Source organism: [Borrelia] finlandensis, assembly GCF_030438365.2.
GTDB lineage: Bacteria > Spirochaetota > Spirochaetia > Borreliales > Borreliaceae > Borreliella > Borreliella finlandensis.
On sequence record NZ_CP124070.1, the window covers coordinates 1 to 57671 of the forward strand.

Sequence of the window (57671 nt, forward strand, 5' to 3'; positions counted from 1 at the left end):
AAAGAAGATATAATAAAAAAAATTTTAAAAATAGGTATAATTTATCATAATTACATAAATCCTATCTTCTACAATGAAAATTATAAATACATTGCCTTTATCGGAATATTGACATCTTACAATGAATGGATTGAAATACAATTTGGCCCCATAAATTTTTTTACCATCCCAATAAATAAAGATTTTATTTCAAATACTTATTTCAATTTAGCTTTAACTATTTACATTGCCAAATATTCAATTTTAACCGATACACTTGCTATAAAATTCTTTATTGGAACCCAAATCGATTTAACTCTAAGAACTACTATATTTATAGGAAAAACAACTAATGCATTTCTCTATCCAATTTTTCCTATAATCGCCTTCAAATTTGAAATTGATTTCATACCTAATAACTATAGTATTTACTATAAATTATCGACTTCTTTTAAAGAATTTATTCTTTTAGACCTAGGAATTTCCATATTTATACCATAAAAAATTTTAAACACCTTTATTCTTTTTTTTAAAAGTTTTAATAAAAAAGATTATATAAATTATTTAACAAATTGTAAAAGACTAAAACCAAATCTTTAAAACAATTTCACTAAGGAATGAGTACTATATTGACACCCGAACTCAAAGATTTTTTAATAGCATTTTCAATATTAGAAAAACTTCTTGTAATTGCTCCCATATCATAAGAATCTGTCATCATAATACTAGTAATATTTAAATTTTCCCTTATAATATTAACAATACTTTTAGACATGCTAGTTATATCTTTAGAAATTTTAGGAACATTTACATGACCAATCATAATAAATTTAGCAGCTCTACCAAAAACAAATGGAACAAAATTATTTAACATTAAAAAACTTTTACTATAAGGCAAAAATGCTAAATATTTATGTGTATCTGTAGTTGTTCCCCCTAATCCAGGAAAATGTTTGATTGCCGAAAATACTCCATGGCTCTGCATGCCATCAATAAAAGCTTCTACCATAAGTCCAATATTATAAGCAGAATATCCTCCAAATGTCCTATTTAATAAAGGGGTATGTGGTGCAAATTTTATATCGGCAACTGGAGCCATATTTAAATTAATATCCAATCTACGCAATTGTTTAGCAATAACTTCGCCAATTTTATAAATAAGATGCAAATCTTTAACACCCCCCACATGCTCCATGGCTGGGAAATTATAAACCCCCATTTTTTTATTTTCACTAGCTCTACTAACTATTCCCCCCTCTTCATCAATAGCAATAAAAATATCATGTCCAATATGACTCTTTATTGCATTAATCAATCCCTTTGTCTGCTCCGCATCTTTTAAATTTTCTCTAAATAAAATTATACCAATTGGATTAATCTTTTTTATTCTATTAATATCATCGATATTAAGCTCTTGAACATTCTTAAAATTTGTTAAATTTCTAATCCCAATAAATAAATTTCTATCTTTTAAAATAGTTTGAAAATCTAATTCACCTAAAAATTTTATCAAATCTACAAGATCTGATTTATCCTTGTTGAAATATTCATAATCTATTTCTGGTAAAGATTCTATCGCAAATAAATTTAAGCAAAAAAAGCTAAAAAACAAAAAAGAGAAAGTCTTCAAAAAGTCCATTTATATAGCCCACAAATCAAACCATAATCTTTTGATAACAAATCAGAAAGAGCGCTAAAATTCTTAGCAGAATTATCGATCCCCTTTTTACAATAATATCCACATATATCTTCAAGATTACTATTAAGCAACATGTCAATAAATAACTTTGCAGGAAGGAATCTTCTATTTCTATCAACCGTTAAAATTAATGGATTTTCCATTAATTTTAACACTTCCCACGTTATTTGCTCAACAGAAATATATTTACCAATTTCTTTATCTTGCTCTATAATTCTAATGGGCATTTTTTCTATTATTTCATCAATATTTTTTATCAAATACTCTAAATTAAAAAGTCCAGTTGCACAATTAAATAGTAATCTATTACCCCTATTTTCAAACTCTTGCACAATCTCTGAAGAAATCCCCCCGCCAATATCAACACAAGTTAAACGATTTTCACCATTTACTGCCAATATCCCTCCCTTAAAATCCGCCTTGCTTTTAAAACTAAATTCAAACCCAGAAGAACAATTAGTCAAAGCCATTAAAGCAAGTGCTTTAAAATTAATTGTAAAGCCCATATTATCAACATTACCAATGTATATAAATCTTTTACCAGATTCATAAAGCTTTAAATAAATATCTTTTAAAATTTTAAAATTTTGACCATGACCAGCAGGCAAAGCCAAAACAAAATTAGTATTTTTATTATCTTTGAGAGTAAAATATTGATAATTGGAGCTATTCAATTTTTCATAACAATAAACTAAAGGTTGAACAGCTGTGAACACATCTTCTTTTTTGAGATTACACAAATTTACACTTTTAATCAAGTCATCTGCAAATAAATCATCCAAAGATTTTGAAATAAATTCATCCGTCTTGCAACTAGTCATTTGAAATATTGAGGGCTTGATCATTTTGCCACAAAAAGATTCATATCTTTTAGCAACCATTAAAAGATGCCTAATTTTCAAAGCCAAAAATGAAAATCCAAAACTACCATCTTTGTTAATATAAGCTGGTGTTATCCCCTTTGGAAATTCTCCAAATTTTTCTTTAAATTCAAGTATTTTAGATTCATATAACATATATAAATCTTCATTTAACGCCCTATTTTTAGCTAAATCAAAATAACTTGTTGCAGAACCACCATTTAAGATTCCAAAAGAAAGATAAGGGAAAAGCATTAGACCCAAATTTTCAAGATCACAAGAAGAAAAAATATAATAATCACCTTCTTCTGATTGCAAAAATTTAGAAAAATCATGAAAATATTTTTTTAAATTATCTTCAAGCAAGCCTTTGTCAAACTTAAACCTCAAAACTTTATCCGAAATATTAAAAATATTTTCATGGCTATCGCAAGGAAAATATTTAATGGATTCAAAAGTATTAGGACAAATCTCGCCAGAATTAAGTTTTGCAAGTATCATTTCAGAAAAAATTTTATCAACTTTAACATTCATAAGTTAAAACCAAAACCCTTAAAGAAAAGCTTATTAATGTAAGTAAAAAAACAAATTTTTAAGTATAATAATATAAGTGACTATACTATTGATTATTAATTATAGCAATAATATGACTAGAATATCAATGAGAAGAAATTTACATGCTTAAACAATATTCACTTAACATGAAAAATTTTAAAAAAGCTTTTGATGAGATGATATTTTCTCCTTCAGGATTTAGAAAAATTTTTGCAAAATCAAAAAATGAAGATTCAACAGAAAATGAAATAAACAATGAAGATAAAACACTAATAGCACTAATAATCTTCACAATATCAAATTATTTTAAAAATGAATCTAAACCCTATATTGGATTGGGATTAGATTCAAGACCAACTGGCAACATTATTGCAGAAATAACAATAAAAATATTAATAACAAACAAAGAAAAGATTAGATTTATTGGAACACTTCCAATAACTGAAATTTTAGCTTATACAAAAAACAGCAAAGATTCAAAGGGCTTTATTTACATTTCCGCAAGCCATAATCCAATAGGATACAATGGGATAAAAATAGGGTTAAACGATGGTGGCGTACTAAATTCCGCAAAAGCTAATGAAATAATACAACAAATTAAAAACAATAGCCAAAATGAAAAGCTAATAAACCATTTAATTAACACTCTAAACAAATTTGATGAAGATAAATCCAATTTAGAACATTATAATAAAATAATAAAATTAGAAAGAAAAAATAAAAACCAATCTTATGAAGCATATAAATCATTAATACATGAAATAGCATATGAAAACGATATTAACAATAAAAATATCGAAATTTTAAAGAAAAGAATACTAAAAAATCCAATTGGAATAATAGCAGAAATGAACGGAAGCTCCCGAATCAATTCGATAGATAAAGAATTGATAGAATCTTTGGGATTAAAAGTAGAATTATATAATGACGAAATAGGTATTTTTAAGCACAATATTATTCCTGAAGGGAAATCCTTAAATGAATGCAAAAAGCTACTACAAAATAAATATATACAAGACAATTCTTTTGAGCTAGGATACGTACCAGATTGTGATGGAGATAGGGGCAATCTAGTGTTTATAGATAAGGCCACAAACACTGCAAATATCATCGAAGCACAAAAAATATTTACACTTGTAGTAATTTCAGAGCTTAGCTATCTTTATTATACAGGAATAAAAAATAACATAGCAATAGTAACCAATGATGCAACATCTCTAAATATTGAAAAAATTGCAAATTTTTTCAACGCTAAAGTCTATAGAGTAGAAGTTGGAGAAGCTAATTTAACAGAAATGGCAGATGATTTAAGAACCCAAGGATTGATTGTAAAAATCTCAGGAGAGGGATCAAATGGGGGATGCATAATTCATCCTTCAAGGGTAAGAGACCCAATTACTACTTTACTTAGTATCGTAAAATTATTAAAAATGAAAGAACTTTACCAAATATGGTGTAAATTGTCTAAAAACCACTATAAAGAAAAGTACGACTTAAAAGATATTTTAAATACAACAAATTTTTATAGTAATGTAATAGTATCATCCAAGAAAGCCAATTTAACAAATCTAAAAATAGAAAATCAAGAAATTTTAAAAAGAAATTATGAAAATCTATTGATTAAAGAGATAAAAAGCAATAAGTTATTTCAAGAATTATCAATAGTTGATTATGAAATCATTAACTATGAAGGCAAAAGACAGTCTAAGATTAGAACAGGAGATTCTTCGGGAGGATTAAAGGTATTGTTAAAAACTAATAAAGAAATTGTTGCAACCTTATGGATGAGAATCTCAAAGACAGAACCAGTAACAAGAGTGCTCAGCGAAGTTATTTACACAAAAAGAAACATTTTGTTCAAGCTACTAGAATTTAACAAAAGATTAATAAAAAAGGCAAATCTACCTAATACTTAATATTGTTTGATTTAAATAATAAGTTAGTTACTAATGTAAGTCTAGCATAAAATCAATAATTTTCATTCTTCATTTTTCAATTTTTTCTCAACACTATATTTTATTCCATTCCAAGTTTTTGAAAGCCCTATTAAATCCTTAACATCTTTTACCACTTTATTTGCAATAAACCTCGCCTTGCTTGTACCATCAAAAATAATTTCATCAATGTAATCTTTTTTTTTGGCTTCATAAAAACTTCTTTTATCTCTTATTGGTTTTAAAAAGCTATTCAAAGCTAAAAACAATTTTTTCTTAACCTCAACATCACCTACTTTACCCTTCTTATACCTACTTTTAAGATCTTCAACTTCTTCATGATTACTATTAAAAAAACTGTGATAAATAAAAACGGGATTACCTTCAACATTACCAGGAATATCTGCCCTTATCCTATTTGGATCTGTATACATAGACATAATTTTTTTTTCTAATAAATTTTCATCGTCGTTTAAAAAAATTGCATTATTAAGGCTCTTGCTCATTTTATTTTTGCCGTAAATACCCACCAAAGGACGAGAATCTGTGAAAACAGATTCGGGTATTGGGAAAAAATTATTTTTGTACAAATGGTTAAACCTTCTTGCAAGCTCTCTTGCAAATTCAATATGAGATTCATTATCACGCCCAACGGGAACTAAATTTGCTTTTGTCATTAAAATATCTGCACTCATAAGAACAGGATACCCCAAAAGGCCATAAGGAATCTCTCTAAGTCCAGCTGCAATGCTCATGTCTTTTATACTTGGAATCCTTTGCAAGCGAGCAACAGTAACAATCATTGAAAATATTAAATGAAGCTCAAAAAGCTCAGGTATGGCTGATTGCAGATATATACTAACCTTATCAGGATTAATTCCACAAGCAAGATAATCTAAAACCATTTCTCTAACATTAGAAGGTATTGTACTGATGCTCTTCAAGTCAGGCTTTGTAGTTAAAGTATGTAAATCGGCTATAATAAAATATGTTTCATACTCTTCTTGAAATTTTAACCGATTTACTACAGACCCCACATAGTGTCCCAAATGAAGAGCGCCAGTAGGCCTATCTCCCGTAAGCATAACCTTTCTTTTCAAAATCAAATCTCCTTACCTTTACTTGAAATATGGCTAATATTACTTAAAATCTCAGAACCACCCAAAAATACAGAAAAAGACTTAAGCCAACTCACATTATCAACTATTACCTTTACAATCACAGTAAAAGGATAAGATATTAAAAGACCCACGATACCCCAAAGCCATCCCCAAAAAAACAAAAAACATAAGAGCAAAAATGGTGAAATATCAAGTCTTTTCCCCTGCATTTTTGGTTCAAGAATATTTCCAATCAACATTTGAATAGAAGTATTATATATAAAAACATAAAGCACTATGTTTAAATTTGGATAAAATTGAATTAAAGATGTTATTACAATAAAAAACACAGCCAATATGGACCCAATGCTGGGAATAAAATTGAAAACAAAGGAAAGAACTGCCCAAACAAGAGGAAAATCTTGCCCAAACAAAGTTAATCCAATAAACACCAAAATGCCTGTTAAGCAACTAACAAGAATTTTTATTCCCAAATATTTGCCAATTTGATTATTAATGGTATCTAAAGCCCCAATAAATCTACTAGATATCGGCTTTTTAAAAGCTTTATCAAGCTTCATTTCAAAAACATGTATTTCTGAAAGCAAAAAATACAACAGCAAAAAAACTACTACCAAACTGCTTGTAAATCCGATAATTTCATTATAAGCTCTTGTTAGAAAAGGATAAATGTAACCAGAAAAATTTACATCATTGATAACAGAACTATCAACTTTATATCGACTAAGCACATCTTTCATGATAAATGCTAATTGGTTTTGATAGTATGGCAATTGCTTCATTAAAACAGTAACGCTGTAATAAACAAAAATAAAAATCAAATAAGAAAAAGAAAATAATAAAAAAAATATAATAAAAACTATTAAAAATTTTGGAACTTTGAATCTTGCTAAAAAAGTATAAACAGGATAAACTAAAAATCCCAACACTATGGAAATAGCCAAGGGTTTAAATACGGCTTCTGCTATCTTAAAGGCCCCAATAAATATTAAAACTATAACAATACAATAAAAAACAGATTCCACTCTCCAAGGCTTTAACCCTTGATTTGTATTTAAATCTTTAAGCATATTCCCCTCTTTTCGTTTTTTTACTGCTTTTATCAACTAAACAAAAGTAAGTTATTACATGAATCATACGCTCAAGCAAATTTTCTCCATTATCCAATTATACAATTTAGTACCCTTAGTATAATTGGCCTCAGCAAAATCTCCAACTCTATTCTCATAAAACAATTTTTTTGCATTCTTATCATTTCCATGATACACTGTCAAAGTATTTCTACAATGTTTCAAAATATTATTCAAGATTTCAAATGCCGGAACATCGCTAAATCCATCTGCAATGTAAAATATATTTTTAAAAGGAATTTGTCTTTTGCTCTTTGGCACTCTCTCATTAATCTTCTCATAAGACCCTTTATTGATTTCAAAAATAACTCTGGTTTTTATTGTATGATCTACAAAGTAGCAAACACTGCTTAAAATCTTATTTTTAGAAAATTTATCATCTCTGAGTTCGTAAAAAGGCATTAAATAAGAATCTATAAACTCACATGCCCACACTTTACTCACATAAGGTGCAATTTTACTTCCCAAAATCATTTGTCTAAACCCACTTGAAACAATGTAAATTTTAACCTGCGAATTACTATTTTCCAGCTTCTTATTTATTTCAGATATCTCATCAAATAAGCCAATAACCCCTTCAAAAAATCTTAACTTAGCACCCAAATTAAATAATGCTCTATTATCCAGACTTTCAAAAAACCCTTCCCTTACGTAGGTTAAAAAATGGGATAAATATATCATTTCATTAGAAATTATATTATAACCGTTTTGCTTATAAACATACTCTAAACCTTCAACTTCTCTCCAAAAAGAACAAGAGTCAACACAATACTCATCAAACAGTACTTGCTGCATATTGCCATAAATAAGAGTATTGTCAAAATCAAATATTAAAGCTATAATATTTTCTCTTTCATTCATAAATTCAAAAACAATTTAATTTAATAATTACAAACTGTGCTTATTTATATATTTTATATTATACTAATATAGGTTAATAAGTACAGTGTTTTCACATTGAGTAGAAAATTTATGATAGACATAAATGATTTAAATCAAATAAAAGATACTTTTTCAAGAATCTTAGATCTAAGCTTAATTAGCATCCTAGTATACTACATATATAAAAACGTAATCAATTCTTATTCTACAAATCTATTAAAAGGAATGTTGATCATCATCTCTGTAGGAATTATCTCATATTATTTAAATCTCTATACTATTAGTTGGCTGTTAAATTATATAGCTAACATATTACCAATAGCAATAGTCATACTTTTTAATCAAGAAATAAAAAAAATAATAATGCAAATTGGAAATTTCAATTTAGCCTTTAAGCTTTCAAATAAAAAAGAAGAAACTTTAAAAGTTATTTCTGAAATCCTAAAAGCAGTCAAACACCTATCTGAAAACAAATCTGGCAGCTTGATATGCATTGAAAAAAAAATACAGTTGGAGCAAATAATAAACAAAGGAACTAAAATTGATGCACTAATATCTAGTGAACTACTAATATCGCTATTTGAGCGCGAAACTCCTCTTCACGACGGAGCTGTAATAATTAGCAAGAATAAATTAAAATACGCAGGCTCATTTTTACCATTATCTAATGTTGATTCTATTAGCAAAGCATTTGGAACAAGACATAGAGCAGGACTTGGGATTTCTGAAAATTCTGATGCAATAACAATAATAACCTCCGAAGAGACTGGATCTATTTCTATTACAATCAATGCAAAATTGGAATACAATTTAAGCTTAAGTGAAATTAGAAATAAGTTAAATCTCGAGCTAATAGAGTAAAATAATGAAAATAGGCAAAAAAATAATAAATATAATAAAGTTGCTATTTGATGATTGGCAAAACAAAGCTATTTCCATTTTAATAGCTATTTTAATGTTTGTAGCATTTAATTTTAATAAAATAGAATCAATAACAACTGAAAAAGAATTCAAAATTATCTTGAATGATCAAATAGCTCTTGGGAAAATACCAGACTTTAGCAAAATCAAGATTACAATAAAAGTCAACAAAGATGACTTAAAATACCTTGATCTTAATAAAATAATATTATTTATTGAAGCATCAAACATAAAGATTCCTGGAAGCTATAAGCTACCAATAAAAATAAAAAATCTTAACTCAATACACATTGCAGAATATAAGCTTTCAAAAACAAGTGTGTTGCTAAATCTTGATAACAAAGTCTCTAAATTAGTTAAAATAGAGCCCAAGTTTAAACTTATAGAAAAAGATGGCAAAGGAGAATATTTTATTGCAAAATACAATATATTACCTGAGAATTTATTAGTATATGGACCTGAGCAAGAGCTCAAAAAAATAAACACCATTCAAACCAACGTAAAAGAGTTTGACACAAGAACTCTATTTGTATCAGATTATCTTGAAGTAGTTCCACCAAATCCTCTAGTTATGTTTGAAAAAAGTCATGTGGTAGTCAATATTTATTTAAACAAAAAATATTCAAATACAACAATAAAATCTCCTAATCTTATTTTTAATAATCTTAAAAATGGCCTTGAAATTAAAGATAAAGAAAAAATAATAAACCCAGAAAATAAAATGTTCGTAAAAATAAAAACAAGACTTTCTGAAAAACAAATTAAAGCTCATATAAACAATCAAAATATAAGCCTTGCTTTTGATTTAGCAGATATAAAAACTCCCGGAATTTATAACATTACTGCAAATATAATTCTTAAAGAGAATATCAATGAAACAGAAATATATGATTATGAACCCAAAAAAATAAAACTAGAAATAATTGAAAGCTCAGAGATCAAACCATGAAGTCAATAGGATGTGATATAATAAAAGTAGAAAGATTTAAAAATTTTTTAGAAAATAAGAAAAAAATGGAGAGGTTCTTTACACATAAAGAAATTGAAAATTTTAAATTAAAAGGGGGCAGCATTATAGAAAGTTTAGCTGGAAAATTTGCAGCTAAAGAATCTTTAATTAAAGCATTAAGTCCACTGTTGAAATATAAAATAAATTATACCCTTAAAGATATTGAGGTAATAAAATCTTTAAAAGGAAATGCAGAGTTTTGTTTGCATAATGAAGTTGAAAAACTTGCAATAAAAATGAATTTAAAGCTATACCTAACAATATCCCATGAAAAGGAGTACGCTATTGCATTTGTAATAGTAGAAAATTAATTCATGAAAAAAATATCATATTTTACAAAAGAAAAAATTGAGTGTCCTGTATGCTCTTTTAAATTTCAAAAAGAAGAATTTTTGACCGGAAGCAGTAGATTAATAGCCGGGGAGTTAAAAATTGATCTAAAAAGAGAATATATAAAAAACGACAAATATGGCAACATTTATCCTAGAATATATTCTATAACAGTATGCCCAAAATGCTACTTTGCAGCATTCCCAAGCGAATTTAATTCAATCCCTAAAAATAAGAAAGAAATTTTGCAAAATAAAAAATACGAAAGAAAAAAAATAAATACAATTTTTGACAACATGATCAACTTCAGCAAACCTAGGACATTAAAAGAAGGAGCTGCAAGCTATATTCTTGCCATGCTGTGTTATGAGCATCTAGAAAAGAATTATAACCCCACATTAAATCAGGCAAAATCAGCAATAAGAGCCGCTTGGACATTTGAAGACCTTGAAAAAGAAGAACCAAACAAAAACTATAATTATCTTCAAAAAATATTTTACCACAAAGCTGCATACCTTTATAAACTAGTTATTGAAAAAGATAAAGACAATTCAGAACCTGTTAGCGCATCAACCATGTTTGGCCCAGATACAGATAAAAATTATGGCTATGATAGTGTACTATACTTATCAGGCCTTCTAGAATACTTTTATGGAAATAAAGACAATAAAGAATACAGATATAAACAATTAAACGACATAAAAACCACTCTTTCTAAAATAGCAGGCATGGGTAAATTTTCAAAAGAAAAGCCTTCAATACTTTTAGATAAAATCAAAGAAGTTTACTTTAAAATATCAAAGGAAATGAAAAATCTTAAATAAATGAAAAAAATATTAGCTGAAATCGCTTATGACGGATCTATATACCATGGATTTCAAATACAGCCAACAAAGCCTACAGTTCAAGGAGAAATTGAAAAAGCTCTAATGAAAATCAACAAAAAAAAAATAAAAATTCATTCATCCGGAAGAACAGATAAAGGCGTTCATGCAAAAAGGCAAATAATAACTTTTGATATAAAAATCAATATTCGGCTAAACAATCTAAAAAAAGCTTTAAATGCAATATTATTAAAAAACAGCATAAAAATACTAAAGCTCAAGTATGTGAAAAATTCATTTCATCCACGTTTTAGCGCTCAAAAAAGAAAATATAGCTATTTTATATTAAACAGCGACAACTACTATCCCTGGGAAAGTTATCAAGCTCACTATGTAAATAAAAAACTAAACATAAGCAATTTAAACCAAATGGCCAAAACATTGATTGGAAAACATGATTTTACCACATTTTCATGCATAAAAGATAAAAGCAAATCTAAATTTAGGCATATACATTTTGCCAAATTTAAAAAAAGAGGAAAATATATTATTTTTGAAATAATAGGATCTTCTTTTTTGTGGAAAATGGTAAGATCAATAATAGGCACAATGCTGGACATTGAAATAAAAAACGAATCAATTTCTACTTTTGAAAAAATACTAAAATCAAAAAATAGAAACCTTACAAGAACAACTGCGCCTGCAAATGCTTTATTTTTAGAAAGGGTTTACTATGAATAATAGTGTTTTAACTAAAAAACTTTTTTTACTTAAAATATTGACAAATAATATCGAAGGCAAAATTACAGAAAATTTTGAAGAAATAGACAATGAAATTAAACAAAAAATAGAAAAAGCTAAAAACACTAAAATTTATCAAAAAAACGAAAATAGCAAAGAACCTGCAAAATTACCTTTGGAAAACCAAAATTCAAAAAACATATTATTAAATAATAGCTTACAAGAAAAAGGTATCAACGATCACATCATAATATATGTAAGCAAAAACTATCTCAACGAACCTTCAAGGGATATTATAACAAAATGGTGCAAAAGCATAAACATATACAATTATAAAATAATAGATACTATTGAATCACTTAACTTAGAAATCAGCAACAAAAATCCTAAAGCAATTTTATCTTGCGAAGAAATAGATTTTTTCTTAAATCAACCGCTAAGAATTCACATTGTAAGAGGAATAGAGCTAAGATTTAAAGGCATTCCATTAGTTTTTACATATCTTCCTACAAATCAAATAAAAAATCCAGAATTAAAAAAAGAAATATGGCAAGATTTAAAAATAATAAAAGGCATAATAAAATATGGTTGAGCATTATCATTCAACTTATTACTATGAAATAGCAATAAATATTCCTTTAAATAAACTTTTTTTTTACAAATTTAACTTAAATCTAGAAATTGGAATAAGAGTAATGGTTAATTTTAATGGCTCCAATAAAATTGGAATAATTATTAAAAAATATTTTGAAAACGAATTTAAAGAAAAATTTGAATTTAAAATAAAAGAAATTATTAAAATAATAGATACAACTAAAATAATAACAGAACATAACATTGATTTAGCACATTGGATTAGTAAAAAAACATTTTCGGGATTTGGAGAAACTTTATTCTTTGGGTTGCCCCAAAATTCAAAAGCTAAAAAAAATCAAACATTATCTTCAATAAATGAGCATCCAGATCATAAAAAATGCCTTGAGCTAAACAACGAACAACAAAATATTTACAAAGAAATTATCGGGTCAGAAAAAACTAATGTTTTTTACCTTTTTGGAATACCTGGATCTGGAAAAACTGAAATATTTATCAAATTGTGTGAATACTATTTAGCACTAGAACAACAAGTGCTTTTTTTGATTCCTGAAATATCATTAGGATATCAAATAATAAAAAGAATAAAATATGCATTAAATATGCACCATAAAATTTATGAATATAACTCCAAAGTTCCAAATTCTAATAAAAATTTAATATGGAATAAAGTTCAAAATGGAGAAAGCCTGGTTGTCATTGGTATCAAAAGTGCTTTAATACTACCCTTCACCAAATTGAAATTAATAATTATGGACGAAGAACACGAAACTACATACAAATCTGAAAACATTCCAAGATTTCACTCAAGACACATATCATTTTTTTTACAAAAAAAATTTAATGCTAAATTTGTAATGGGAAGCGCAACACCTTCTCTTGAAGCATACCATGCAATGAAAAATAACCAAATAAAAAAAATAATAATGCAAAACAAATTCTCTCAAAGCAAAATAGAAGATATAAAAATAATAAATATGAAAAAAGAACCTAGCACAATTTCATCAGAACTATTATACAGTATACAAAAAAGTTTAAATGAAAAAAGACAATCTTTGATTTTCATTAATAAAAGAGGATATCTAAAAAATCTCGAATGCAACGAATGTGGGCATATAATTTGTTGTCCAAATTGCTCATTTGGTTTGATTTATCATAAAAAAGAAAACAAACTTTTATGCCACTATTGTAGTTATAAAACAAAAACAGCAAGCCATTGTCCTCAATGCGAATCAAAAGACATTAAATACAAAACTTATGGAATTCAGCTTGTTGAAAAAGAATTGAAAAAATTTCTACCAAATGCAAAAATTGCAAGAATAGATTCTGATATTACAAAAATAGAAAATATAGATTCAATAAATAAGTTCGAAAATAAAGAAATAGACATACTTATCGGGACACAAATCATTGCAAAAGGATTTAATTTTGAAAATATAAAAACGCTAGGTATAATCAACGCTGACATTGGAATGGGACTGCCTGATTTTAGAAGTGGTGAAAGAATTTTTACAACACTCTCACAAATTATGGGAAGAGCCGCACGATTCAAGGATGACAACATAATTATTATACAAACAAAAAATCCCAATTATTATGCCATAAAATATGCTTATAAGAACCAATATGAACAATTTTACGAAGAAGAACTAGATATACGAAAAAAATTGAACTATCCGCCGTTTAACAAAATTATTAGAATAATATTTAGAAGCAAAAATGAAGAATCTGCTAAACAAAAATGTTGGGAATTTTTTGAAAAATCTAAAGAATTTTTGCAAGAAGAAATTGAACACTTAGGCCCATCAGAAGCTATTATGAAGAAAATATCTAAAAATTACAGATACAATATAATATACTTGTCAAAATCCTACAGCCTGCTTGAAAAACTAGTTAACAAGACAAAAGAAAAGGTAAAAATGACAAGCACTGTTTATATTGAGATAGATTATTACCCAATATCATTAATTTAGGTAAAATCTAACCCTTCCTTACTTAAAGACTTAAGAAACGTTGAAAGCACATAGAGCGCTTTATCATTGTGACCTCCCTCAGGAATAATAAGATCAGCATATTCTTTGGTAGGCTCAATAAATCTATAATAACCCCATCTAGTGGTATCTAAATACTGATCAATCACCGATTCCACAGTACGTCCTCTTTTGGAAATATCTCTTCTTAAACGCCTAATAAATCTAATATCATTGGGGGTGTCAATATATATTTTAAGATCTATTAAATTTCTTACTCTCTCTTCAACAAAAATCATAATACCCTCAACGATAACAACAGGAGTTGGAACAACCAAAACCGTTTTAAGTTGTCTTTTATGATTAATAAAATCGTAAAGAGGCATATCTATTGGACTATTTTTTTTTAATTTTTTTAAATGTTCATAAAACAAATTATTATCAAAAGCATCCGGATGATCAAAATTTACCTTAGAAAATTCATGCTCATAATCGCCTACACTCTTATAGTAATTATCTTGAGAAATAAGGACAAATTCTGGAATAAACTCACTAATCTTGCTTACAACTGTAGTTTTTCCGCTTCCAGAACCACCAGATATCCCAATAATCTTAGCCATCAAACAACTTCTTTTTTCGCTTGTGGCATGTCTTTCAAGGTACCAGCAACAAATACATTCTTAAATCCCATGCTTTTTAAAACTTTTTTAGCCTCGTAAGACTTATTAAAACTTTTACCATAAACAATTATTGGGGACTCAAAATCACCTAATTTATCCTTTTTAGCAAATAAATTATTAAAAGGAATGTTAATTGACTTCAAATAATGAGACTTACTATATTCTTTGGGAGACCGAATATCCAAAATTTTTGCTCCATTTTGGATTTTTTCTAACAAAAACAGATTAGTTCTTTTCATCCTAAGGATAATAAAAAACCAAATATAAAAAAAAAGCAGAACTATTAATACTGCAAATCTTGCATAATTCATCGCCATAGTTTCATGAACATGATATCAAAAAAAATAAAAAAAGTGAATAAAATTGTTTTTTTTGCAAAATTAATATAGAATTCAAGTAAATTACTAGCTTGTAGCTTAAAAGTGGCTCTAACATTAAGATGAAAAAGAAAAAAAAGATACGTTGTCGTAGAATTAAAAAAAAACTCAAACTATTATTTCTAATACTAATAAAAAAATTAAAGACTATAACTAAAAATCCTAAATTAATATTTGATAGCACAATACAAATAACTTTAGGATCTGCGCTAATGGCAATTTCCACCAATGTTTTGTATATTCCTCATGGACTTCTTAGTGGTGGAATTGGGGGAATTTCATTAATGCTGCATTACCTGTTAAGCTTCAATTTGGGATGGACAATATTTGCATTAAACATACCATTATTTCTTATTGGAATAAAATTTTTAAACCTAACATTTATAATTCAAAGTTGGATTTCAATGGGATTATATTCTATTATCATAAACCACTCCCAGTTTTTACAAAATAAAATACATCTTAATGATATGATGCTTGTATCAATACTAGCTGGACTTATTTCTGGACTTGGGCTTGGGCTAATATTTAAGGGCAAAGGATCTTCAGGGGGATCAGATATAATTGCTATGATCATTAAAGAAAAATATTCAATTAGTATTGGAACAACAAACTTCGTGGTTAATCTTGCGGTATTAATACTTGCAACCTTTTTCTTTAATATTGAAATCGCCCTTTATACACTAATAGCATCATTTGTAACATCTATCATGACAGATAAAACAAGTACTGGATTTGGCAATCAAAAAGCAATATTAATCATTTCGGATAAAGGAAAAGAAATTGCTTATCTTCTTACAAACAAGTTAAAATTAGCCGCTACATTAATAGACGGAAAAGGTGCCTGGGCAGGAACAGAAAAAACTATAGTATTTATAGTAGTCCCAATAATGCGTTTATCAAGAATTAAATATATATCACAAAAAGTTGATCCAAATTGTTTCATTACCGTTATTAACACTAATGAAATCACTGGGGGTAAAATAATAACTGCCCCAATCTCATTAAAACAAGAAATTTAAAATTAAAAATCTCTTAAAAAAAGAACCAAATTGTCAATAATCAAATTTAATTCATCACTCTTGTAAAAATTCGACAAAAAAATAACAAATCTTTTGGGAAATTCAGAAATAAATTTCTTAAAAGAATTTTTTCCAACATCAATTTCAAGCTTATAAGAATGAAGCATCAGCGTTATTTTTTTCAAACTGCCATCTACTCTGCCATAAACCTCATCTCCCAATATTGGAAAATTAAGATATTTCATATGAACTCTCAATTGATGAGTACGGCCGGTTTTAGGCTTTAAAGCTAAAAGAGAATATTCCCCAAAATTGAGCAGTAATCTATATTCTGTTAATGCCTTTTTTCCTCTATCCTTAGAAACACTAAATTTTTTCCTGTTGTGTTTATCTCTATCTATAAAAGATTCAATGCTTCCAAAAAAACTATTAAAATTACCCTTAACAATTGCAATGTAAACTTTATTTGTTCTTTTATCTTTAAACTGCTGAGCTAAAAATCTTAAGGTACTAATGTTTTTTGCACAAATTAGAACTCCAGAGGTATCTTTATCTAATCTATGAACAATTCCGGGTCTAATTTTTTCTTCATTAAAATTAATTTTCAAGCTTTTTATATGATATAAAAGAAAATTTACAACAGTATCATCCCAATGTGATATTCCAGGATGACTCAAAATTCCTTGTGGTTTATTCAAAACAATAACATTGGAATCTTCATAAATTATAGCAATAGGGATATTACTCGGCTTAAGGCAATCAACTTGACTACTCTCCTCGTCAAATTCAATTAGTATTTCATCGTCTTTAAAAACAGGCTTGGATAATTTTATCTTTAAAAATTTTCCATTACTCTTTTTAAACGCTTCTACATTTCTTCTTTTGATCTGACTTCTGGTAAAAACTTCAAAATTGACTGATAGGTAAAGATCCAATCTTAAAGCATTTTCTTTAACGGTAAATTCTCTCTTAAGTCTTATCATATCATTAAAGAAAATAATCAAGCAAAGCAATGGTTAATGCAATTATTGCTCCAATAGAAGCTGAAACAATAAATTTTTTATAAATCTCATCTTTTGAAAAACTAGGACCATTTGAAAAAGGATATGGAACGTAATTTGCATTCATTCCGCTATAAAAATAGTAGCCCACATCAAAAAAAAATAAGCTCAAAAATAAAACTATTGGAAAAGATCCAATACTAATAGCTGAAAACCTAAAAAAATCTTTTGCTGATTTTGACTCAAGATCATTCTCAAGATTTAAAGCTTTATTCTCTTGAATATTTTTATAAAGAAAAGAATCGTCATTATCAGCAACAGACATATTATTATTTTTTTTATGAGAAACAAAATTGCCACTGGAAGTCGATTTGTCTTGCAATGGCAAACTTTTAGCATCACTTAACTTTAAATAATTAAAATTGAACTTGAAATAATCAAGTGAATTTGAATAAACATTTAAAACACTAAAAAGCAACAACAGGCTTCCAATAAACATAAATTTACTACTTCAATAATTCTAATTTTAAAGTCTCAGTTATCTCATCAACAATCTCAGAAGAGCCAAAATACTGTACAGGCCCGGGATATAAATACAAATTATTTAAAGCCCACTTATCACGATTTTTAACAAACTCTTTAAATGGTCTTCCCTCTAAATCAACAAGAGCTTTTTTTATAACAGGTTTTTTCTCTCCATACCTTTCTTCCATATTCATCAACATTGTTAGAGGCACTCCCCCTGCAATCCAATCTGTTGGTTTTAAATTTAGATTTTTTATACAAGACATATAGCCTGTTAGACCATTTAAAATAAGAACAACAGCATTATAACCTAAGCTATAACAATAATCACTATCAAAATTAGAGGGAAAAGCGCTTCTGCCTTCATAGCCAAAAAAATGATCAACCGGAGTAAAACTTCCCTTATATTCTCCCCTTTTCTTCAAGTCATTTAATCTTGATTGAATCATTTCAATAAACAATTTTTCAGTAGGAACTCTTGAAACATTAAAATTCCCATGAGGATCTCTTTCTAAAATTGATTTTATAAGTTCAAATTGAATAAACAAAGGCAAAGATAGATAAACTCCCTTCATATAATCACTAAGCTTGGCAACAAAAATTTCTTTCATTTTTTCAATATTAAGCCCCTTAAACTCACCTTCATTTTTATCAAAAATATCACATAATTCAAGCATTAAGGACTTAACTTCTGGAATAAACTCAATTGAACCTTCAGGAACTATAACTACTCCAAAATTATCTCCATTTAAAGATCTCTTTAAAATAACAGACACCATTTCATCGATAATTTCAGACAAAGTCTTCTTTTTAGCTAAAACCTCTTCAGATACAATACAAATGTTTGGATGAGTTTTTAAAGCACATTCCAAAGCAACATGAGATGCGCTCCTGCCCATAAGTTTGACAAAATGCCAATATTTTTTAGTAGACATAGCATCTCTGCACAAATTACCTATCAACTCAGAATAAATTTTTGTAGCAGAATCAAAACCAAATGAAATTTCAATATGATCATTTCTTAGATCAGCATCAATTGTCTTTGGAACTCCAATAACTTGAATATTTTCCCCATTCTTTTTAAAATACTCTGCAAGAATAGCAGCATTGGTATTTGAATCATCACCACCAATAATAATAATTGCATCAAGATTGTTTTCTTTAGCAACAAATAAAGCTTTGTTATAATGTTCTTCAGTTTCTATTTTTGTTCTCCCAGAAGATACAATATCAAAACCCCCAGTATTTCTGTAAGAATTTATTAAACTCTCAGTAAGTTCAATTTTGTCATTCTCCAAAAGGCCTAAAGGGCCTCCCTTGAATCCAAAAAGCTTTGAATTTGGATTAAATTTTTTTATTGCATCAAAAACACCAGATATAACATTATGTCCCCCAGGAGCAGGTCCTCCAGAAAGAATAATTCCAATATTTAAAGCTTTTGAAAAAAATAAACTTGACTCACCTTCGGTAAAACTTATAATTGGCAATCCATAAGTATTCTTAAAAAATTCTTTTAAAGCCTGCCTATCTTGAATTGCTTCAGTATTTTCTCCATAAACTAAACTAATATTATTAAAATCTTTTTTTAAAATATTTGGTAATTTGGGAATATACTTTTGCCTTTCCTGCTTAAAAAGAGAAGTATTCATACATTTTCCTCCTAATTAATTAATTAAGCCTTTATCATAAATTAAATATTAAAATAATTTACAACTAATATCTATATATGATTTAGAATTAACATAGCATCACCATAAGAAAAAAATTTATAACCTTTATTTATAGCTTCTTCATAAGAACTAAACACAAAATCTTTGCCTGCAAATGAAGAAACCAACATCAAAAGAGTAGATTGAGGTGTGTGAAAATTTGTAAAAAGCATGTCAACAAACTTAAAACAATAGTTCTTGCCAGGATAAATAAAAAGATTTGTACTTTGCTGACCCGTTTTAAATTTCTTAAGGTTATTATCATAAGATGACCCCAAAGCCCTAAGCGCTGTGGTAACAACTGACAAAATTCTTTTACCAAGAAGTTTTGCATTCTGCAATCTCTCAGCCACAAAATCTTTTATTAAAAAAGTTTTAAAATACATATTATGTTCTTCTTATGTTCTTCAACTTTTTTAGATCTTATAGGAAGAAAAGTCCCAAGCCCCCCACATGAAGAGTGATAAAATCATATTCAATATTGTTATTTTCAAAAGCAGAAAACAAATCTCTGCTAAAATGTAACCCTGCAGTTGCAGAAGCTGCAGATCCAACATATTTAGAATAAATAGTTTGATATCGATTTTCATCTATCTTATCATAATCTCTTTTAATGTAAGGAGGCAAAGGAACAAAACCATGTTTTTCAAAATAATCTTCACCAACATCATTATTAAATTTTAAAACAACCTCACTACTACTTTTTGACAAAATTTCACCCATTAACCCTTCGGGGAATTTGTAAAAATTGCCAATAATTTGCTTTTTTGACTTAGAAACTAACGTAGTGAATAAATTAGTGCCAATTCTATTTAAAATTAAAAATTCAACATTACTGCTCATCTCTGATTCTGCATATATTCTTGATTTTCTAACTTTTGAGTTATTAAAAATATTACTATTTCTATATTTTAAAATATTGTTTATAGAATTTTCATGGTAAATTTTTTGCAATTGAGGCTCTAGCACCACTAACCTTGAAGATCCTCTTTTTTTCACTTGGATATTGCGCTATTAAAGAATGGGATAAATTAAAATGAAACTCTTTGGTTTTCATTAAGACCATCCTCTTTCATCTCTAAGTTTAAGTGAAGGTATGCAAACTCAGTAGCTTTACGACCTCTGTGAGTTCTACTGATAAATCCTTTCATAATTAAATAAGGCTCATAAAAGTCTTCAAGAGAATCTGCTGTTTCTCCTACAGAAATAGCTAAAGTATCAACACCTACAGGTCCTCCATTAAATTTCAATATCAAACTTCTTAAAATATTTCTATCTTGCTCATCAAGGCCTTCCCCATCAATTCTAAGCATTTCAAGCCCAATTGAAACAATATCACTTGTAATAACCAAACTTCCAGTTACCTGAGCAATATCTCTTATTCGTCTTAAAAGTCTATTTGCTATACGAGGAGTCCCTCTTGAGCTTCTTGCAAGAAGAAAAGCAGCATCCTCTTCTATTTCAATATTTAAAATAAGAGAATTTCTCTTTATTATCTCAACAAGCTCTATTTCGCTGTAAAGTTCAAATCTTGCAGTAATTCCAAATCTCGCATAAAGTGGAGATGTTACTTTTCCTGGCTTAGTAGTAGCTCCAATCAATGTGAATTTTGGAAGTGGCATTCGAACAGTTCTTGCATTGGCTCCTTGCCCTATTACCCAATCCAGCTCATAATCTTCCATGGCAATACAAAGCATTTCTTCTATTATTGGTCTGAGCCTATGTATTTCATCAATAAATAAAACACTCTTCTCATCAAGACCTGTTAAAATTCCAATAATATCTTTTGGTTTGTCAAAAGCCGGAGCTGAAGTAATCTTAATAGAAGCATTCATCTCAAAGGCAATAATACTTGCAAGAGTAGTTTTTCCAAGACCCGGTGGGCCGCTTAAAAACACATGATCTAGGGCCTCATCTCTCTCTTTAGAAGCTCTTATGAAAATACTAAGGGTTTCTTTAACATTAACCTGACCTTTAAAATCTTCAAAAACTTTAGGCCTAAGCTCATTTTCACTCTTATCATATAAATAATTTTCATTAGAGCTTAAAAAGCTTATACTATTTTCGTCTTTCATAAACATTCCTTAAAAACTATTTTATAACTATAAAAAACTAACAATTAATTCGATATTCTTTTTAAAACCTCCTTAAATAAAAACTGCTCCTTTTCAGAATCTTTTAAATTTGCAAATTCAGCTAAATTGAAAGCCTCTCTAATCTTGCTATTAACAATTTTTCTATCAAATCCCATACTAACAATTGATTCTTCTAATTCTTTAAATCTAAAAAGACCAGTGGATTCAAGCTCACTATTAATCAAAAGCTTACCTTGAAGATGTAAAAACATTTTACCAGCCATTTTTTTACCAATGCCTTTGATTTTAGAAACAAGTTCAATATCCTCTCTATCAATAGCCTCCTTAAACTCATTATACCTTATATTGGATAACACTCTTAAAGCAGCCCTTGGGCCTACTCCGCTTACTCCAATAAGCTCCTTAAAGATCTCTCTTTCATCTGAATTTAAAAATCCAAAAAGTTTTAATTCATTTTCTCTCGTATAAAGATAAGTAAACAACTCAACTTTGTCTGACAAATTAAAATTAGCAAGGCAAAATGCACTAACTAAAAGCTCAAAGTCAAAAACAGTAGTCATTAAAACTAAACTAGATTCTTTTTTTTCTATAACTTTACCATGAATCTTATTTATCATATAATTAAATTATAAATTATATTACACAGAAACATTCAACACTTTAAAGCAAAAGCCTTAAGTAAAAAAGGACACTAAATGAAAAATCAATTTTTAAATAGCTATTTTCAATTAATTACAACTATTTTCTTAATCTCATCTGTAACTATAGCAGCAGAAGAAAGAATAAGCACACTAAAAGTTCCTAATGGATTTAAAGTCGAAATTTTTTTAAACAATACAATTGAAAAACCTAGAGGAATCACAAGCGATCAAGATGGAAATATATTCATAGGATCTGGAAGCACTTTTGCATACCTTGTAACAAAAAACAAAAAAATTTACACCATAGCAAAAACCTTGCAAAAACCTATTGGTATTGCTTATTGGGATAATAAGCTCTACATATCTTCTGTCGATAAAATATATGTAGTTGAAAATGTAAAAGAAGAAATTAATAAAAGCATAAGATCAAATAAAGACTATACATGGAAAATGCAAATTTTTGCACTTTTGCCAAAAAATAATTCTCAAATGCATGCAGGACGTTACATTAAGGTAGATCCTAAAAATAACAAATTAATAGTAAATATAGGATCCCAGCACAATGTTAAAATTCCCCCAAAAAAAGAAGCAGTAATCCTTAGTATTGATTTAAAAACAAAAAAAGAAGAAATAGTAGCTTTTGGGGTGAGAAACTCAGTTGGATTTGATTTTCATCCAATTAGCAATGAAATATATTTTAGCGACAATGGCCAAGACAGATTAGGAGACGACATTCCCCCAGATGAAATAAACGTAATAACCGAATATAAAGAACATTTTGGATTTCCCTATGTGTTTGGGAAAAATCAAAAAAATTACGGTTTTTATAACAAAGCACCCAAAAACACTAAGTTTAGTCCATCTATTTACGAACTTCCCGCACATGTAGCTCCACTTGGAATACACTTTTATCGGGGAAATAACTTCCCAAAAGAATACATAAATAAATTATTCATAGCAGAACACGGCTCGTGGAACAGATCTTCTCCTGTTGGCTACAAAATAACAACACTAGACATTGATTCTAAAAGCAGAACAGCAAAAAATTACAAAACTTTTTTATATGGGTTTTTAAAACACGACAACTCTAAATTTGGACGCCCTGTTGATATAATCACATATTATGACGGTTCAATTCTTTTTACAGATGACTTTGGAAATAAAATATACAGAGTTTACTACGAAAAGATTTAAATAAAACTAACTTAATTCTTCTGGGATCTCCAAATTATGAATTACTTCCTGAACATCATCAAAATCTTCAAGCTTTTCAACAAGAAGAATTATTTTTTCTGCTTGCTCTTTGTTTAAAGAAATTTTATTTTCAGGAATTAAAGCTATCTCTGCCACCTCTTCTTTAAATTTGGTTTTTAAAAAAGATAAAACTTTGTCAAAATCATCAGGACTTGTTATAACTTCTGCCTCATTGTTTGAAACTAAAATATCTTCAGCACCAACTTCTAATGCAAATTCCATTATTTCATCTTCAAGATATTTTTCTAAATTGTAAACAATAAGCCCCTTTCTGTAAAACATATATGAGACTGAACCTGGGGTACCAAGAGATCCTCCACCTTTTGCAAGAACACTTTTCACATCGCTAGAGGTTCTGTTTTTATTGTCCGTTAGACATTTAATCATTAGAGCCACTCCATAAGGAGCATAAGCCTCATAAGTTATTTCAAAATATTCAACCCCTTCATTACCGCCAATACCCTTTTTTATTGCCTTCTCAATATTATCTTTTGGCATATTGGCAACCTTAGCCTTATTAACAGCTACCCTTAGTCTCGGATTAGATTCAATATCCCCACCCCCTATTTTAGCTGCAATAGTTATTTCTCTTATTAGCTTTGTAAAAATTTTATTACGCTTTGCATCAAGAGCACCTTTTTTTCTCTTTATTGTTGACCATTTACTGTGACCAGACATTTACACCTCCAACAATTTTTCCAACCGATCTAAGACGTCAAACATCCTATTATTAATCAAATGAGCTTTAATTGTATTAAACATTAACATAAGAACCGTAACAGGACCTATTCCCCCCTTAACAGGAGTAATAAATTTAACGCACTCTTTAATATTGTCAAAATCTGTATCGCCTAAGAGAATTTTTCCGTTATCAGTCTCAATTTCAGAAATGCCAATATCAATCACATAAGGCTTTCCACACAACATGCTTTTATCTATTAACCTAGGCTTACCAACAGCAGAAATAACAATATCTGCCTGCCTTAAATAAACATCTAAATAAATGCTCTTGCTGTGACAAGCAATAACAGTTGCATCATAAGGTTTTGATGAGAGCAATATTGAAATAGGCCTTCCTACAAGAGGACTTCTACCAACCACAACAACCGTTTTTCCCGATGTTTTTATCCCTTCATCTCGCAAAATCTTTAATACAGCAAGAGCTGTACAAGGAATAAATCCTTTTTTATCGCCCAAAATCATTTTTCCTAAATTAACAAAAGATAAGCCATCAACATCTTTTGAATAAACTATGCTATTTAAAATAGAATTTAAATCCATGCCTTTCAAAAGGGGTAATTGCACAATAATTCCACCTGTACTTAAATTTTTATTTTCTCTATCAATTACTTCTAAAATATCGCTTTGAACAGAGTTTGCAGAAAATTTAATTACTTCAACATTCAAGCCAATCTCTTTTGCAACTCGACTCTTAATTGAAACATAAAGCTTGCTTGCAGGCTCATCATTTGCTAAAATAACTTTTAATGCAATTTTATCTCTCAAGTCATGCTGTTTTAAGAATTCTTTGAGCATTAAATAATACTTATTCGCAAAATCTTTCCCATTAAATACAATACCCAAAATATACCCCTTAAACCCCTAATAAGATTACCTTAATATTATACTTAGATTGTCAACATAAGGAAAGTCAAACAACCAAATTTCAAATTGTAATTAAATTTATTTTAAACTATAATAAACAAGGATAATAATTTTAAAAGAATGGAGAATAATGAGAAAGTATCTTTTTATAATACTAATTGCAGTCTTACTAATTGGTGTAAACATAAAAAAAATTGCGGCTGCAGCCAATATTGATAGGCATACAAACTCCACTTTAGGAATAGATTTAAGTGTGGGCGTTCCTATTTTTTACAACGACTTATCAAAAGCTTATCCTACCAATTTATATCCAGGAGGTATTGGGGCAATAAAATACCAGTACCACATTTTAAACAATTTAGCAATTGGACTTGAGCTAAGATATATGTTTAACTTTGATATTAACCATTCTTTTAATATATTAAATCCAGATTCAAGTGTAGGTAAAATTTTTTATAGCGTGCCTATTACATTTTCAATAAATTATATATTTGATATAGGAGAATTATTTCAAATTCCAGTATTCACAAATATAGGGTTTTCTCTTAATACATATGGAGATAGAAACAACAATATTACAAATTTAAGAACTTTTGATGCACTCCCTACAATCTCTTTTGGATCTGGAATTTTATGGAACTTTAACTATAAATGGGCTTTTGGAGCAACAGCATCTTGGTGGATGATGTTTGAATTTGGAAATTCTGCTAAAATGGCACATTTTGCACTTATATCATTATCAGTTACAGTGAATGTAAATAAATTGTAGGATAAAAATGAAACAAAAATATGAAAACTATTTTAAAAAAAGATTAATTTTAAAACTATTAATATTTTTACTACTAGCATGCTCAAGCGAATCCATATTTTCACAATTAGGAAATCTGCAAAAAATCAAACATGAATACAATATTTTGGGCAGTTCAAGCCCAAGAGGAATTTCTCTAGTAGGAGAAACTCTCTACATTGCAGCCATGCATTTATTTAAAAAAGAAAACGGCAAGATTGAAAAAATTGATTTGAGCAATTCTTATGAGTTTATAAACGACATTGTAAATATATCTGGGAGAACCTATCTTTTAGCGCAAAACAAAGAAGAAGAATTAGAAGTTTGCGAGCTAAATGGAAAAAATTGGACATTAAAATTTAAAAAACCCCTAAAAGCATATAAATTCTTAAAATCCGTAGGAAGAGATGGCGTAAAAGAAGCATATATTTTAGCTATAGATAAAAATAATCATGAGAAAATTTTTGATCTACAAGGAGCTGACAAAACACCACCACAAGCTACTGAAAATGACAAATTTTATCAAATATCAAATGAAGAAAACTTAATTACAGGGAATTCACTCAAAATATGGCAAATGAATAACAATACATACACAAACATAGACTATCAACAGGCCAAAGAAATAATGCCTATCATTAAAACAAGCATTAGGGGTTCTTCTGAAGTTTTAGTAATGACTGGTGGTTACAATAATTTAGATACAAAATTTAAGGTTTACTCAAATGTAAATAATTACACAACGCCAATATTTATTCAAGATGAAGTAGGCGAATTTAGCAGCTACTTTGCAAGAGAATTTAATGATGCGATATTAATCGGAAGTAATAATGGATTTGCAGAATTTACAAAAAATAAAGAAGGAATTTTTGCCCTACGGGCACCCTCAAAATCTGTAGAACCTGGGGCTTATAACGGATCTCAGCTAAGCAAAACAGGCCTTAATGATATTATTCCTGTATCAAGCAACACGATTTACATATTAACTCAAGGCAAGGGTTTGTGGAAATTGGAAAACAGAAAATTAACTAAAGAATAAAGAATAAAAATTCGTTATAAATTTTTCATATCTAGATTTATTAAAATCTTCATCATAATATTTTTTAATCTTAATTTTCAAATTGAAATTAATCTTAGATCTAAAATATAAATAATTTATATTATTTATATCAAAAATTCGACCTTCATCATTCATAACCTTAGCCCCAAGATCTAAAAGAAGCTTGGCAAAAAAAATATCTCGAGTAATCACAAGACTGTATCTATCTGCTAAATTCAAAATAAATGAATCAACATTGTCTACCACTTCCAAAGCAACATTTTCTGTTATTTCCAGGCTTAAAAACTTATTAGAAACTACAATGAGTTTTGATTTATTGTGCAATATAAATTTTTGTAAAAATTTTATTATCTTAAAATTACAAGAATCAGCATCAACAAAAATTTTACTTAACAATCTTATAGTCCACTACCTTAAGAGCCAAAAAAGAAACAATAGCATTTTTATTAATGGGTCCAAATATTCTAGAATCATTTAAAACACTTAAATTGTCATTTAATAAAAAGAATTCATTTTTTTTCAAAGTAAAACATTTAATCACTTCGTCTGCATTAAAAAAATCATTCAACTTGTAATAGCTAACCAAATTGCCATTCAAATAAAAAAAATTTGTATCCTTTTTATTTACCAGGACATTCAAACCTCTAACATAAACAGAATCGCCCTGAACAGCTGCTATTCTTGATACCTTATAGCTTGCTCTTTTAAAAATTTTATTTAAAAAAAAGAAATCTTTTATTAAAGTTAACAAAAAATTATTACTTAACCTAAAATCCTCATAAAGAACAATATCATTCATTTTCAAAGGAATAAAAAAAGAAGTTATGTGTGTTGCTACAAAAAATAAACTGGCATTTTTTGTTATTGTTGGCAACATCTCATTACTTTTAACCATAAAAATTTGCAAAACAAACTTTGTGAAAAAAAAATTTAAAATTAAAAATGTTAAAAAATATTTTAAAAAAACTTTTCTTTGCTTTTTCCTTAAAAGCCTTTGTTCGAAAGTTAAATATGGGGCCACTTTAAATAAATCCTACTCTAGAAAATGGAAGATATATTATCAAGGTTCTTCCAAGTACTTTATTCTTATTGATTACTCCAAAAAACCGACCATCATGAGAATTGTCTCTATTGTCTCCAATTGGCAAAATATATCCATCAGGAACATAAATGCCATAATCTCTCATTATAGCTTTTTCCATATAATAATCCACATAAGGCATAAAAGCAGATAAATACTTATATTCCAATCTTTCAAACTCAAACCTATCAATCATTCTAACATCAAAAAATGAAAAATCGGGAGTGCTACTTAAATTTATATTTAACTGGCTAAGAGCAACAAACATAGCAAAATCACCATAAATCCCATAGTCCTCATTTGCCACAATTTTTTTAATTTTAAAATTTTTATCAACCAAATCCCAATAAGAATCTTCTAAAATAAAATTTTCCTCGCCTTCTCTTTTAATATAAGCCTTGCCGTTATTAAATCTAACAATTTTACCATCTGCAAATGCACCTCTTTTCACAAGAAATCTAACATTGGGATTGCCATATTCATCTCTATCAAGATCAATAAAGGATAATGTTAACATATAAAGTATTCTTTGAAAGATATCAAAAAAAACACCCTTTGATTTATACTCTGGATTTTCAAAAATAATAATATCGGATTCTTCTGGGGCTTTAAAGCCATTAATTTTAAATAACCCTGGTAAAAGCTCAGGACCGTAAGAAAATTTATCTACAAATAAAAAATCCCCTATTTGAAGAGCATTTTCCATTGACCCTGATGGTATTTTATAAGCTTGAACAAAATATTGATTTATTACCAATACAAAAATTGCCGCTGCTATAAAATCAAATAAAAAGTTAAGCAAAAATCCTCGTTTCTTAGCCCTTAATTTGGAAAAATATTTCTTTCTTTTTCTATGTGTCAAATATTTCTCAACAATGTGTACCAAAAAAGATGCAAATTTATCCAATCTTCTTAAATACATAACCTAACCTCAAGAATTAAATCATACAAAATATTGACACTTATTTAAATACTTTTCTATACTTTAAAAGATGAAAGAAGTTGACGAGAATTCAAATGTTGAGCTTTTTGAAGTTAAATTAAAGCCAATCCTAGAAATAGCCCCTAAGGTTTACGTATTTCTTACAACAATAATATTGCTTTTAAGCTTAATATCAACTTTAATAATCATACCTAAATTTAAAAATCCAGGAGCATATTTAAAAATAGATTCCAATATTGAAAACACTTACATATATTTAAACGAAAAATATATCGGTAGAACCCCGCTTAACAAATATATAAATGCCACTGAAGGAATTATTAGAGCAAAGAGAATGGGATTTAAAACTTACGAACAAAAGATAAAAATTCACAACAAATTTTTTGGAAACTACAGTTTGCAAATAAATTTAGAGCTGGTTGATCCTGAAAAAATCATTAAACAAAGACAAAAAGAACTCTCTATAATGGTGAAAATAAAAAATATTAATGAAAATACAAAACTAATTCCTGTTTTTTCATTAATATCTAGCGAACTTAAAGAACATCCCAAATACATTAAAAAATTTCTAAAAGATTCTATACCTTACTTAAATTCAACCGAAATGTTTAAAGACTTTCTAAATTCATATAAAGCTATATATTCAATAGACCAAGACAACAGTAATCAAGAAGAAATATGGAACTCTTTGAAAACAAATTTTGATTTAGAAAGTAGAGCCATCTTTTGGTTTTTAGAAAATTTAGATAAAGATTTAAAAATACTAACAAAAAATGAGCCTTGGGTTAAAACATTAGCCAAAACTCTAGACAATGAAAATATTCAATTAATTTCTAAAAATGAAAAAATTAATATAAAATTACCTGGATTTAAAAAAATAAATTCAAATAAAATAGAAAAAATTCAAAATTATGAATTAGATTCAAAAAACATTTCACTAAAATCTACCTATAGCATAAAAGAATTTCTTATTCAAGAACAAAATGTTACAAAATACGAGTATCAAGATTTTTTAAAAGAAAATCCAAAATGGGCATTAAATAACAAAGAAAATTTAATTAAAGAACAACTTGTAGATGAAAATTATCTTAAAAATTTTAATCAAATAGGCTTAAATGAGGCTATCACCGGAATATCTTATTTCTCAGCAATAGAATACGCCAACTGGTACTCTAAAAAACTTCCCACAGGACTCAAAGCAAGACTGCCTATATCACAAGAATGGGAATTATGCCAAAAAGAACTAAACAAAAACCCATTAAATATTAATGAAATATCAAAAAAAGTTGGATTTTGGAATTTAATGCAAAATTCATCTTTTAATGATATCGCAATATTTAAAAATGAAAAAAATTTTTATAGCGAAAATTCAAATTTTTACTCATTGATAACAGAAATTAGAACATATTCCCAGCAAAATAATAATTTACTCAATCCATCAACCAAAGCCTCTTTTTTGAAAAACTGGAGTTCTCCAAACATTGGTTTTAGGTTGATTGTATCAAAGGAATAAAAGGAATAGATTTGAACACAAACACTTTGCTTCTTGAAAACAAAAAAGCAAAATTTAATTACTTTATTGAAGAGAAAATAAGTTGTGGAATAGTGCTAAAAGGAACTGAAGTGAAATCAATAAAGGCAAAAAAATTATCATTTAACAATAGCTTTGCAAGCATAAAAAAAGAAGAATTGTGGCTTGAAAACTTGCACGTATCAAAATATAAAGAAGGTAATATCTTCAATCATGATGAATTAAGGCCCAGAAAACTTTTAATCAAAAAAAGAGAATTGCAAAGACTAAAAAAATTTAAAGAAAAAGAGGGATATACTTTAATTCCTATTAGTTTTTATTTAAAAAAATCAATAATTAAAGTAGAAGTTGGAATATGTAAAGGAAAAAAATTGTATGATAAAAGAGAAATATTAAAACAAAAAAGCATAAAAAAAGATCTTAGTAGAGAAATAAAATACAAGTAAAAGCTCTTTTAATTACAATTGAGCAATTGCAATACAGAATTGCAATTACCCATTTTTGTAATAAATAAAATTAATAGCTTTTTTTGAAAGACAGTTCAAACCCAAGAGCACTGGATTGGCCCATTGCAACATCAAAACTAGGTTCAAATCCTCCTAAAGCTACATTAAGGCTATTTTTTAGCTTCCTATTATAACTATTAGCAAATGTAAATGGAAGAATAATTTCTGTCAATCTTGTCACAGCCATAGTAACCACACCTGCTAACATAACTCCCTTACCCCAAGTCCATTGAAAAGCAGCTTTTTTAGTAATACCATCAAGCGCTTTGATATCCAAATAAGCCCCCGTAAGTATAAGTCCTATACCAACCGCATCAAATCCAAGAATAAGAGAACCTCCAAGAACATCTCCTTGAGCAAAGGAGCCTATTCCAAACCCTAAAAAAAGGTTCAATAAAAATGGTACAATAGGATCTTGCTTGCTAGTTTCATAAACCAAAAGTTTTTCCCCAGCACTCATCCCAAACGCACCATTTTTAGAATCATTAGCCTGAGCAAAGCTAGAAAAAACACAAAAGGTTACCAAAACAAAAATTAAAAGTTTATTCATAAAAACCCCTTTATTAAAACTGGTACTATGGTAGCATATTAATGAAATTTAAAAAAGGTTTTTAAAGTTATTTAAATTTAACTTTTTTCAAATTATTACTTGAAATTCGCTTCCCAATAGAGCTTCTTGATTTGACCATAAAATTATCAATTTCAATTCTTTTAACAATGTCTTTATTTGTAGAAAATTCTACAAATTCGGGATTCAATGAAAAATCGACAAATTCATCATTTTCTCCCAAAAATTCATAAACCTTATCTGTAATAAATTTATCTATTTTAAACCTTTTAACATAATAAAAATTGTCAAGCCTGTTAAAATAAATTATTGAAAATATTTGCTCTTTTGAATTATTTATATCATAAACTAAAGCACATACATTCTTTTTATCTATAAATGTCTTGTCTTCAATATTTTTAAGAACATAACTATTTTCTCTAAAAACTAATATTTTATCATAATAACTAGCATTTCCAATAAATTCACCATCAAAAAGACTTGTTCCTACAAAACCTTCTGCCAAGTTCAAATAAACTTTCATATTCTTTGTAGCTATTTCTTTTACATTCTTTGATTTGATTAAAGAAATTTTAGTCTTTCTTTGATGCTCTTTAGAATACTTTGCAAGCAGTAAATCAATAAAATTTATTGAATACCCTTTTATTGAAGAAATATTGCTATTTATACTCTTTAATTCTTTATTTAAAATTTTAATATCCTTGGAATTCTTATCAATATCAAAAAGACTTATTTTTCTAATTGGAATTTTAAGCAAATTTTCAACATCTTCCTTTAAAACTTCCCTTGAAAAAGATTCTTTGTACCTTAAAACCTCTGACAATATTATACTTACAATATTTTCTTCTTTAGAAATTGTTTCAAGAAGTTTATAAATCTTTTTTCCAATAAAAATTTGCTCGAGTGTTTTATAAAATATTTTTTCAAGAATCTTGCTTTTTTGCAATTCAAGTTCCATTTTTAAAATTTTTTGAAGATGGGCTGCATGAAACTTGATAAGATCTTTAATAGTATAAACAACAGGATATCTCTCGCTAAGCAACAATAAATTAACAGAAATTGATATCTGACAATTTGTATAATGATACAACTTTTCAATCACTTCGCTTGCATAAACACCCCTAGGTAAAGATAGCTCTATGGCCACATTTTCAGCAGTAAAGTCATTAATGCTTGAAACTTTAATATAATTTTTTCTAATTGCTTTCTCAATCGAAGATATTAAGCTCTCAGTAGTCTCACCAAAGGGCAATTCCCTTATTACAATTGTTTTTTCATCTATGGTTTCAATCTTAGCTCTAACTAAAACTTTACCGTTACCGTCAGCGTATTCATTAACATCAACTATTCCTCCCGTTGGAAAATCAGGATAAATATCATAACTCTCTCCAAGAAGCTCGCTCTTTACTGCATTTAAAATCTCATTAAAATTGTGAGGCAATATTTTAGCTGCCATTCCAACAGCAATTCCCTCACTTCCTTGAATTAAAATAACAGGAATTTTGGCAGGATAAAGCAAGGGTTCATTATTTCTTCCATCATAAGAAGATTCATAAATTGTTATCTCTTTGCTGTAAAGAACATCAAAAGCTAAGGGAGTTAGCCTACATTCAATATATCTAGAAGCAGAAGCAGGATCACCTGTAAACAAATTGCCAAAATTGCCCTGCTTTTCAATAAATAGATCCTTATTGGCAATATTAACAAGAGCCTCATAAATTGACGTATCGCCGTGGGGATGATATTTCATTGTATTACCAACAACATTTGCAACTTTATGAAAGTTGCCATCATGCATTTCAAAAAGAGAATGTATAATTCTCCTTTGAACTGGCTTAAACCCATCAACAACACTAGCAATAGCACGATCTTTAATAACATAAGATGAATATTGCAAAAAATTATCTTTAAGTACAGTTCTAATATCCATTAAATCAAATTCTCCATAATAAAATTCCGCCTCTCAGGAGTATTTTGTCCCATATAAAAACCCAATTTCTCTTTTATTTCTTTAATATTAAAAAGGTCTACCTTTGTAAGCTTAATGCTATTAATATCAATAAAGCCTTTAAATTCATTTGGAGAAATTTCACCAAGGCCTTTAAACCTTGTTACTTCACATCCCCCCTTAAGCTCAAGAATGGCTTTTTGCTTTTCTTCCTCAGAATAACAATAGGTCGTGATTTTTTTGTTCCTAACCCTAAAAAGAGGAGTTTCTAAAATATACATATGCCCATTTAAAATTAAATCCTCAAAAAAAGTCAAGAAAAAAGTTAACAATAAATTTCTAATATGAAATCCATCAAAATCTGCATCGGTTGCTATTACAACCTTATTGTACCTTAAATTTTCAATTGATTCTTCAATGCCAAGAGCTACCATCATATTATAAAGCTCTTCATTTTTGTATATTTCAGATTTATTCTTTTCAAACATATTTTGAGGTTTTCCTCTAAGAGAAAATATAGCCTGAGTATAAACATCTCTACAAGACACCATTGAACCTGTTGCAGAGTCCCCCTCTGTTAAGAAGATCATAGTTTGTTCTGACTGAGTACTGCTGTCATTAAAATGAAATTTGCAATCCTTAAGCTTAGGGATTTTAAAAGATATTTTTTTTGCTCTCTCTCTTGCTTCTTTTCTTACACTACTTAATTCTTTTCTGAGTCGTTCATTGTCAACCACTTTTTTCTCAATCAATTTTGCAAGTATTTTATCTTTATATAAAATTTCAGAAATTATCTTCTGCACTTCCTTTGCAACATTGCCTCTAGTTTCAATATTTCCAAGCTTATTCTTAGTTTGACTTTCAAATATTGGATCTTTAATTTTAACAGAAAGAGTTGCAACAAGCCCTTCCCTAATATCTGTAGAGGAATATGTTTTTTTAAGAAAATCGTTAATAGCTCTTACAAAGCCTTCTCTAAAACCAGTCTGATGGGTACCTCCATCATTGGTATATTGACCATTAACAAATGAAAAATAAGTCTCCCCATAATTATTTGTATGGGAAAAAGCAAATTCTAAAGTTTTACTAGAATAGTAAACAATATCATAAAGCAAATCATCACTCTTAATTTCTGAATTCAAAAAATCTAAAAGACCATTTTTAGATTCAAAAATTTGATCATTATAGTTTATTATAAGTCCCTTATTCAAACAAACATAATGGAAAAATCTTCTCTTGAGAAAATCTTCACTATAAGAATATTTCCCGAATATTTCTGAATCTGCTAAAAACTCAACATAAGTACCATCTTTATCAGAAGACTTTATTTCTCTAGATTCCAATAATTTTCCCTTAGAAAACAAAGCCTCAAAAGATTTACCATTTCTTGTTGATCTTACTAAAAATCTTGAACTTAAGGCATTAACTGCCTTAGTTCCAACCCCATTAAGCCCTACAGAAAATTGAAAAACATCGTCATTGTACTTGGCTCCAGTATTAATAACTGAAACACTCTCAATAACTTTTCCAAGAGGAATTCCTCTTCCATAATCCCTAATAGAAATAAGATTATTTTCTTTTTTTATAAAAATTTCATTTCCGTAGCCCATAATAAACTCATCAATTGAATTGTCTATTATCTCTTTAATTAAAACATAAATGCCATCATCAATATTAGAGCCATCTCCCAAACGTCCAATATACATACCAGATCTTAATCTAATATGTTCAAGAGAAGATAGAGTGATTATTTTACTTTCATCATAATTTTGAGTCTTCATCTAAATCCTTGCTTTATAAATTAAATTTTAATAGCTTCAAGCTTTTTAACTATTTGATCTCTAATAATACTAGTGAGATTCTCTTTTTCATACTCACTTAATTTTAAAACATCTATCAAAGGATGGACATGAATATAAACAGACAGTCCAGAATTAAAAATAACATTTTTAATAAAAAAGTTATTAGTATTATAAAGAGTAACAGGAAGAATCGATGTTCCTGTTTTTAATGCCATCTTAATTGAACCTTTTTTAAAAACCCTAGTATCTCCCCCTCTATTTCTAGTCCCTTCTGGGAAAATTCCAATAGATCTACCCTCTCTCATAACCTTTATCGCCTTAACTTCAGCAGTAGCAGCAGATCTTATGCTCCTTCTATTAACAAAAATAACACCCATAACAATCAAAACAATATTCACAAAAGGAATCCTAAGCAACGAGTGTTTTGCCAATATTACAAATGGACAGGCAAAAGTATAAATAAAAATTAAAGGATCCATAGCCGCAATATGATTTCCCATTATTATTACATTGCTTTTTTTAGGAATATTCTCAGAACCCGTAACAATAATTTTAATTCCAGCAAGCCATAAGCTAATTTTAATGCAAGCTCGCATCATAATGAAACTAAGTCTAACAACATAACGTTCAATTAAAAAAATTTTACAAACCAAGTAAAAAGGAAATAAAAAAAAAATTAAAATCAAAAAAAACAATAAAACATTAAAATAAGTTATAATACTTCTCAATATTTTCATAAAAACTATTATCATATTTTTTCTATTCGCTCAAGCTTTAATTTTTGCCCTTTAACTAAGCTTACATCATCTTTTAAAATTTTAATAGGATTTAAAATGATTGTAGAAAATTTTTGCTTTTGAACAATTCTTTCGCTATGCTCAAGGAAAAAAGATTCAACAAGCTTGTAACTACCCATGTCAATCTCATATTCAAGAACAAAATTATTTTTTAAAGGAAAAATATTAAAAATACCATAATAAATTTTATTCTCATCAATATAAGTTAAATTGGGGTAAGAAAAATCATAAATTTTATCCTTATACACGTAATTTCCACTAGGAATAAAATAAATATCACCACTTCCTTTTTTAACATTTAAGACATTCTCATCAAATCTCTTAAATGCACCCGAAAATCCACTATTATCATAAGAATTTGTACTAGTATCAATTTTGATTTCAATGTTTTCTTTATCTACAATTTTGATCCAAAAGTTGTAGACTATCAAATCTGAGAAAAGAGACTTTGCGCTAACATTAAGAGTATTGTAAGCAGGTTTTGAAATATATTCAATCTTTGCAACTTCTTGAGAATTTTTCCTAAAAAGATTAATCTCGCTTGATTGCCTTTCAAAAGACAAGAATAAAACTTCATCAATATCTTTAGTATGCATTTTATTATAATCATGAACATCATACCAAACTCCATGCAAAAATTTATAAACTTCATCTTTGCTAAAATTCTTTAAAGTTTTATAAATATTATTATCAATTTTACCAACTTTTTCACTCATGGAAGAAAGATAATATCTACCCTGAACATGAGAATATTCATATTTTTCAATCTTGCTGATTATTAAATCTTCCCCCACTTTTTCATATTTTTCTAAAGAAATAGGATAGCTTTCTCTTGATCTATTTTCTTCATAAGCTGAAGATCTTGCATACTTATTAATAAGAACAGTGCCATTAACTTTGTCAAAAAATATAGGCCTATAAGAAGACACATCATTTAAAACAGATTTTTGAAAAACATACAAAACAGATTTATCTTCTAAAAATCCTTGAACAACTATATTAAAATCATAATCACCTGTAATATCTTCAAGATACATGTTATAAGAATTTTTTGGATCAATATCTATTTGAGTTTTAAAAAGAATGGTTCCAGCTTTAATTTTAGGATCAAAACCAATAATAAACAAATATGCATTAAGATTTGAAAAATTTTGAGCTAAAACTACCTGCTCAAAATACACATCTAAATTTAAATTTTCCTGCTGAACTGAAAGAATTTTATAACCTTTTAAATCTATAATATCTCCAAAAAAATCTTCCATTTTATTAACTTCTAAAACATTGGAATTTGGATTATCGGTCCTGGAAGAAGTCTTTACATCTTTGTTAAAAACAATAAAATCTTTACTTACCTTGGAGCAAGCAAGCAATGTAAAAAAAAAGAATAAAAACAAAAATTTATAAAATGGGATTAATTCTTTATCCTTACTCAGAGCAATCACACTAACAACCAAAACCTTTGTCATAACATTAATTTCTTAATTTTGACTAAAGTTTTGCAAAGCAAAAAACGACTCATTAAAATTATTAACAAAATCTTTTTTATTCAGCAAAAAATCTGTAATCAAACCACTATTCGCAATGTTAAAATTGTCAAGAAGTTTTTCATTTTTGATCTCTTCTTTGAGCTGATTAGATCTTTTTTTAACTGAATTGAGAAAAAATAAATAAACTTTTTTATTTGCCACAAAAGGCTTAGACCAAGAATTTTCCTTTAATCCAAAAATAATATCATAAAAAGACTTGCTATTATTAAACTCAACCAACTCCTTTAAAGTATTGGGGTAAACATTGATATTATAAGACAAATTAACAATTTCTTCTTTTAAGTTAAGTTGATATTTTTCAAGAACTTGGCTTAAACTGCTAAATTTAACATCACCAAGAAAATCAGATAGCTTATTTTCCAAATAAGCTTCAATAACACTTGGTTCATAAGCTTCAATGTAATTTTTAACAGAACTAATATCACGATCTGAATTTTTATCAAAATCATGAACATTACTAAATGCCTTATATATTTGATATTCATTTTTATTTTTAATCTTAATAGGCTTACTAAATTCACCTTCTCTTAAAGAAAAAATGGAATTTAGATCTTCTTTCTTTTCAACATTAAGATCTAAATCAAAATAATACTTATCCAAAGAAACAACTCCCTTGAAATTAGCTATATCATCTGAATAAAGCTTAGCAAGCTCTTCGAATGGAGTTTTGTTTAATAGCTTATCATGAGCATTTCGAGCATCATTCATATTTTTAAAACGAATAGATGCAAGCGATAAACGTTTGAATAAATTTAAATTTTTCTCAGCATAAGATATTACCTCTTTATTAGAAAAATCTTGATAGGAAAGAGAAAGATATGAAATATGCCTTTCCACAGTACTCATATTTTTAATCAGATCAAAAAGAGAATCGGGAAATATCAAATTACTATTTAAAAAAATTTTAACATTAGAAAACAATATATTTTCTACCATATCATCATAAATTTTAACTTTTTGATAATCAGAAGCTTTATTATATCTTTTAGAACTGAAATTTCCACTAGAGTCTAAATATTCTGGAGATTTAAGTAAATTTTTATTCAGCATTTCCTTAGAAATGTAAAAATTATATTTTTTTACTAAGTCCAAAAAAGCAACATCCTCAACATATTTCATAAATGCCAAATACCAGGCATTATAATCTGTATTAATATTTTTAGCATTACCCTGCAATCTAGAATAAAGATTTGAATAATAATTAACATATTTGGCAAACTTACTATCTTTTTTATAGTAAATAGGTTGACCTTTATAAGAACCAAATTTTAAACCAGATGAATGAGCATTATCAAATATCCCTGGAAGTAAAGGTGCAATAATAAATCCGAAAACAATTAAAATAAGAGCAAAAATACCCCACATACCAACTTTTTTTTCTTTAGATTCAAGCACAACTAAATCATTTTTGACTTTTCTACTTCTTTTTCGCATAAAACAACCTTTAATAAGTAAGCATACTAATAATTTAACTACTAAATTATCACAATTGAAAAATTATTGCAATTGAAATATCTAACTTAAGCTATACGCTTAAGTATTATAGAACTAAAAAAATTTTACATTTCTAGTATGAAAACGAATCGCTATGGATAAAAAAGGAAAATGGGATCAAAAGTATATGAATATGAATCAAAACAAATTCAACATTAATATAAATATAACTAAGGACGAGCTTTTAAGATTAATAAAAATAGTTTACAATAATTTTGGAATCAATCTCAGCGAAAAAAAAAAGCTGCTAATTGAAAGCAGATTATCATCCCTTCTGAAAGTTAAAGGTTTTAAAAATTTTACTGAATACATCAACTTTTTAGAAAAAAGCACTGGAAATATTCAATTAATCGAATTAATAGACAAAATATCAACAAATCATACTTATTTTTTCAGAGAATCTAAGCATTTTGATTTTTTAAATAATAAAATATTACCCAAACTTACTGAAAAAATATTAAACTCAGAAAACTCAGAAATTAGAATATGGTCAGCTGGCTGTTCAAGTGGTGAAGAGCCTTATACAATTGCAATGATACTAAAAGAATATATGGAACATAATAGAGTAAATTTTAAAGTCAAAATCTTAGCAACAGACATTTCAATTAGCGTTCTAAATGAGGCTCGTGAAGGGATTTACCCTGAAGATCGCATAATAAATTTGCCCAAATATTTAAAAATTAAATATTTAAATCAACTTCAAGATGATAAATTCCAAGTTAAAGAAATTTTAAAAAAAATGGTTTACTTTAAAAAATTAAATTTAATGGATGAAAAATTTCCATTTAGCAAAAAATTTGACCTAATATTTTGCAGAAATGTCATGATCTATTTTGATGAAAAAACTAGAAATAACCTTGCCAATAAATTCAACTCCTACCTCAAAAAAGATTCTTATCTTTTAATTGGACATTCAGAAACAATCAGAGGAAACAAAAATCTTGAATACATAATGCCTGCCACCTATAAAAAGAATTAATGCGCATAAGCATCAATTCTTTTTATAATAAATTTTCTATTATGCAAAATTTATTTAGCTTAAAAGGTCTAAAAATAATACTACTAAGTTAAGTTTACTTTTTCACCTATTCTAATAAAATAGAGCAATTCACCAATTGTTGCCACATGATCGCCTACTCTTTCTAAAAAACTATTCAAAAATAATATATTTAAAAGATAATCCAAATTTTCAGGATTTTTTTTCATTGCATTAATAACAATACTTTTCTGCTTTGAAAATAATTTATCTATTATATTGTCATACTTAACTATCTTTAATATTTTGGTAAAATCTCCATCAAAATATGCGTCAAAAATATCAGACAACATTTCTTTAGCTGTATCGGCCATTTCTCTTAAAGGTTTAAAATATAAATTAAGAAAATCAAAATCATCCAAATCTGATTCAAGTAGAAGAACAACCTTTACAATCTTAGTAGCATGATCTGCAATCCTTTCAAGAGAGCTTATTATTTTAATAATTGCTAAAATTTCTCTAAGCTCTGTAGCAACAGGATGCTCAGTTGCAATTATTCTTCCGCACAAATCTTCAATATCGTACTGATAATCATCTATTATTTTTTCATCTTCATTGATTATTTTTTTGGCTAAATTTTTATCTTTAGATTCTAAGGCTATTAAAGAATCATCGATAATCTTAAGCACACATTCTTTCATATCCCAAAGATAATCTTTTATTATTTCAAGTTGTTTAGTAAGCTTTCTCCTTATCATATCATGTCTCCTAAAAAAACCGCTTTAAAAATAAATATCTTATCTTGGCTCTCTCATAATAATAACTAAAAGGGTAATTATCAATAACCAATTTATAGTAATACAGGGCCTTTAAAAAATCTTTATGCTTGCTCTCAGACTCATAAAGTTTTCCCAATAAATAACTATATTTGTCTGAAAAGCTTGAATTAATATATTTAGGAAAGTAAAGAGAGCTAAAATTTAAAGCAAACTCATGCTCTCCCCTCGTTACTAAGAATTCAAAGATCTCAAGATAAACACTCTCAGAAAAATCAACATTCTTTTCAACTAAATATCTAGCGTTCTCTAAAACCTCTTCTTTAATATTTAATTCTATACCAAGCTTAATTAGATCAAAAACAATGCTTTGAAAATATTTACTCTTCAATTTCAAATAACTTTCATAAGATTTTAAATAATCACCATTTTTATAATAAATTTCCGCCTTCAATAAAATATATTTATCGTCATTGAAATTATACCTATTAAGCAAATCTATTGCTCCTTTGTAATCATTTATGTAAGACAAATTTAAAGCCCTGACAATAATATCTTTAGAGGTTGCCCCGCTAATACTACTCCCCCCAAGTTCAAGATTATTACCACTTTCAATGTTATTGTCCTTGCTAGAGCCGCCACCAACACCATGTGGAATTGCAACTTCAAAATTCTTTGTAATTTTCAAGATAATTATCTTATTAAATTCACTTGAATCTTTAACATTTTGATAAGTGAAAACCAATTTAATTTTGCCTTCTTTTTTAAAAGTTTGAAAAGTAAAAACAGCACCGTTATCATAAGATTCTCCAATTAACTTAATAAAAGCTTCATTTTCAATGCTTTTGATATAAATCCAAGACTCATCTTTAAAAGAAAGATTAAATTTTGAATTGGTATTTACACTAATATCTACCTCTCCACTACTAAAATCAAGCTCATACAAATCGTCTTGACTTATAAAAGCTGGCTTAGAGCAAACTTCAAAAACAATAAATAGCAAACTTATATAAATCAAATATTTTCTAATCATTTGGAAATTTCTAAAATCTTATCTATTAATTTTTCATTCTCCTTCTCAATATCAACGTTAAATAAATTTTCCTTTTTAATCCAAAGATCCTTGAAAAAATTCTCATCAAGAAATTTATTTTTAATCAATCCATCAACAACTAAATTTTTATTTAAATTTTCATTTAAAAAATCAGGTCTTGGAATAAAAAAATCATCCATATTTAGACATTCATTTAAATCAAAATAAAAATCTTCCATATCAACTAATTTAACCTTAGCGTCTAAATTGTCTTCAACAGACTTTTGAGATTTTTCCAACATTTGTGTTGAATAAAAATAAGTAATACCTGAAACAATAAAAATCAAAAATATTGAAACTAAAAAATATTTTCTAAAACTAAACTTTCTATCTTGCATGTTAATTTCCTTAAATCTAACTTAATTATATATTAAACACCCTGCTTTCACCATTATCAAGTGTAATGCCTATCAAATTTTCACCACCCTCAGAAACATATGCATTATGGGTTATTACTAAGAGTTGGATCTTTTTCCCCAATTCTCTTAAAAGTAAAGAAAGTTTTTTGCTATTTTCAAAATCAAGAGCTGCATCTATTTCATCAAGCATGCAAAAACAAGCAGGAGAATAATAATAAAGTGCAAATAAAAAAGCCATACTAACCAAAGCACTCTCGCCACCTGAAAGCATGTTATTGTTTTTAACAAACTTGTTTGAAAAATTTATTCTAATCTCAACATTATCAGTATTTTCATTATAAAAAAGACTAGCGGTTCCTTTAAAAATTTTTTTAAAAAAGAAAGAAAAATTTTTATTAATCTCATCAAATGATTCTCTAAATTTTTTATAAATCTCATTTTTTATTTTTTTTTGAAGCTTTTGTAATGAATATTTTGAAAGCTTTAAATCTTCTACTTGTAAACTTACTTTTTCAAAACGCTCCTTAGTTTCATCAAATTCTTTATCAATATTGAAAAATACATAATCACCCAGATTGATTGCATCTATCTCTTTGCGCAACAACTCTCTGGTTGCAAGATCTTCTTCCAATTTAAATTTATCAGACATTTCATTAGAAGCATTGAAATTTTCTATTTCGCTCTTAATGCTTACATTAGAATTTAAAAGAAATTCGTATTCTGTCTGTTTTTTTATATATTCATAATAATTAGTTTTTTTAAAATCATTTAAAAAAACTAAAAAATTAAAATCTTTCTCCTTAAAAGGCTCACTACTGAATTTTGAAGCACCAATAAGATTGCTTAAATTAAGCTGAATATCGCTTTTTTCTAAATTTAAATTTTCAAGCTTTAAATATAAGTCTTTAAGCTCTTCATCAAGGCTATTCTTAGATTCAAATAAAAATTCTAAATTACCATCTATAAGTTTAATTTCATCCAAATTTTTAAATTTAGAAAGCTCTATATACTCAAGCTCACCTAATACATCATTTAATTGAAGAGTCTTTTCTTCGATTAATCTCTCGATATTTGTTATCTCTTTGGCAAGATTTGATTTTAAAGCATTTTTTTCGAGCAAAAATTTTTTCAAATTAACATTTTGATCGAAAATAGGTTCAATTTTATCCCTCAATAAAGCCAAAAGATTCTCATCTTTGCTTATATACTTGATTAAATTTACCCTAATCTCTTTAATATATTTTATACTCAATGATTCTTCAAAAAGTTTAAGAGAATCCAATATATTCTCTTTTAATAAAACAAATTCTTCTGATTTGGCACTCTTTAATACAGACAAAATTAGATCAACAAGTTCAAAAAAACTTTTAGTATACCTATTAATCTCGTCACTTAAAGAAAAAAAATCATTTTTCTTTTCTTTAAGCAAACTATTTAATTGATATAAATTATTATTTATAGAATTTTTTTTCTCTTCAGACTCAGATTTGCTCTTGACAAACTTATCTTCCAAATTCATCTTTAACGTCTTTTCTTGCTCTAATTTTTGAATTTTAATCTCTAGCCCAAGAATTTTAGACTTCATAAACTCAAGATCTTTTTCTAATTCTTGAATATTATTAATAACATTTTTTTCTCTAAATGAATAAAATTCTAACTTTTCTTTAAAACCAGAAGATAAAAATTTACTCAAACCGTCTAAATTTAATTCGCTCTTCAAGACATTAAGATCAAAATTAATATTGAAAAGCTTTTTTAACGTTATTGTTTTTTCTAAAGCTTCTAATTTTTGACTTAAATCTTGATGTTTTTTTCTCAAAAGGAAAACATTTTTTATGTTATCGTACTTTTGCCTTAAATTTTCTTGCAGAGACAGCAAAGATGATAAATTTTGATTAGATTGCTTAAAATTTTTTAAGGCCTCTTCTTCTTCAATTTTTAAAATATCTATTCCGCTTGCTTGTTCAATTAAAGATTTGAGATTTACATTTCTTTCCAAAGAAATATCCTCAACTCTACCTTGAGTTATAAACATATAAGGCGATTTTTTAAACTTAAAACTGTTCAAAAGTCTATTATAATCTTGAAAATTCAAAATTTTATTATTAAAATAATATCCACTTGAACCGTCCTTATAAAGACGCCTGCGAATATAAAAATCTTCATCAAATTCCTTTAAAGTCGATTTTTCAGAGTTAACGTTGCTAAAAAAAAGAGTTATTTCAGCAAAATTTGATTTTCCTAATTTTGAAACAGAAATTAAATCGGAAATATCTTCAACCCTTAAAAATTTCAAATTATCTTCTCCCATACAAAAACGTACAGCATCAATAAGATTGCTCTTCCCACATCCATTAGGCCCCACAATAAAACTTAAATTTTCACCTATTTCAAACTCTTGTCTATTTAGAAAAGATTTAAACCCTAAAAGCACTATTTTTTTTAAAACCAAACTAACTCCCAATTAAAATTAAAAACCAATTACTGATAAATCTACAATTTCATATTATAATAAATAAAAATATTTTAAAAAAAGGTCAATTATGATTTGCGGAATAGATGAAGTCGGAAGGGGTTGTATTTTTGGACCTATTCTAAGTGCTGCTGTGGTTTTTAAAAAAAACCCAGTTTTATAAACGAATTGGATGATTCTAAAAAACTAAAAAAAGAAAAAAGAGAGTACCTATCCTCATTAATACTTGAAAACTCATATTATGCATTTGCTGAAATTTCAAATATAACAATAGAAAAAATAAATATTCACAAAGCATCCCTTCTTGCAATGCAAACTGCATACGAAAACCTAAAATTAAATTGCAGCTTAGTACTTGTAGATGGCAAATTTGTCCCCAAAATAACAGCAAAAAATGTTAAAGCAATAATTAAAGGAGATTCAATAATAGATGAAATAAAAGCTGCTTCAATTATTGCTAAAGTTAAAAGAGACAAACTAATGGATGAATACGATAAAATTTATCCATTGTATTTACTCAAAAAAAATAAAGGATACCCCACAAAAGAACATAAAAACGCAATAAAGAAATATGGGGTTTTAAGCCTTCATAGAAAAAATTTCAAACTAATTTAAAAAATAAAAATAATAAAATTTAATAATCCTTCTTTTTAAATCGCCCGCCTGATAAATGAGATTTCTTATCAAATCTAGAATCGTCTAATTTAGATCTCTCCCCATATTCACCATACCCTTTATTATGCCTTGCAGAAGAACCGCCGGCCCCCGTAGATACTTTCTGCTTAATAACCGCTATTGCCTTAAGCAAATTGGATTCAAACTCATTTATATTCTCTTCATATACAAAAATAGAATGTCTTTCAAAATCTCCACTTGGACTTCTTTTGCTCTCTACAATATTTAAAAAATAATCTCCTTTTCTATTTTCCTTGACATTAAAAAAATAAGTTCTCTCGGACTCTGTAAATAGTTTTTCAGAGTATACTTCCCCTCTCTCTCCCATCAATTTCCTCCACACAAGTTTTTGTACTTGACTACATTTAAGCTAAATTAATTGTACTTATTTAAAAAAAAAATTGCTAGCTAAAAATAACATTACAATAAATCTTATTGACATAAATTGATTTTTTTTATATAAGTAAATTATTGTATTGCGTCCTTCGTATAATGGCTATTACCTTAGCCTTCCAAGCTAATGATGTCGGTTCGATTCCGATAGGACGCTTAAAATAATGACAACGAATTTTCTAAGCTTAGCAATGCTTGTTAGGAATAAGAATTATATTTAAAGGATAAACAAAAGAATGAAATGGAGATGGCGGGAATTGAACCCGCGTCCTAAAAACAATACTATAAGCTTCTACAAGCTTATCTAGTATTTTATTAAGCAATATGGTTTGGAAATACTAGCAAACCGCCAAATTGCTCTCAAGTATAAAAGTCCCTAAAAACCAACTTGAAAACATTTTTAAGCAAGCTTTGATGTCGAAAAGAGTATAAGTGAACCTCAAAGCCAAATTCAACAAAACTCTCTGCTAACTTAAGCAGCCATTACAAGATTTGAGCTTGTAAAGTTATTATTTTTTGCATTTATTTTAGAAGTTTTAAGAGATTCCCTCTGCCTGCAACTTACAATATTAGCATTTTCAGTCAAATCCAAAACATCCCCTCATATAAAAGTTATTATAACATAATTTTAAGAAAACAACAATACTTACCGCCTTATTTGAAAAAACTAAGCTAAAATTTTATAATAGTAAATCAAATATCAATAAAAGGTAATCTTATGTTTAATGAATTTTTATGGTTTGGCGTGCTATTTACTACTTATTCATTTTTGATTATTGTATCCATTTTTTTTAAAAAAACCGGATTATTTGCATGGGTTGCAGTAGCAATTATTATAACAAACATTCAAGTTTTAAAACAAATTACAATATTTGGAATTAATGCTACATTGGGCAACATTATTTATGCATCATCATACGTTGCAACAGACATACTCTCAGAATTTTATGGGGAAAAAACTTCAAAAAAAGCCGTTTATATTGGATTTATCAGCTTTATTATCTTTGCAGTATTAACAAATGCACAAATTCACTTTATGTCAAATAGAACTCAAGAAAATTTTAAAAGTTTAGGAAACATTTTCTCTTCAATGCCAGCTTTACTACTAGCCTATCTTGTTGCATACCTAATATCCCAATTAAACGATGTTTATCTATATCAGCTTATTAAAAAAAAATTTCCTAAGTTTTTATTTTTAAGAACCAATGGATCAACATTAATAAGTGGCTTAATAGATACAACAATTTTTGTGGGCATAGCAACATATTTCAAAGTATTTCCAAAGCAAGCTTTCCTAAATATAGTAATTTCCACATACGTAATTAAAGGTGTAGCAGGATTCTTGGGAACGCCTTTTATATATTTTGCAAAATATACAAAACTTGAAAAATGAAAAAGTTATTTGCAAGAATAAAAAACTTTATCTAAGATAATCAATCTGGTACAATTAAATGTTATGAATAAGGATATGTTTGATTTAAGCTTGTGGACAGGAATGTTTCTATTTATATACACAGCATTGGGAATTCTTTACCGATTTTTTGGAAAATCTGGGCTTTTTTGTTTCAATGCAATTATTTCAACAATGTCAAACATTATAATATTAAGAAATTTAAAAATATTTGGAATGTCCTTAAATTTATCAGGCATTACCTTTTTATCGGCAGCATTCTCTTTAAACTTAATGGTAGAAAAATATAGCAAAAAAGAAGCAACAAAATCCGTGGTATTGAGTCTTTTGCTAAACATAACTTTTACAATTATGCTTTATTTTACGATACTATTCAATCATAATAAATTAGACGTCGCAGATATTCATCTTAAAATACTGTTTAATAACTCTACATACATTTTAACAATATTAATTGGAACGTATGTGTTTTTTCTATCCCAATATATAAACATCTTACTATACAATTATTTTAAGCAAATAAAAATAAAATCTTTATGGATCATTCATCCTCTATCAAGATTAATTTCTGGATATCTGGCTAATTTTCTAGTTTCAATATCTATAAATACAATACTTAAATTCTACCCTGAAACAAAAAATATCGAACTTACAAAAGGCTCTCTTATTATTACATTAATAATAATTGCAATCGATACCATTTTTTACCTATTTATAAATTCTTGGAAAAAAATAAAAGAGGCTTAAGAATTAATAAGATTCTCAATAAATTGATAATTTTTAACAACTTGTCTATAATATTTTAATCTCAAATTTGATTTCTCAGCTTCATTTAGCAAGTAATCAATGCTACTTTTTCTTAAGCGCATCAATAAAGAATACATAACTATTGCAACAGCTACAGAAATATTATAACTTTGAGTAAACCCATACATAGGTATTTTTACATATAAATCAGCAGCTCCCAATACTTCTGCACTAAGTCCTGTTAATTCTGTCCCAAAAAATATCGCCATTTTATTGTTAATTGTCAAATTTTCAAGATTTATTGATTTGGGATTCAAAGATGTGGCCACTATACTATATCCATCAGATTTCAACCTATCAATTGCAAACTTGGCATTTTTATACTTATTTAAATTTATCCATTGTGAAGATCCTAAAGTAACATCTGGATTTAAAGTATGCTTATTCTTTTTTTCAATAACATGAACATCACTAAGTCCTAAAATTTCGCCTGTTCTAATAGTAGCACTTGCATTTTGAGACTGAAAAATGTCTTCTAGAACAAATGTTAAATAATTAGTGCGAAGACTTAATATTTTCTCAATCCTAGCTTTTTTTTCATCTGTAATAAATTTAGACAAAATACCTATTCTTTTTAATACATCATCATCCATAATAAAAATTAAATTTCAAAAATAACAAATCAGTCCTTTAATATATTTCAAATTACAAACTATTTCTTATATAATACAAAAATGAAAGTAAAAATTGAAGAATCTTGGAAAGAAGTTTTAAACAATGAATTTAACAAAGAGTACTTTAAAAGGCTTGTAAGATTTATTAAACATGAATATAAAACAAAAAATGGGAAAATATTTCCTCCCCCAAAACTTATATTCAATGCTTTTAATTCTTTACCATTTAAAGACATAAAAGTGGTAATAATTGGACAAGATCCATATCATGGAAAAAACCAAGCAAATGGACTTGCTTTTTCTGTAGATTCAAAAATTAAAATTCCACCATCTTTGCAGAACATATTTAAAGAAATAGAAAAAAGCTTAAAAATAAAAACCATCCCAAACGGAGATTTAAAAAGATGGGCAATTCAAGGTGTATTTCTAATAAATACAATTTTAACAGTCGAAGAAGGCAAACCTTCTTCTCACAAAGCTATTGGGTGGGAAATTTTTACAGATGAAGTAATAAAAATAATCTCTAAAAATTTGAAAAACATTGTGTTTATGCTTTGGGGCAATTTAGCAAGAAGTAAAAAAGGGCTAATTGACCCAACAAAGCATCTAATCCTTGAAACAAGTCATCCATCTCCATATTCAGCAAACAATGGATTTTTAGGATCAAATCATTTTAGCAGTGCTTTAGATTATTTAAAAAAACACAATAAAAATACAATAGACTTTCAATAAAATTAATAAATTTAATAATGGTTATGATTTAAAATTCCTTTATGTAAAATACTTTGAGTAAATACTACTCATAGTATACACAACAGTAACCAATTTAAATTATTTTTCTTTCAAATTGTTTTCTTTAATTTCATTAATATTAGTATCTGATTCATTATTTTCATCATCCCAGAAAGTTGAACTATTCTTGTTTTCAGTCTTTATGTCATTTAGAAAGCTATCATCTGCTCTTCTAGTGTTTAGAAAAGATAACAAAACTACAAAGATAAAAAAGAGTGCTATAAAAAATCCAGTAATTTTTACAGCAACACTTGAAGACTTTGCCCCAAAAATAGAAGAACTACCACCCCCAAAAACACCACCTATTCCATCACCCTGTTCATCTTGAATTAAAACTAAAAGGATAATAAAAATCGAAACAATAACAAAAATTATAAAAATAAAAAATCTAACTAAATCCAAAACAAACCTCTTTAACTAAAGAACATTATTAATTATAGATAAAAAAGATTCAGCCTTTAAAGATGCTCCACCTATTAGCGCACCATCAATATTAGGCTCATTCATAAGCTCTTTTACATTGTTTGAATTAACAGAGCCTCCATACTGAATTATAATATTGTCTGAAGCTGACTTTGAATAAAGCTTCATAATCTCAAGCCTAATTGCCCTATGAACCTCTTCTGCCTCTTCTTTAGTTGCAGTTTTACCCGTTCCAATTGCCCAAACAGGTTCGTAAGCTAAAATTATCCTTTGAATATCTGATTCAGAAACACAATTTAACCCCTTTTTAACCTGATTTAAAACAACCTCTAAAGTTTTTCCAGAATCTCTTTCATCAAGAGTTTCTCCAACACAAAAAATTAAGTATTTGAAAGGATGCTTAAGTCCTGCAAGAATCTTTTTATTTATTATTTCATCTGTTTCTGCTAAATACAACCTACATTCAGAATGACCAAGTATAACATATTCTACTCCAAATTCTAAAAGCATTGAAGGTGAAATTTCACTTGTCCTTGCTCCACTTTCCATATAAGACATATTTTGAGCACCAAGGAGGATGCTACTACCCTTAACACATTCTGAAACCTTAGATAAAGCCGTAAATGGAGGAGTTATCATTATTACAACATCATTTTTCAAGGTCTTAACCTCAGTTGCAATTTTTTTTGCAACAATAGAAGCTTCTGCACTTGTATAATGCATTTTCCAATTTCCCGCTAAAAATGTTTTTCTCATCTTAATTCTCCAAAACCTTAATACCCGGCAAAATTTTCCCTTCAAGATATTCAAGCGATGCACCACCGCCCGTTGAAACATGAGTAATCTTATCAGATAAATTAAATTTATTAACAGCTGCAACAGAATCTCCACCGCCAACAACAGTTAAACCTGAGCAAGATGCTACCATTTCGGCAACCTTAGCAGTCCCTTTTGAAAATGAATCAAATTCAAATACACCAAGAGGACCATTCCAAATTATAGTTTTGGCGGTTTTTACAACCTTTTCAATTTCTTTTAAAGTATTAGCTCCAATATCCATGCCAATCTTGTTTTCAGGAATATTAAAGGAGTCAATATACTCAGGAATTGAATTTTTGTTAAAATCATCAGCTACAATATGATCAAGTGGTAAAATTACTTTAACGCCCAGCTCTTTTGCTTTCTTTAAAAAAGAAGATGCTATACCAATATATTCGTCCTCTAAAAGAGATTTGCCTATAGAATATCCTTCGGAATGCAAAAAAGTATAAGCCATTCCACCGCCAATCACAACTACATTTGACTTTGACAAAAGTGATTCTAGTACCGCAATCTTTGAAGAAACCTTAGAACCACCAATAATTGAAACAAATGGCCTTTCGGGATTTTTTAATATTCCACCAAGAAATTTATCTTCTTTTTCCATTAAAAATCCACCAACAGATGGCAAATAATCAGCAACTCCCACAGTTGAAGCATGAGCTCTATGAGCTGCGCCAAAGGCATCATTTACGAAAACATCTCCATTTTCAGAAAGTTTTTTTGCAAAATTTTTATCGTTTTTCTCTTCTTCTGCATAAAACCTTACATTTTCAAGCAATACAACATCCCCATCCTTCATTTGCAAGGTACTATTTGCAACCTCACTTCCAATACAATCAGAAAGCATCTTGACATCTTGGCCTAAAAGCCCTGACAATCTATTGGCAACCGGCTTAAGAGAACATTTAGGATTTTTCTTTCCATCTGGTCTACCCAAATGACTTACAAGCACAATCCTAGCTCCTCTTTCTTTTAGATACTCTATTGTAGACAATGCGGCCCTAATTCTAGTATCATCGCTAATGCTCCCCTCTTTCAGGGGAACATTAAAATCACATCTTACTAAAGCTCGCTTGCCCGCAAAGCTACTAAAGTCTTTTACTGTTTTTATTGACATTTTATTACCTTAAGCCTACTTATTTTACCAATTTTTGAGCAAGATCAACCACTCTTGTAGAATATCCAAACTCATTGTCATACCATGACAATACCTTTGCAAATCCATTTTCAAGAACCATTGTCTCAAGACCATCAACAATAGAAGAATGAGAATTCCCTTTTATATCTGAAGATACAATTGGATCTTCCGTGTACCCCAAAATACCTTTAAGCTCAGGCGTTTCTGATGCCTTCCTGAACACAGAATTAATCTCTTCTTTTGTAACATCCTTTTTCTTAAGTTGAACTGTAAGGTCAACTATTGAACCTGTTGGCACAGGCACCCTCATTGAAGTACCATTCAACTTACCCTTAAGTTCAGGTAAAACAAGTCCAACTGCTTTTGCAGCACCGGTTGAAGTTGGAATAATAGAAAGTGCAGCAGCTCTTGCTCGTCTAAGATCAGAATGAGGAAGATCCAAAATTCTTTGATCATTAGTATAAGCATGAACTGTTGTCATAAGTCCTTGTTCAATTCCAAATGATTCATGAAGTACTTTTGCAAGAGGAGCCAAGCAATTGGTTGTACATGAAGCATTTGACACGGCCTTTAAATCAGAATTAATATCGTGATCATTTACACCAAGAACTATTGTTTTAATCTCGTCTTTAGCAGGAACTGTTAAAATAACTTTCTTAGCCCCAGCATGATTCACATGATCAAGATATCCCCCTTTATCACTAGTTGCTGATGAAAAAACACCTGTTGACTCAATTACAACATCAATTCCAAGCTTTGCCCAAGGAAGATTTTTTGGGTCTCTCTCAGCAATAATTTTTATTTCTCTTCCATCCACAACAATGGCACCATCTCTTGACTCAACTTTTTTATTATATACTCCAAAAGTCGAATCATACTTTAAAAGATGTGCAAGAGTTTTAGGATCTGTTAAATCATTTATTGCGACAATATCAATTCCTCTTTCAAAAGCAATCTTAAAAACATTTCTACCAATACGCCCAAAGCCATTAATAGCCAATTTCATACAAAATCCTCCAATTTTTTGATTTTATTCTTACTAGAATTATTAAATCACAAATTAACAACAAGTGTCAAACTATCTTTTTATAAGCACAGTGGCTCCTTCTTGAATATAATCCTTTAAAAAGGTAGAAGATTTTATAATGCCTCTGGAGATATAATCACTTATATCCTCAATTAAAATCTCGCCTAAAATATCTGATTTTTTGTAAACAATAAAACCAGAATCTCTGGTATCACCGTTTAAAGCACCTTCTTTAAGAATCAAAAAAACATCGCCTTTTACAACACCGTTTACTTGACCAAGATTAATAAGAGCATCGTCATTTTTAATTTGAAGAATCTTTCCTTTTTTGGGCAAATAATCATGAAAATCTTTTGAAAGAGAATTTAAAGCATTGCTTAAATAATTAACACCTCCCACATCATAAGAGAAAGAAACAACCTTAATCCCTGTTTTACCTGAAAAAATATTCACCACCAAGGTAGCTGTATTTTTCAAAATATCTGCCTTAAAATCAAAAATTAAAAATAAATCCAAATTATTATTTCTTGAATAAGAAAACCCTTCAGAAAAATTATTAATCAGATAGTCTCTATTTTTACTGTAATCAAAATTATAGTTAACTATTTCCATATTTAAATTACGCTCAAGCACCCTTTCAGCGTATCTCAATATCAAATCATTTGCCCCAAAAAACTTATTCTCACTTTGAGTAAAAATAGCCATTTTATAAACCACTCTGTCATCGTAAAGCTTATTAAAATCAGCAATGCTTTTGTATCCGTATTTATAAAATAAAGACTTTCTAACATCAAAAGACACAACATCGTAAAAATCTAAAATTCTAGAATCAGTAGAATTTCTTTGTTTTGCTAAATAAAAAAGCTGCTCATATGCCATAATATCTAAATTCATAAGCTTGTATATTTTTGAAAGCAAAAACCTAGCACTATCATTATCAGGCCAAATATCAACAGCATTTTTTGAATTAAACAATGCTTTGTTTAAATTTAAAGATTTAAAAGCTTTAAGCCCCTCATTTTCATAATGCTTAGAAATTCTAGCATTGGAATTATTTTTCAAAAAATTTCTAAAATTAGATGCAAAAAAACTCTCTTCAAGAGCAATATTATAAAATTCTAAATCTTTTTTGAGATTTTTAGCTCGCTCTAGATTTAAAATAGCCTTTTCAATATCTCCAAATTTTAAGTAAGAATACCCCAATAAATAATAAAGCTCATCAGAATCTTTATTAACTAAAATAGCTTTCTGCAATGCTTCTATTGCATCCTCATATTTAAATTCATGCAAATAAACAAGCGCAAGCAATCGATACGCATCAATAACTCCAAAATCTTTGTAAGAGCTTTCAATTAAAGCCAAATAATTTAAAGCATACTTTTCAGCAAGCCCCAAATTATTAATGCTAATATAAAATTCAGCAACTCTTTTATGAAAATCTGGAAAAGATAAAAAATTTACCCTTACTTTATTTATCAAATGTCTAATCTTGTCATGCATTCCTAGCCTTTGATAAATGTCAATAAGATGCTCAAAAGCACTATAATTATTTTGACTATAATCAAGAATAGATAAATAATAATTAGCAGCAGCTATAAATAATCCATTTTTTTCAAAAATTGAAGCAAGTCCAACCAAAGCATCAATATTATTCCTTTGTTTAACCAAAACCTCAGAATAGATTTTTTTTGCTTGATCAATTTTATCGTTTTTTAACAATATATTTGCATAAAGAATTTTATACTCAGTGTCCTCATTAGACATTTTAGAGGCTTTCTCTATAAAAAATTGTGCTTGAGTATATATCTTAAGGGAATAGTAAATTGATGCAATAAATTTATAAGCTTCATAATAATTGGGATTAATTTTTATAGCCTCAACAAGCTCATCAATAGCATCATAATACCTTTTAGATAAATAATACTCATTAGCCCTTTGATAATGTCCTAATGCTGTAGTATCACTTCCTAATAGAACACTAAAATTAAAAAGGAATAACATTAAAAACCAATTAAAATTCATAAACCTTCCTTCTCGGAAATCTTTATCACCTTAATATTTCTTTGATGCATATTTTTAATCGAAAAAACCAAATTGTTATATTCCACCTTTTCATTTTTCAAAGGAATCCTCCCAAAAAGATCATAAACGAAACCGCCAAGAGTATCAAAGTCTCCATTTGGCAAATTTAAATTAAGCTTCTCATTTAAATCCTCTATTAAAATTCTTGCATCACAAAGATAAGATCCATCATCAAGATGAACTATTTCATCAAGCTCATTGTCAAATTCATCTTGAATGTCACCTACTATCTCTTCAAGAATATCTTCAAGGGTTACAAGCCCCGAAACCCCACCATACTCATCAACCACAATTGCAATATGAACATGATTTTCTTGAAATTCTTTTAAAAGAGAGTCTGTTTTTTTGCTTTCGGGGACAAACATAACCTTTCGCATAATATCTTTTAAGTCTATTTCGTAGAAATCTTTTTTACACATATGCAATAGTATGTCTCTTGTATGAATTATCCCAACAATATTGTCAATGGTACCATGATACACAGGAAATCTTGAATGACTGCTAGATGTTACAACTTTTAAAAGCTCGTCCTTGCTCTTAGCATAATCAACAAATATAACTCCTATCCTAGGAATCATAATCTCTTTTACAATAGTCTCTTTAAGCGCATTGAAATTTTTTATCAAAGAAGTTTCAATATTCGACTTATCTTCAAGATCATTTTCTGGGCTTCCTTTTTTCTTCTTTTTGTTTTTAAAATTAAAAAATCCCAACATCTAAAATACCCTTTTATTTTCTTTTAAGATATTTTCTTGAAGAATCAACATACCTTCCTTTTGAAAATCATTGGTTTCATGTTTATATCCCATTAAATGCAAAATCCCATGAATAGTAACACGTTGAAGTTCTTCATAAATTTCAACATTAAACTCTTGAGCACTAAATTTTAAATATTCAAAAGATATTACAAGATCTCCTTGTATTTTACAATTTATGCCATCAACCAAATCTTCGTTAAGCTCATTATGTTCATTATAATTAAAAGAGAGAACATCGGTTGGCTCGTTTTTGTTTCTAAATTTATTGTTCAATTCTTGTATATAAGCATTATCACAAAGAATAACTGAAAGTTCAAAATCGCTAATAGAAAGAGTATTCAAAACAGATACAATAAAATCATAAAAAACACTAAGATGTTCAAATTTAATATTTTCCACCAATAAATTCAAATCAGATTTGGACAAATTAAATATACCCTAAAATAATCCATATATAACTTACAAGTATGATTAATTGCTATAGCAATTAAATTATTTTATTTTGCAAACTAAAAACCAAAAAAATCCTTAATTATGTTTTCAAAAGCATCTTCTTGTAAAAAGCCAACAGAAACCTTTGGCTTGCCATCAACAGGAATAAAAAGAATAGTTGGAAGACTTTGTACTCCAATCGCAGAAGAAATATCTTGTTCCTTGTCTGTATCTACTTTGTAAAAATCAATGCTATTCTCGTACTTTTTAGAAAGTTTTTCAAAAATCGGAGAAAGCATTTTACATGGACCACACCAATTAGCATAAAAATCAATTATTGCGGGCCTATCGCCTCTAAAACTCCACTCTTTATTATTTTTATAATCAAAAACTTTAACAACAAAATCTTCTTCGGTTAAAGAAATAGCCATATATTTTACATGCCCCCCTATCGACTTAAAATTATATCACAAATACAATATTAATAATAAGGAATTATAAGAAATGAATCTAATGTTAATAACTTTTAATGAATTTAAAACAGGAATTTTACTCAATGACACTAGGGCAGAACATCTTGTTAAAATCTTAAAATTAAAAGATAACGACAAATTTAAATTTGGTATTCTTGGAGAAAAAAACATTTACCACTGCATTTACAAAAAAGATAAAAAACTATTTTTCAAGAAAATCTTTAAAATAGGTGAATCTAATAAACTTAAAAAATTATATGTGCTAATTGGAATGATAAGACCAATTGTTGCCAAAAGAATCATAAAAGAACTTGCTAGCATTGGAATATGCAAAATAATTTTTTTTAACACTGAGCTTACTGAAAAATCATACTTAAATTCTAAAATCTTTAAAAAGAATGATTGCGAAAAACATTTAATAGCTGGAGCAATGCAAGGAGAAATAACATGCTTACCAACAATAAAAATTATGAAAAATTTGAAAGACAGCCTTAAATATATTCAACAAGAAAATTTTGAAATAAAAATATTGCTTGAAAAAAATAGTGAAAAAAATTTAATTGATATAGAACAAATAAACAATGCGGTTATTATTGTGGGACCTGAGAGAGGATTTACAGAAAA

The 57671-nt window shown here is 28.0% G+C and carries 57 protein-coding genes, 1 tRNA gene, 1 other RNA gene and 2 pseudogenes (1 of these 61 running past the window's edge); 22 read left to right on the top strand and 39 right to left on the bottom strand.

Annotated elements, in window-relative coordinates:
- Positions 1 to 480: hypothetical protein (locus QIA19_RS00555; protein WP_301365033.1), on the top strand; the 480-nt coding region annotated here is incomplete at its 5' end.
- Positions 481 to 589: 109 nt separating this feature from the next.
- On the opposite strand, the gene QIA19_RS00560 is transcribed toward QIA19_RS00555, so the two are convergent.
- Both QIA19_RS00560 and QIA19_RS00565 read right to left on the bottom strand, forming a co-directional pair.
- Complete coding sequence (locus QIA19_RS00560; protein WP_301365034.1) at positions 590 to 1618, bottom strand: glycoside hydrolase family 3 N-terminal domain-containing protein; 1029 nt, start codon at positions 1616 to 1618, stop codon at positions 590 to 592.
- Positions 1606 to 3072: a UTP--glucose-1-phosphate uridylyltransferase gene (locus QIA19_RS00565; RefSeq protein WP_301365035.1), complete on the bottom strand. Its 1467-nt coding sequence runs from the start codon at positions 3070 to 3072 to the stop codon at positions 1606 to 1608. The genes QIA19_RS00560 and QIA19_RS00565 overlap by 13 nt, the downstream gene beginning before the upstream one ends.
- Positions 3073 to 3215: 143 nt before the next feature.
- Between QIA19_RS00565 and QIA19_RS00570 the strand changes: the two genes are divergently transcribed.
- Positions 3216 to 5009, top strand: a complete 1794-nt coding sequence (locus QIA19_RS00570) for a phosphoglucomutase (protein WP_301365037.1) — start codon at positions 3216 to 3218, stop codon at positions 5007 to 5009.
- A gap of 62 nt (positions 5010 to 5071) precedes the next feature.
- Here the strand turns inward: QIA19_RS00570 and trpS are convergent, their stop codons facing one another.
- The 3 genes from trpS to QIA19_RS00585 all read right to left on the bottom strand — a co-directional run bounded on the left by trpS (position 5072) and on the right by QIA19_RS00585 (position 8139).
- Entirely contained in the window at positions 5072 to 6127 is a 1056-nt protein-coding gene (gene trpS, locus QIA19_RS00575) for a tryptophan--tRNA ligase (protein ID WP_301365039.1), read from the bottom strand.
- 2 nt (positions 6128 to 6129) lie between these two features.
- On the bottom strand, positions 6130 to 7218 hold the full coding sequence (locus QIA19_RS00580) for an AI-2E family transporter (RefSeq protein WP_301365041.1): 1089 nt from the start codon (positions 7216 to 7218) through the stop codon (positions 6130 to 6132).
- A 63-nt stretch (positions 7219 to 7281) separates the two neighbouring features.
- On the bottom strand, positions 7282 to 8139 hold the full coding sequence (locus QIA19_RS00585; RefSeq protein ID WP_008882691.1) for an HAD family hydrolase: 858 nt from the start codon (positions 8137 to 8139) through the stop codon (positions 7282 to 7284).
- 111 nt (positions 8140 to 8250) lie between these two features.
- Between QIA19_RS00585 and cdaA the strand changes: the two genes are divergently transcribed.
- Genes cdaA through priA form a run of 7 tightly spaced genes read left to right on the top strand, consistent with a single transcriptional unit; the run spans position 8251 to position 14552 of the window.
- Positions 8251 to 9021, top strand: a complete 771-nt coding sequence (gene cdaA / locus QIA19_RS00590; protein ID WP_002656665.1) for a diadenylate cyclase CdaA — start codon at positions 8251 to 8253, stop codon at positions 9019 to 9021.
- 4 nt (positions 9022 to 9025) lie between these two features.
- Positions 9026 to 10030 (top strand): CdaR family protein, encoded by a 1005-nt coding sequence (locus tag QIA19_RS00595; RefSeq protein ID WP_301365048.1) that lies wholly within the window; start codon positions 9026 to 9028, stop codon positions 10028 to 10030.
- A complete protein-coding gene (gene acpS, locus QIA19_RS00600) occupies positions 10027 to 10401 on the top strand; it encodes a holo-ACP synthase (RefSeq protein ID WP_301365050.1) in 375 nt (124 codons plus the stop codon). Before QIA19_RS00595 ends, acpS begins: the two co-directional genes overlap by 4 nt.
- A 3-nt stretch (positions 10402 to 10404) precedes the next feature.
- Positions 10405 to 11244, top strand: a complete 840-nt coding sequence (locus tag QIA19_RS00605) for a DUF2225 domain-containing protein (protein WP_301365052.1) — start codon at positions 10405 to 10407, stop codon at positions 11242 to 11244.
- Positions 11245 to 11985: a tRNA pseudouridine(38-40) synthase TruA gene (truA, locus tag QIA19_RS00610; protein ID WP_301365054.1), complete on the top strand. Its 741-nt coding sequence runs from the start codon at positions 11245 to 11247 to the stop codon at positions 11983 to 11985.
- Positions 11978 to 12577, top strand: a complete 600-nt coding sequence (locus tag QIA19_RS00615) for a uracil-DNA glycosylase family protein (protein ID WP_301365056.1) — start codon at positions 11978 to 11980, stop codon at positions 12575 to 12577. The genes truA and QIA19_RS00615 overlap by 8 nt, the downstream gene beginning before the upstream one ends.
- Positions 12570 to 14552 carry a replication restart helicase PriA gene (gene priA, locus QIA19_RS00620; RefSeq protein ID WP_301365058.1) on the top strand — a complete coding sequence of 661 codons (1983 nt, stop codon included), beginning with the start codon at positions 12570 to 12572 and terminating at the stop codon, positions 14550 to 14552. The genes QIA19_RS00615 and priA overlap by 8 nt, the downstream gene beginning before the upstream one ends.
- Here the strand turns inward: priA and udk are convergent.
- Positions 14549 to 15169: a uridine kinase gene (gene udk, locus QIA19_RS00625; protein ID WP_008882515.1), complete on the bottom strand. Its 621-nt coding sequence runs from the start codon at positions 15167 to 15169 to the stop codon at positions 14549 to 14551. The two genes, priA and udk, sit on opposite strands and share 4 nt — an antisense overlap.
- Positions 15169 to 15540, bottom strand: coding sequence for a rhodanese-like domain-containing protein (locus QIA19_RS00630; RefSeq protein ID WP_301365061.1), 372 nt, complete (start codon positions 15538 to 15540; stop codon positions 15169 to 15171). Before QIA19_RS00630 ends, udk begins: the two co-directional genes overlap by 1 nt.
- Positions 15541 to 15668: 128 nt before the next feature.
- On the opposite strand from QIA19_RS00630, the gene QIA19_RS00635 reads away from it, so the two are divergent.
- On the top strand, positions 15669 to 16628 hold the full coding sequence (locus QIA19_RS00635) for a YitT family protein (protein ID WP_301365064.1): 960 nt from the start codon (positions 15669 to 15671) through the stop codon (positions 16626 to 16628).
- 2 nt (positions 16629 to 16630) lie between these two features.
- Here the strand turns inward: QIA19_RS00635 and QIA19_RS00640 are convergent, their stop codons facing one another.
- The 6 genes and pseudogenes from QIA19_RS00640 to ruvA all read right to left on the bottom strand — a co-directional run bounded on the left by QIA19_RS00640 (position 16631) and on the right by ruvA (position 22576).
- Positions 16631 to 17611, bottom strand: coding sequence for an RluA family pseudouridine synthase (locus QIA19_RS00640; RefSeq protein ID WP_301365066.1), 981 nt, complete (start codon positions 17609 to 17611; stop codon positions 16631 to 16633).
- Between the two features lie 4 nt (positions 17612 to 17615).
- The gene (locus QIA19_RS00645; RefSeq protein WP_301365068.1) at positions 17616 to 18128 is read right to left on the bottom strand and encodes a hypothetical protein; all 513 of its coding nucleotides are present in this window, start codon (positions 18126 to 18128) and stop codon (positions 17616 to 17618) included.
- A 7-nt stretch (positions 18129 to 18135) separates the two neighbouring features.
- Positions 18136 to 19803: a diphosphate--fructose-6-phosphate 1-phosphotransferase gene (locus tag QIA19_RS00650; protein ID WP_301365070.1), complete on the bottom strand. Its 1668-nt coding sequence runs from the start codon at positions 19801 to 19803 to the stop codon at positions 18136 to 18138.
- 71 nt (positions 19804 to 19874) lie between these two features.
- Positions 19875 to 20920: pseudogene (gene queA / locus QIA19_RS00655) on the bottom strand (tRNA preQ1(34) S-adenosylmethionine ribosyltransferase-isomerase QueA).
- Positions 20895 to 21938 carry a Holliday junction branch migration DNA helicase RuvB gene (ruvB, locus tag QIA19_RS00660; RefSeq protein WP_002556628.1) on the bottom strand — a complete coding sequence of 348 codons (1044 nt, stop codon included), beginning with the start codon at positions 21936 to 21938 and terminating at the stop codon, positions 20895 to 20897. Before ruvB ends, queA begins: the two are co-directional and overlap by 26 nt.
- 44 nt (positions 21939 to 21982) lie before the next feature.
- Positions 21983 to 22576, bottom strand: coding sequence for a Holliday junction branch migration protein RuvA (gene ruvA / locus QIA19_RS00665; RefSeq protein ID WP_008882501.1), 594 nt, complete (start codon positions 22574 to 22576; stop codon positions 21983 to 21985).
- Positions 22577 to 22654: 78 nt separating this feature from the next.
- Between ruvA and QIA19_RS00670 the strand changes: the two genes are divergently transcribed.
- On the top strand, positions 22655 to 23794 hold the full coding sequence (locus tag QIA19_RS00670; protein WP_301365074.1) for a PQQ-dependent sugar dehydrogenase: 1140 nt from the start codon (positions 22655 to 22657) through the stop codon (positions 23792 to 23794).
- A gap of 6 nt (positions 23795 to 23800) precedes the next feature.
- Here the strand turns inward: QIA19_RS00670 and QIA19_RS00675 are convergent, their stop codons facing one another.
- Positions 23801 to 24532, bottom strand: a complete 732-nt coding sequence (locus QIA19_RS00675) for a YebC/PmpR family DNA-binding transcriptional regulator (RefSeq protein WP_301365076.1) — start codon at positions 24530 to 24532, stop codon at positions 23801 to 23803.
- Positions 24533 to 25438 (bottom strand): bifunctional 5,10-methylenetetrahydrofolate dehydrogenase/5,10-methenyltetrahydrofolate cyclohydrolase, encoded by a 906-nt coding sequence (locus tag QIA19_RS00680; protein WP_301365078.1) that lies wholly within the window; start codon positions 25436 to 25438, stop codon positions 24533 to 24535. It lies immediately after the preceding gene.
- Positions 25439 to 25589: 151 nt separating this feature from the next.
- On the opposite strand from QIA19_RS00680, the gene QIA19_RS00685 reads away from it, so the two are divergent.
- Together QIA19_RS00685 and bamB are read left to right on the top strand one after the other, a co-directional pair.
- Entirely contained in the window at positions 25590 to 26228 is a 639-nt protein-coding gene (locus tag QIA19_RS00685) for a BB0027 family outer member beta-barrel protein (RefSeq protein ID WP_008882721.1), read from the top strand.
- Between the two features lie 7 nt (positions 26229 to 26235).
- Positions 26236 to 27285 (top strand): outer membrane protein assembly factor BamB, encoded by a 1050-nt coding sequence (bamB, locus tag QIA19_RS00690; RefSeq protein WP_008882323.1) that lies wholly within the window; start codon positions 26236 to 26238, stop codon positions 27283 to 27285.
- Here bamB and QIA19_RS00695 read toward each other — a convergent pair.
- From QIA19_RS00695 to QIA19_RS00705, 3 genes are read right to left on the bottom strand one after another with little or no spacing between them, the layout of a single operon-like run.
- Positions 27271 to 27702 carry a DUF188 domain-containing protein gene (locus QIA19_RS00695; protein ID WP_008882523.1) on the bottom strand — a complete coding sequence of 144 codons (432 nt, stop codon included), beginning with the start codon at positions 27700 to 27702 and terminating at the stop codon, positions 27271 to 27273. The genes bamB and QIA19_RS00695 overlap by 15 nt on opposite strands.
- Positions 27692 to 28327 carry a signal peptidase I gene (lepB, locus tag QIA19_RS00700; RefSeq protein WP_301365084.1) on the bottom strand — a complete coding sequence of 212 codons (636 nt, stop codon included), beginning with the start codon at positions 28325 to 28327 and terminating at the stop codon, positions 27692 to 27694. Before lepB ends, QIA19_RS00695 begins: the two co-directional genes overlap by 11 nt.
- Position 28328: 1 nt before the next feature.
- A complete protein-coding gene (locus tag QIA19_RS00705; protein ID WP_301365086.1) occupies positions 28329 to 29309 on the bottom strand; it encodes a S26 family signal peptidase in 981 nt (326 codons plus the stop codon).
- A gap of 70 nt (positions 29310 to 29379) precedes the next feature.
- Here QIA19_RS00705 and QIA19_RS00710 point away from each other — a divergent pair, with 70 nt between their 5' ends.
- Complete coding sequence (locus tag QIA19_RS00710; RefSeq protein WP_301365088.1) at positions 29380 to 30843, top strand: SUMF1/EgtB/PvdO family nonheme iron enzyme; 1464 nt, start codon at positions 29380 to 29382, stop codon at positions 30841 to 30843.
- An 11-nt stretch (positions 30844 to 30854) separates the two neighbouring features.
- Positions 30855 to 31307 carry an SsrA-binding protein SmpB gene (gene smpB / locus QIA19_RS00715; RefSeq protein ID WP_301365090.1) on the top strand — a complete coding sequence of 151 codons (453 nt, stop codon included), beginning with the start codon at positions 30855 to 30857 and terminating at the stop codon, positions 31305 to 31307.
- Positions 31308 to 31377: 70 nt separating this feature from the next.
- On the opposite strand, the gene QIA19_RS00720 is transcribed toward smpB, so the two are convergent.
- The 6 genes from QIA19_RS00720 to QIA19_RS00745 form a co-directional block, all read right to left on the bottom strand.
- Positions 31378 to 31917: a P13 family porin gene (locus QIA19_RS00720; protein WP_301365092.1), complete on the bottom strand. Its 540-nt coding sequence runs from the start codon at positions 31915 to 31917 to the stop codon at positions 31378 to 31380.
- 67 nt (positions 31918 to 31984) lie between these two features.
- Entirely contained in the window at positions 31985 to 33865 is a 1881-nt protein-coding gene (locus QIA19_RS00725) for a DNA topoisomerase IV subunit A (protein ID WP_301365095.1), read from the bottom strand.
- A complete protein-coding gene (locus QIA19_RS00730; RefSeq protein WP_301365097.1) occupies positions 33865 to 35664 on the bottom strand; it encodes a DNA topoisomerase IV subunit B in 1800 nt (599 codons plus the stop codon). The genes QIA19_RS00725 and QIA19_RS00730 overlap by 1 nt, the downstream gene beginning before the upstream one ends.
- A 20-nt stretch (positions 35665 to 35684) precedes the next feature.
- Positions 35685 to 36437 carry a 1-acyl-sn-glycerol-3-phosphate acyltransferase gene (locus QIA19_RS00735; RefSeq protein WP_301365100.1) on the bottom strand — a complete coding sequence of 251 codons (753 nt, stop codon included), beginning with the start codon at positions 36435 to 36437 and terminating at the stop codon, positions 35685 to 35687.
- Positions 36434 to 37948: a pallilysin-related adhesin gene (locus QIA19_RS00740; RefSeq protein WP_301365102.1), complete on the bottom strand. Its 1515-nt coding sequence runs from the start codon at positions 37946 to 37948 to the stop codon at positions 36434 to 36436. The genes QIA19_RS00735 and QIA19_RS00740 overlap by 4 nt, the downstream gene beginning before the upstream one ends.
- Before the next feature lie 12 nt (positions 37949 to 37960).
- Positions 37961 to 39463, bottom strand: a complete 1503-nt coding sequence (locus QIA19_RS00745; RefSeq protein ID WP_301365104.1) for a peptidylprolyl isomerase — start codon at positions 39461 to 39463, stop codon at positions 37961 to 37963.
- A gap of 187 nt (positions 39464 to 39650) precedes the next feature.
- Here QIA19_RS00745 and QIA19_RS00750 point away from each other — a divergent pair, with 187 nt between their 5' ends.
- On the top strand, positions 39651 to 40502 hold the full coding sequence (locus QIA19_RS00750; RefSeq protein WP_301366206.1) for a protein-glutamate O-methyltransferase: 852 nt from the start codon (positions 39651 to 39653) through the stop codon (positions 40500 to 40502).
- Between the two features lie 83 nt (positions 40503 to 40585).
- Here the strand turns inward: QIA19_RS00750 and phoU are convergent, their stop codons facing one another.
- From phoU to QIA19_RS00770, 4 genes are read right to left on the bottom strand one after another with little or no spacing between them, the layout of a single operon-like run.
- On the bottom strand, positions 40586 to 41257 hold the full coding sequence (gene phoU, locus QIA19_RS00755; RefSeq protein ID WP_301365106.1) for a phosphate signaling complex protein PhoU: 672 nt from the start codon (positions 41255 to 41257) through the stop codon (positions 40586 to 40588).
- Between the two features lie 10 nt (positions 41258 to 41267).
- Positions 41268 to 42308, bottom strand: coding sequence for a tetratricopeptide repeat protein (locus QIA19_RS00760; RefSeq protein WP_301365108.1), 1041 nt, complete (start codon positions 42306 to 42308; stop codon positions 41268 to 41270).
- Positions 42305 to 42706, bottom strand: coding sequence for a hypothetical protein (locus QIA19_RS00765; protein ID WP_008882438.1), 402 nt, complete (start codon positions 42704 to 42706; stop codon positions 42305 to 42307). Before QIA19_RS00765 ends, QIA19_RS00760 begins: the two co-directional genes overlap by 4 nt.
- Before the next feature lie 25 nt (positions 42707 to 42731).
- Positions 42732 to 45179 carry a chromosome segregation SMC family protein gene (locus tag QIA19_RS00770; protein ID WP_301365109.1) on the bottom strand — a complete coding sequence of 816 codons (2448 nt, stop codon included), beginning with the start codon at positions 45177 to 45179 and terminating at the stop codon, positions 42732 to 42734.
- 91 nt (positions 45180 to 45270) lie between these two features.
- Between QIA19_RS00770 and QIA19_RS00775 the strand changes: the two are divergent.
- Positions 45271 to 45815: pseudogene (locus QIA19_RS00775) on the top strand (ribonuclease HII).
- A 19-nt stretch (positions 45816 to 45834) separates the two neighbouring features.
- Here the strand turns inward: QIA19_RS00775 and bpuR are convergent.
- Complete coding sequence (gene bpuR, locus QIA19_RS00780; protein ID WP_301365111.1) at positions 45835 to 46203, bottom strand: transcriptional regulator BpuR; 369 nt, start codon at positions 46201 to 46203, stop codon at positions 45835 to 45837.
- 150 nt (positions 46204 to 46353) lie between these two features.
- On the opposite strand from bpuR, the gene QIA19_RS00785 reads away from it, so the two are divergent.
- Positions 46354 to 46425, top strand: a tRNA-Gly gene (locus tag QIA19_RS00785).
- A gap of 82 nt (positions 46426 to 46507) precedes the next feature.
- On the opposite strand, the gene ssrA is transcribed toward QIA19_RS00785, so the two are convergent.
- Positions 46508 to 46869, bottom strand: a transfer-messenger RNA (tmRNA) gene (ssrA, locus tag QIA19_RS00790).
- A gap of 117 nt (positions 46870 to 46986) precedes the next feature.
- On the opposite strand from ssrA, the gene QIA19_RS00795 reads away from it, so the two are divergent.
- Both QIA19_RS00795 and QIA19_RS00800 read left to right on the top strand, forming a co-directional pair.
- Positions 46987 to 47661, top strand: coding sequence for a queuosine precursor transporter (locus QIA19_RS00795; protein WP_301365112.1), 675 nt, complete (start codon positions 46987 to 46989; stop codon positions 47659 to 47661).
- A 75-nt stretch (positions 47662 to 47736) separates the two neighbouring features.
- Complete coding sequence (locus tag QIA19_RS00800; protein ID WP_301366208.1) at positions 47737 to 48426, top strand: queuosine precursor transporter; 690 nt, start codon at positions 47737 to 47739, stop codon at positions 48424 to 48426.
- Here QIA19_RS00800 and QIA19_RS00805 read toward each other — a convergent pair.
- Positions 48423 to 49079: a TrmH family RNA methyltransferase gene (locus tag QIA19_RS00805; protein WP_301365113.1), complete on the bottom strand. Its 657-nt coding sequence runs from the start codon at positions 49077 to 49079 to the stop codon at positions 48423 to 48425. The genes QIA19_RS00800 and QIA19_RS00805 overlap by 4 nt on opposite strands.
- A gap of 81 nt (positions 49080 to 49160) precedes the next feature.
- Between QIA19_RS00805 and ung the strand changes: the two genes are divergently transcribed.
- Complete coding sequence (ung, locus tag QIA19_RS00810; RefSeq protein ID WP_301365114.1) at positions 49161 to 49832, top strand: uracil-DNA glycosylase; 672 nt, start codon at positions 49161 to 49163, stop codon at positions 49830 to 49832.
- A gap of 99 nt (positions 49833 to 49931) precedes the next feature.
- Here ung and secG read toward each other — a convergent pair whose 3' ends face one another.
- The 8 genes from secG to trxA all read right to left on the bottom strand — a co-directional run bounded on the left by secG (position 49932) and on the right by trxA (position 57005).
- Positions 49932 to 50294 carry a preprotein translocase subunit SecG gene (gene secG, locus QIA19_RS00815; RefSeq protein ID WP_008882507.1) on the bottom strand — a complete coding sequence of 121 codons (363 nt, stop codon included), beginning with the start codon at positions 50292 to 50294 and terminating at the stop codon, positions 49932 to 49934.
- 15 nt (positions 50295 to 50309) lie between these two features.
- Entirely contained in the window at positions 50310 to 51071 is a 762-nt protein-coding gene (tpiA, locus tag QIA19_RS00820) for a triose-phosphate isomerase (RefSeq protein ID WP_301365116.1), read from the bottom strand.
- Between the two features lies 1 nt (position 51072).
- Entirely contained in the window at positions 51073 to 52254 is a 1182-nt protein-coding gene (locus QIA19_RS00825) for a phosphoglycerate kinase (protein WP_301365118.1), read from the bottom strand.
- A 19-nt stretch (positions 52255 to 52273) separates the two neighbouring features.
- Positions 52274 to 53281, bottom strand: coding sequence for a type I glyceraldehyde-3-phosphate dehydrogenase (gene gap / locus QIA19_RS00830; protein ID WP_301365119.1), 1008 nt, complete (start codon positions 53279 to 53281; stop codon positions 52274 to 52276).
- Positions 53282 to 53353: 72 nt separating this feature from the next.
- Positions 53354 to 55324 carry a tetratricopeptide repeat protein gene (locus QIA19_RS00835; RefSeq protein WP_301365120.1) on the bottom strand — a complete coding sequence of 657 codons (1971 nt, stop codon included), beginning with the start codon at positions 55322 to 55324 and terminating at the stop codon, positions 53354 to 53356.
- Positions 55321 to 56100, bottom strand: a complete 780-nt coding sequence (locus tag QIA19_RS00840; RefSeq protein ID WP_008882479.1) for a hemolysin family protein — start codon at positions 56098 to 56100, stop codon at positions 55321 to 55323. Before QIA19_RS00840 ends, QIA19_RS00835 begins: the two co-directional genes overlap by 4 nt.
- Complete coding sequence (ybeY, locus tag QIA19_RS00845) at positions 56101 to 56568, bottom strand: rRNA maturation RNase YbeY (RefSeq protein WP_301365122.1); 468 nt, start codon at positions 56566 to 56568, stop codon at positions 56101 to 56103.
- An 83-nt stretch (positions 56569 to 56651) separates the two neighbouring features.
- Positions 56652 to 57005 carry a thioredoxin gene (trxA, locus tag QIA19_RS00850; RefSeq protein WP_002556664.1) on the bottom strand — a complete coding sequence of 118 codons (354 nt, stop codon included), beginning with the start codon at positions 57003 to 57005 and terminating at the stop codon, positions 56652 to 56654.
- Between the two features lie 73 nt (positions 57006 to 57078).
- On the opposite strand from trxA, the gene QIA19_RS00855 reads away from it, so the two are divergent.
- Positions 57079 to 57671, top strand: the 5' portion of a protein-coding gene (locus tag QIA19_RS00855; RefSeq protein ID WP_301365125.1) for a 16S rRNA (uracil(1498)-N(3))-methyltransferase. Its footprint extends 124 nt past the window's final position; 593 of the gene's 717 nt are visible here — the first part of the coding sequence; it begins with the start codon at positions 57079 to 57081; its stop codon lies off the right edge, out of view.

Coding starts and splice junctions, on each gene's coding strand:
- QIA19_RS00560 (WP_301365034.1), bottom strand. CDS start 1,618: ATGGACTTTTTGAAGACTTTCTCTTTTTTGTTTTTTAGCTTTTTTTGC.
- QIA19_RS00565 (WP_301365035.1), bottom strand. CDS start 3,072: ATGAATGTTAAAGTTGATAAAATTTTTTCTGAAATGATACTTGCAAAA.
- QIA19_RS00570 (WP_301365037.1), top strand. CDS start 3,216: ATGCTTAAACAATATTCACTTAACATGAAAAATTTTAAAAAAGCTTTT.
- QIA19_RS00580 (WP_301365041.1), bottom strand. CDS start 7,218: ATGCTTAAAGATTTAAATACAAATCAAGGGTTAAAGCCTTGGAGAGTG.
- QIA19_RS00585 (WP_008882691.1), bottom strand. CDS start 8,139: ATGAATGAAAGAGAAAATATTATAGCTTTAATATTTGATTTTGACAAT.
- cdaA (WP_002656665.1), top strand. CDS start 8,251: ATGATAGACATAAATGATTTAAATCAAATAAAAGATACTTTTTCAAGA.
- QIA19_RS00595 (WP_301365048.1), top strand. CDS start 9,026: ATGAAAATAGGCAAAAAAATAATAAATATAATAAAGTTGCTATTTGAT.
- acpS (WP_301365050.1), top strand. CDS start 10,027: ATGAAGTCAATAGGATGTGATATAATAAAAGTAGAAAGATTTAAAAAT.
- QIA19_RS00605 (WP_301365052.1), top strand. CDS start 10,405: ATGAAAAAAATATCATATTTTACAAAAGAAAAAATTGAGTGTCCTGTA.
- truA (WP_301365054.1), top strand. CDS start 11,245: ATGAAAAAAATATTAGCTGAAATCGCTTATGACGGATCTATATACCAT.
- QIA19_RS00615 (WP_301365056.1), top strand. CDS start 11,978: ATGAATAATAGTGTTTTAACTAAAAAACTTTTTTTACTTAAAATATTG.
- priA (WP_301365058.1), top strand. CDS start 12,570: ATGGTTGAGCATTATCATTCAACTTATTACTATGAAATAGCAATAAAT.
- udk (WP_008882515.1), bottom strand. CDS start 15,169: ATGGCTAAGATTATTGGGATATCTGGTGGTTCTGGAAGCGGAAAAACT.
- QIA19_RS00630 (WP_301365061.1), bottom strand. CDS start 15,540: ATGAATTATGCAAGATTTGCAGTATTAATAGTTCTGCTTTTTTTTTAT.
- QIA19_RS00635 (WP_301365064.1), top strand. CDS start 15,669: ATGAAAAAGAAAAAAAAGATACGTTGTCGTAGAATTAAAAAAAAACTC.
- QIA19_RS00640 (WP_301365066.1), bottom strand. CDS start 17,611: ATGATAAGACTTAAGAGAGAATTTACCGTTAAAGAAAATGCTTTAAGA.
- QIA19_RS00645 (WP_301365068.1), bottom strand. CDS start 18,128: ATGTTTATTGGAAGCCTGTTGTTGCTTTTTAGTGTTTTAAATGTTTAT.
- QIA19_RS00650 (WP_301365070.1), bottom strand. CDS start 19,803: ATGAATACTTCTCTTTTTAAGCAGGAAAGGCAAAAGTATATTCCCAAA.
- ruvB (WP_002556628.1), bottom strand. CDS start 21,938: ATGAAAGACGAAAATAGTATAAGCTTTTTAAGCTCTAATGAAAATTAT.
- ruvA (WP_008882501.1), bottom strand. CDS start 22,576: ATGATAAATAAGATTCATGGTAAAGTTATAGAAAAAAAAGAATCTAGT.
- QIA19_RS00670 (WP_301365074.1), top strand. CDS start 22,655: ATGAAAAATCAATTTTTAAATAGCTATTTTCAATTAATTACAACTATT.
- QIA19_RS00675 (WP_301365076.1), bottom strand. CDS start 24,532: ATGTCTGGTCACAGTAAATGGTCAACAATAAAGAGAAAAAAAGGTGCT.
- QIA19_RS00685 (WP_008882721.1), top strand. CDS start 25,590: ATGAGAAAGTATCTTTTTATAATACTAATTGCAGTCTTACTAATTGGT.
- bamB (WP_008882323.1), top strand. CDS start 26,236: ATGAAACAAAAATATGAAAACTATTTTAAAAAAAGATTAATTTTAAAA.
- QIA19_RS00705 (WP_301365086.1), bottom strand. CDS start 29,309: ATGTATTTAAGAAGATTGGATAAATTTGCATCTTTTTTGGTACACATT.
- QIA19_RS00710 (WP_301365088.1), top strand. CDS start 29,380: ATGAAAGAAGTTGACGAGAATTCAAATGTTGAGCTTTTTGAAGTTAAA.
- QIA19_RS00720 (WP_301365092.1), bottom strand. CDS start 31,917: ATGAATAAACTTTTAATTTTTGTTTTGGTAACCTTTTGTGTTTTTTCT.
- QIA19_RS00725 (WP_301365095.1), bottom strand. CDS start 33,865: ATGGATATTAGAACTGTACTTAAAGATAATTTTTTGCAATATTCATCT.
- QIA19_RS00730 (WP_301365097.1), bottom strand. CDS start 35,664: ATGAAGACTCAAAATTATGATGAAAGTAAAATAATCACTCTATCTTCT.
- QIA19_RS00735 (WP_301365100.1), bottom strand. CDS start 36,437: ATGATAATAGTTTTTATGAAAATATTGAGAAGTATTATAACTTATTTT.
- QIA19_RS00740 (WP_301365102.1), bottom strand. CDS start 37,948: ATGACAAAGGTTTTGGTTGTTAGTGTGATTGCTCTGAGTAAGGATAAA.
- QIA19_RS00745 (WP_301365104.1), bottom strand. CDS start 39,463: ATGCGAAAAAGAAGTAGAAAAGTCAAAAATGATTTAGTTGTGCTTGAA.
- QIA19_RS00750 (WP_301366206.1), top strand. CDS start 39,651: ATGAATATGAATCAAAACAAATTCAACATTAATATAAATATAACTAAG.
- phoU (WP_301365106.1), bottom strand. CDS start 41,257: ATGATAAGGAGAAAGCTTACTAAACAACTTGAAATAATAAAAGATTAT.
- QIA19_RS00760 (WP_301365108.1), bottom strand. CDS start 42,308: ATGATTAGAAAATATTTGATTTATATAAGTTTGCTATTTATTGTTTTT.
- QIA19_RS00765 (WP_008882438.1), bottom strand. CDS start 42,706: ATGCAAGATAGAAAGTTTAGTTTTAGAAAATATTTTTTAGTTTCAATA.
- bpuR (WP_301365111.1), bottom strand. CDS start 46,203: ATGGGAGAGAGAGGGGAAGTATACTCTGAAAAACTATTTACAGAGTCC.
- QIA19_RS00795 (WP_301365112.1), top strand. CDS start 46,987: ATGTTTAATGAATTTTTATGGTTTGGCGTGCTATTTACTACTTATTCA.
- QIA19_RS00800 (WP_301366208.1), top strand. CDS start 47,737: ATGTTTGATTTAAGCTTGTGGACAGGAATGTTTCTATTTATATACACA.
- QIA19_RS00805 (WP_301365113.1), bottom strand. CDS start 49,079: ATGGATGATGATGTATTAAAAAGAATAGGTATTTTGTCTAAATTTATT.
- ung (WP_301365114.1), top strand. CDS start 49,161: ATGAAAGTAAAAATTGAAGAATCTTGGAAAGAAGTTTTAAACAATGAA.
- tpiA (WP_301365116.1), bottom strand. CDS start 51,071: ATGAGAAAAACATTTTTAGCGGGAAATTGGAAAATGCATTATACAAGT.
- QIA19_RS00825 (WP_301365118.1), bottom strand. CDS start 52,254: ATGTCAATAAAAACAGTAAAAGACTTTAGTAGCTTTGCGGGCAAGCGA.
- gap (WP_301365119.1), bottom strand. CDS start 53,281: ATGAAATTGGCTATTAATGGCTTTGGGCGTATTGGTAGAAATGTTTTT.
- QIA19_RS00835 (WP_301365120.1), bottom strand. CDS start 55,324: ATGAATTTTAATTGGTTTTTAATGTTATTCCTTTTTAATTTTAGTGTT.
- QIA19_RS00840 (WP_008882479.1), bottom strand. CDS start 56,100: ATGTTGGGATTTTTTAATTTTAAAAACAAAAAGAAGAAAAAAGGAAGC.
- trxA (WP_002556664.1), bottom strand. CDS start 57,005: ATGGCTATTTCTTTAACCGAAGAAGATTTTGTTGTTAAAGTTTTTGAT.